Source organism: Deinococcus sp. KSM4-11 (genome assembly GCF_004801415.1).
Taxonomy (GTDB): Bacteria; Deinococcota; Deinococci; order Deinococcales; family Deinococcaceae; genus Deinococcus.
Window position 1 is genome coordinate 892,587 of record NZ_SSNX01000001.1, and the last position, 53,500, is coordinate 946,086.

Here is a 53,500-nt window from a genome sequence, read left to right on the forward strand (position 1 = left end):
GCGGCCGCACCGACGGCCGTGGCGAGCACGCGCGGATCCTGGAGGGTCTGAAGAATGTTGCCGTCCGGCTTCGACAGCCACTGGGTTTTCTGCATCTCGAACATCACGCATTCACCGCCTTTTCGATCTTCATGACCGCGTACTGCTGACGAACCACGAGGCGCACCGCTTCACGGGTCACCTTGTCGATCACGAACCGCTCCACCATGTCCACGATGGGCAGATCCATGTACTGGCCGATGGCGGGCAGCAGCTGGTCGACCGATTCCACGCGGTCGATCACCCACTGCACGGCCGCGTCTTCCTTCTCGCCAGTGGTGGCGCCGGGCAGTTCGTTGAACTTGCTGGTGACCACCTGGCGGGCGAGATCCTTCACGGTTTCGAGTACCTGATCCATATACCTGTCTCCTTTACGCGGCGATCGCCACGCGGCCGCCGTGCCCATCTCTGCGAATGACTGCGTTCTTGCCGCTCTTGCTGTCCCGCACCGCGTACTCCGGCGCGCCCCCGTCATCCGGCCGGGCAAACTCACCCGGATCCGGCAGGCTGGGGAACAGCGCCTGGATGCGCTTGCGGTCGTTGAAGTCCGTGAGGTTGAAGACGATGACGACATTCACCTGCTTGATGGCCAGGTGGGAGAGCGTGTCGCCCGTGGCGCTCTGCAGCGTCTGCGTTATCTTCAGGATGTCGAACCCGAACTTGCGGCCCTCGGTCTCCAGGCGCGCGAAGCTCTTGGGCATGGCCCGCTTGGGCAGGAACAGGTGGGTCTCGTCGAACACCACCAGGACTTCAGTGAATTCTGTGTTGTACACGCCCAGCGTCCACAGCGCGCGTCCCAGCGTCTCCAGGAATTGCGTGCAGTTCTCGCCGGCGGCCACCTCGAAGTGCACGCGCTTGTGGTGCCGGATCAGATCCGCAATGGCCTCTTCGCTGTAGGTCTTCTTCTGCTGTTCCTCGCCCACATACTCGCGGTGCGTGAAGTGCTGGGACAGCTCTTCCGTGGTGTTGACCGCCACGGCATACCGGGTCCGCGGCAGCATGGCCGGCAGCAGTTCGTTGTCCACGAAGTGGCTCTTGCCACTCCCGGATCCGCCACAGACCAGGATGTTGCGGTAGTCCCGTCCGGCCATTACTCGCCGGTCTCCGGGTCGTCCAGGAACTCGCGCAGCACCTCGGACGCCTCACCGTCGCCCACGATGACCACGGCCGGGCGGGGCGGGCACACGATACTCTCCAGGATCTTCAGCAGGCCGTAGGCGGCCAGGGTCGTCACCAGGATCTCTTCCGCTCGTCTCATACGGTCGCCACCTTCAGGTTCACGGGATTTGCCGCTGTCTTTGCGTTCAGGAAGGCGAGCGGGTTGCGGAAGTACTGCACGGTCAGGGCCTCCTCGATGGGATCCAGGCCCGGAAGGGGATGGGCCACGCCGCCCGTGAGCGGGTTGTGCGGGTTGAACCGTGGAGTGGGCAGCCCCTGCTGGATGACGTCGAAGTGGAGGTGCACGTTGTCTGTTCCGGACTCACCCATGCGGCCGATCATCTGCCCGGCCTTCACGCCGGCGCCCTCACTCACGGCGCGGCTGTCGAGGTGGGAATAGCGCGTGTACACGCCCAGCGCCGGATGCGAGATCACGACGTTGTTGCCGTACCCTGGCGCGCTTCTGCTCGTGCTGCTGACGACCACGCCGTCCGCGATGGAGAACACGGCGAGCCCAGGCAGGTGCGGCCGCAGGAAATCGACGCCTGTGTGGTAGCCATAGCCGGCGCGGTACCCAGCGAGGGGGTTTTGCTGCCAGGTGCCGTGCGCGTAGTGGCCCAGGAAGCGCGGCCCGATGGTCACGCGGGACAGATCGACCGGCCAGAAGAGGCCAGGGGCCGCCGGCGTGGCCGGGGTCGGCGTGGGAGTCGGGGTGGGGCCAGTGTTCTGCTTGGGCGGGGTGGGAGTGCCGCCCGCGCTGGGCGGGAGCTTACTCACCACGACCTCCCTCACCAGCTCCACTGAAACCGAGATCTGCCGACGAAAGAGAAGGGCCGAACCCAGCGCCAGCGAAGCCACCAGCAGCACCTGTCGCTGCTTCTGGGGCGGGAGTTGGGAGAGATTCGACATACTTGCTCCTCGTGCTGTACACGCCGTAGCCGAGCACCGCGACGCCCAGCGCCACGGAGAGCCATTCGGGCATCTTTCCGCCGGCACCCGTGACGCCGTAGGCGGCCAGCGCGTCAGCCAGACCGCTGAACTGGACGCCCAGGGCCACAAGTTGGTTGTGTTTGAAGTCGTCCTTGTACGCTTCGGCCAGGCCAGCCGGGAGACCGAAGGCGGACAGCTCCGCGACCACGCCGATGATCTGATCCGGCGTCATCGGGGGGGCTTCAGGTTCCTCCGGCGCCGCTGCGGTGGCCTTGGTAGGCACGTCACCGACGACCGCACCCGCGAGGGTGGGGCCTGGGGTCGGATTCAGCTCGTCAGCGGGCGGGGGCGTGTCGGGCAGCGCCGGCGCGGGGCCGGGCGGGAATTTCAGGGTGGTGTCCGGCATGGTCGCTGCAGTCATGTCAGTGACCTCCAGCCATCAGCCACGTGGCCGCTGGAGCGGGCACGCTGACAGGCAGGATGGGAGTGGTTGGGGTGGGCGCAGCTGCACTCCCACGGCCTGCTGAGGGATGACCCGTGCGGCCACGACGCGACGCGGCTCCCGTGAACACCAGCAGACCGGCGGCGAGTGAGCCACCCAGCGCGACCAGGATGGCCGGTTGCTTCAGGGTGCGCCGCGCGACGGCGGGCAGAGCCTGTGTGGGTGGAGAGGGGTGGAGAGGAGGGGCCGGCGCGACCGGCACCAGGGGGGCCGCCTCGACCAGCGAGCGGGTCAGGGGATCGAGGCCCGTGAAGGCCTCGCCCTTGACCTGTGGCGCCACGGTGGGCGCTGACAGTGCAGGCGCGACGGGCGCCGGTACCGCAGGGACAGGCGTGGGCGCCGCTGTGCCGCCTGCTGCCCCTCCGGAGATCTGCCGGCTGGGGAGCCGGGCCGGGTTCATGGTCATCAGTTCGACGCCCTGCGGCTGATATTCCGGGTGGAGGCGTCCGCGTTGCCCAGGGAGCCGGTGACCTTCTCGCCGGCGCGGTACAGATCCTTGCTGGTCTCCGTGGCTTCATGGCCGGCGGCGCGCAGCTGCGCGATCACGAACACGGAGGTAAAGCCCACGGCCGCGATCCCGAACAGCGAAACCGGATTCTTTACCGCGTCGCTAGCGATCTGCTTGGTGGTGGGCTGCACCGGCGGAGCCACCACAGCGCCGGGCGTGGAGGGCGGGGCCTGCACCACGACCGGCGCGGCCGTGACGCCGTTCTGGACGTCCGTGCCGTTCAGGTTGATTCCGAACCGGGCCAGGATGGTCGGCGTGAACAGTGCCGTCAGCAGGATCTGGATGAACAGCGGAATGGCAGGCATCAGCCGACCACCAGCCACATGTAGGCGATCCCGGTGGCCGGGTCGTAGCCCTTGCGCGGGTAGTACGCGAAGCCCTTGGGCTTGATCACCAGGGGGGCCGCTTTCGTGACTCCATCGCTGTTCGCGTAGAAATTGCCGCTGGGGAAGCGGACGTTGGTGATGCCCTTGGCCTTCAGGGCGGCCACCATCGCAGGCCGCGCGAAGCGATCCCAGAAGGTGTTGCTGTTGAACACGAACGCGGCCGCCTTCTGCATGATCGGCGAGGTGAACTTGAACTGGAGCTTGGCCAGCCCCTTCCGGAGGGTGTCCGTGCTGCCCAGTGGAACGACATAGAGGCCAGGCGCACCCACGGCCGCGCCGGCAGTGACCCCCGTGGTGGATGTGGTGGCCATGGTCATGCCAGACCCCCACTCACTGCCCGTCTCACATTCATCGCTCGCATCGAAGCGGGTTGTACCAGCGCCTGGACGCGATTACGACAGGGATGGTTGATGTGGCACCCTCATGTGGATGCCACTTTTACGATGTTCCTGAGCGTAGATTTAAGGCGTCTTAATACTTCATTTCAGGGCCTTCACGTACTGCTCGCCCATGTTCCGCACGCTGGTCTCTGCGTAGATCTGCGTGGTGCCGATCCGCTTGTGCCTCAGGAACCGCTGCACCTGGTCGAGGGGCATTCCGGCATCGAGGAGGATGGTGGCCACCGACGCGCGCAGACGGTGGGGCGTGACGGCCTTCTCAATGCCAGCGGCGCTGGCTGCCTCCTTGACGACCTTCTGCACCATGCGGGGCGTGTACTGGTCGTGCCGGTTGCTCTCGAACAGGAACCCCTCACGGCGGCCGCCGAGGTGCGTCCGCAGCTCCTGCGCCAGGCCGGGCAGGATCGGCACGTAGCCGTCGCTTCCGCCCTTGGCCACCACGATCCGGATCTGTGGGGGCTCCAGTTCCAGGTGCAGGTCCCCTGGGCGCAGCGCCACGAATTCGGACACGCGGGCGCCGGTATAGAACAGGGTCTTGATCATCAGACCGTAGACTGGTGCCCGCCGGTAGGCGTGATCGATGAGGCGTTCCACCTCTCCCCTGTCGAGGCGGGCCACGGTGCGCTGCCGTTCCTTCGGAGGCTTCAGGCCCACCTCACGGCGCGCCGCTTCGACCGCGTGTTTGGTCTGGTCGTAGGTGAGGTGATGCTTCCGGAACAGCCGGGCCAGCTCACGGGCCACTTCGGAGACTGGAGCGGCAGAGTTCGCAGTGTCTGAATGACCGCGAACTCTGCCCCGTTTTGCTGCCGTTTCTGGTGCGCTCACCCCGCCATTCTAGGTTGAGAAGTTCGCAGTATGAGCATTCTGCGAACTGTCTGGAATGCGCTTCCGTGTCCGCTCAATTCTACCTAAAGATCCACGCCGAGCTGCGTAGACTGCCTTCACCCGCCATGGAGGGCTCATGCCATACAAATCCCGCGCGATAGCGATCACTCCTCTTCTGCTACTTGCTTCTTGCGCTAGCCGCATCCAATACCCAGAGCCACCAGCAGTCCTGGACTATAACCCCCATCCAGCCGCTCTCGGACAGGAAGTGACGGTGACAGGCCCAGTCAATGATGCTTTCAGCGAGGGCTTGAGTATTTATGACAACCCCGGGTTAACTGGCGCAGTTTACGGTCATGTGCTGGCAAATCGCCAAGCTGAAGTCATCCTCAACTCGAAGATCACCATGCGCTCGGTCTTCGGTGACTTTGGGATGGTTCAGCCATTCGCCAATTACTGTGAGGACGGTGAGGTCTATGAAGATCTTCCTAATGTAGATTGGGTGAATATCGGCATCGCCGCTCTGTACGCACCTTCCAAACCACTACCCCCCACTTTTGATAAGAGTGGCGAGGCCTTCCCTGCGACGGTCGCACAGAAGCTGAATAACAATGAGCAGAGCACCATAGTGACTGGGTATTTTATCCACAGCAGAAGCGACGCAACAATTATCAGCCACCTTTCTTGTGATACCGCAACGCAGAAGACAGATTTGTATGTCAATCTAGAGCTCAAGGCTGGGTGGAACGTGCTAAAACGCCAAGACAGGTCTACAGGTGCCTCGTTCCGCAATGTAATTTCAGTGGTGACTGGTGCAGCGGCCGATTATTCAATAAGGTGAGCAACCGGCCGCGCTCTTAGCATTATCTGCCCAAGTGTCCTATCGTGACGCCTGCTGAGTATCGTTGCGCCTCCCACCAGGAGAGTACCTTCTGCACTTCAGAATCGGGCACCGCGGCGTTGTTGGGCTGGTAAGAGGTGTTCTCGCTGTAGGTTCCCAATCCAGCCTCCAGGCTGTAGTCCCAGCGGGCGGCCGGATTGTTCGGGGTCGGTTTGCTGCGTGCTGAGTAGTTCCGCCGTAAGCGGATAGAAGGCACGTCGTAGGCGGGCAGGCCCGGATACAAGTCGTGTCTTCGGTAATCCCGGTTGTAGAACGACGCGTCTCCTTTCACCGACGACAGGCGCCCATCCCTCCAGCGCCCGAGCGCAGCCGCGCGGTTGTCCTCGATGGTGATGTTCCGGTGGCCGCCAGCATTCGCAAAGCTGTAGTTGTCGCTGTTTGCGGCCGCGCAGTGGTGAATCCAGATGTTCTGACCAAGCATCCCGTCCACGATCACGACCCCCCCGCTGTACTTGGGACTGTCGAAGCCAGGATCCCAGCCGTGGTGGGCGCCGTTGCCCCGGATGAAGCGGAACTCCATTGGGCTGTCGTCGGTGCCGCTCGACGAGCTGATGTTCACCTTGTCCTCGACGTAGCTCTTGCCCTCTTCGTCCAGGAGATCCAGCCACTCCACCAGGACGCGGGGAACGTTCTTCACGTCGTTGAACTGGAGGTGCTGCAGTCGGTAGAAGTTCTGCTGGTAGCCGCCCTTCCCGTCGCTCATTCGCCCTTCTACATTCAGACCCTTGTAGAGCCTGATCCGGATGGTGACCGCCTGCGTGGCCAGGCCGAGCCACTTGCGGAGGTAGACGCCGGCCGTGTGGTCGTGCTCGATGTTCCCTAGGTCGGCCATGTCGAAGTTCTGCAGGTCGATGAAGCCGCCGAAGTTGCGGCCAGCCACGTCGGGATTCAGGCCGAGGCCGAACAGGTCAGGGGCGATGAGCTTGGTGTGATCCATGCCGCTCTGCACGTGGGCACCCTTTGAGCGGGTCTGACCGATCAGGGTGACTTCCTCCTTGGTCATGAGCTTCACAGCTGGCTTGAACGGATCCGTGCTCTGCCAGGCGCCCCTATAGACGCCTCCCCTGGTGATGACCAGGTTGTCCATCCACGTCGGCCCGATCACGACCGGCGCAGGCGTCGGGGGCGGTGCAGGCGCTGGCTGAGGCACCACGACCGGCGTAGGCGTCGGAGCTGATGCAGGGAGGGGCACCGGCAGGCCGCCACCAGGTACCAGGATCTGGCAGACCTTCGGGGTGCCCACAGCCGGATCCGTCCCGAAGAAGGCGTTGTTGCAGTAGCCGGTAGTCGTGACCTCGCGGGCCACCCACTTGTCTCCTGCTCCATAGCGCACCACCTGTGTGCCTGACACGGCAAACTTCTCGTTCTCCTTGGCCACAGGCGTGTAGACCCCAAGCGGAGCGGGCCCGCTCACGGGAGGGGCGGCCGGCGCCGGGGCTGGCACTGGTGCCGGAGTTGGTGCAGGTGCAGGCGTGGGTACCGGCGCTGGAGCGGGCGTGGGCGCTGGCACGGGAACGGGCACAGGTGCAGGCGTGGGAATGGGTGCCGGAGCTGGCTGCGGCGTGGGTACCGGCGGGGTCGTGACCGATCCCAGCCAGGACGGATCCGGCGTCACCACCGGGGGCGTGACCGGCACAGTGGGCAGTGGGGTGGGTGTAGGTGTTGGAACTGGTGCAGGCGCCGCTGGCGGCGGCATCGGGGGCTTGGGCAGGAAGAAGTTGAGCAGTCGAGTGATCCAGTTGAACATGCAGACTCCAGGGGTGAGAGGCGGTCAGCCGACACGGCAGGCGAACTCAAACAGGGCATCGAGCTTCAGGGCCACCCCCTTGCCGATACCGGGCCGGTGGGTCATGGAGCCGCCCTCGCCGATCCGGCTGTATTGGGAGATCTCGCCGATGTGTTCCAGCACCGTGTCTGCGGCCTGAGGTGAGCCCAGGAGGATCACCAGCAGCTCCCGGTCGGTCAGGTCGTTGATCGATCCGGGCTTGCGTTTCGAGTACAGCTGATTGAAGCGGGCCGCTCCGGGATTCTTGGTGGAGCGCTTGGTGGGGCTCTTGGTAGGGGTGCCACTCAAAAGGGTTCCTCCACGCGAAAAAACGAGGCCACAGGACGGCCAGGAATGGCCCTCCGGAAGCGGCTGAGGGGTAACGGATGGGGGCTCACAGGGTGACGCCGGCCGACTTCGCCTCCTTCACGAGCCGGCCGAGCTGGAGGTTCAGGTTCCGGATCCGGGTGCGGTGGGTCTGCTGAGCCTTGCTGGTCTTCGCCTTGCCGAGCTTCAGCTGCGCCGCCTTCAGGTCGTTGGAGGCCTTCAGGTGATCCGTGCGGATCTGCGTGGCCGTCCGGTGCTTCTTCGTGCTGACCTTGGCCTTCCGCGTGGCGGCCGCGCGCGTGGCCTGGTCGCTGCGGTAGGCGCTGTGCAGCCCCTGGCGTTCGATCTGCTCCAGGATCTTCTGCCCGTCCTCGGACAGCAGGCCGTCCGCAATGTCCTGTTCGAGGTCGCGCAGCTGCGCCTGTGTCAGCTCTCCCCTCGCCACGGCGCGGCGTGCTTCCAGGAACTGGACGCGGTACCGCACCGGGATCCGGATTCCGGTGGCCTCGTCCCGCTTGTGAATCTTCGTAATGACCATGCCGTCCTGCTGGCTGGCCCGGCCCACCTTCAGGCGCAGGGGAGTGCTCTCCTTCGGGGTCTTCACCCAGCGGCCGGTGCGGGCATCCTTCCAGCGGGTGGACACCACCTGGATCGGGTAGATGTGGGCGCGTGGGCGGGATGCCACTCCGGGCTGCGCTGGGACGGGTCTCTTGTCACCCTTCCGGCGCACCGTGCCGCCCTTGATGCCAGGGGCCGCCCCCGTCCACGTCCAGCGACCGCCGGATGCGCTGGCCTTGCCTGAGATCTCCAGCATGGTCAGATCCGCCGTGGTGTCCGCCGGCGATCGCCCCGTGCGGGCGGCCAGGTCGTCCACCAGGATCGGCCCGCGACTGGCCTTCAGTGCTGCTTCCGTTGTGGTCATGAATCCTCCAAATTCTGTAAATGGCGTAGTTCTGCTGTTGGATGGATCCGCAAATGGTCAGGAATGCGCGCCGTGCAGCGCGCGAAAGAAGTGGCACCCACACGTGGAATCCCACGTGCAACAGTCCACGGCCGTCGGCGAGTACTCGGCCGGATCCTGCGCACGGTCGCGGCGGACATCGATGTCGGCCCGTTCTGCGGGTGACGTAGCACTCACGCCACCGACCACCCCCGAGGGGCCAGCTGGTAGGCGTCCTTCAGTTGCGCCCACAGGCTCTGTCCACCCCCCTCCGGGATGGCCTTCAGCCGCCACATCAGCAGCGCGCCCGCGTTCGTGCAGTCGCCGGCGGCCAGGTCACCGCGCACCTGGTCCATCGTCAGCAGCACGACGTCCCAGAGGTTCACGCCCACGGTATCGAGGCGCAGCAGGCGCCAGAGCACCCAGTGGTACATGCTCACGCTGCCCGAATCCCCGTACAGCGCCGCGAGGTAGTGGGCCGCAGCATCCACCGCAGCGGCCTGCTCGTGCCTCCGGAGTCCCCGGACACTCTGCACGTCCCAGACCGCGCCCAGCGCGGCGCTACGCGCTGCAACAGTCATATTTAACGGGGGTGTGGATTTGAAACCGGGATTAACAGTCCAGCGCACGGCGATTTCTGCGCCTTCAGTCGCCTTTAGGCCTTCTAATGACTGTTGCAGTCCCGCATTTTTGAGCGCCCAGACGGTACGCAGGCCCTCTGCGGTGCCCTTGTTCTTCGAGGCGGCCACGCTGTCCGCGCACAGGTCGCGCCACTCGTGCTTCAGGGCCTCGTGGGACACCCGCAGGCCACAGCGTGGACCAGTGAGGCTCACGGCCCACAGCAGGCCGTCAGAGACCCCTGTGCGCGCCGCCGTGCCCTTGCCCTTCCCGCTGGCCTTGGCCCGCTTCTGCTGCGCCTCCACGGAGCCGCGCGCCGCGATCGGCGCGGCCGCCGTCTTGTGATCCCAGCGGACGGCCAGCTGGTGGCCCCGGATCTCCCCGGTCTCCACATCGACGTCCTCTCCGATCTCCTGAGCCCAGCGCCACACCGTGGAGCGGTTCACTTCCAGGATCAGGGCCAGCAATTCCGCCGGCAGGTGCAGCTCCGCGACGTCCGGCAGGCGGGACAGGCCCCGACTGCGCGCGTTCCCGACCGCACAGAGCACCAGGAGGCCGTACAGCCGCCGGGCACCCGGGCTGATCTCCAGGCCGCGCGTAGCCTGGCCAGCCAGGCGCTCCGCCGTGGCGTGCAGATCCCGGTACGCATCCACCATGAGCGGGCTGGGGCCCGCGATCGCCACGCGCGGATCCGGCCGGGCATCGATCACGCTGGCCGGTGGCGTGAAGACGATGGGGGCCGGGCTTGGCGTGGCCTCCACTTCAGGCGGTACCGTCTCCCCTGCTGAGGGGAACAGGCCGCGCACCTTCTCCAGGAACTTGCGGGTGGCGGTCATTTCGACAGCGCCTTTTCGATCGCTCCGGAGGTGGCCTCGGCGATCGTGGCCATGTACTTCAGCCCCTCCTCGTCGGACACCCCGCACGCTTCGAGGGCCACGCGCAGCGCCTCCGTGGCGGCGCCCTTCATGGCCCGGTCTGCCTGCTGCACGACGTCCAGCTGCTCCGGCGATAACAGCGCCTTCAGGAGGATCCGCTGACGCAGCTCCGTCCGCACGGCCAGCAGCAGCGCCACGCCGCCGGCGGTCAGTGCGGCACTCACAGTCCACTTCCCTTCAGCTGTCGGTCGGCCTTCCGGCGCTGGAAGCGCACCGTGTTCGAAGCGTGACGCACCAGGTGCTGCACCCGCAGGTTCATGGGGTGGCGCTTCGAGATGGTGGCTACCCGGGCGGCCAGCGCGTCGAGCACCTGGACGTCGAGGCGCTGGCCCGCACTGATCGCCTTCGACGGGATCTGGCTCAGTTCCGCACAGTCCGTGGAGACCATGCCGGGCACCTCCGCGAACAGAGAGCCAATGGGGGGAAGTGGAGCGGACGCGTGTGTCATGGGGGGAGTCCTTGTGTGCGGCTAGGCACGCGTTGAAGTGGCATCCCGGTTGGGGAACCCACTGCGCTGCCCACCACGGGCGGAAAACGGGCAAAGGGACGTCGTGGCCGCCGGAAACGTGGCGGTCGCATGGGAGACCAGGGGTGGACGCACCCCGCATGGCCCACTCGGTGGGGGAGTCGGGATGGACGCTCACCAGGGCAGCCGGAGGGGGCTGCCCACTGGTCAGCGGCGGTGGTTCACGAGAACGCTGGGGGGCCGCGCTCCCGTGGTTGGGGGTGCTTGCTCACTCCGGCTCTCCGGAGGGAATGGGAGGGCGCTCCAGGGCGTGGCGGGACGCCTCGCGGATCAGTTCGACGGTGGCCGCGCCGGCCAGGCTGATCTGCATGACCAGCGCGGCCTGCACCAGCAGGCGGGCCAGCGCGGACATGGCCACGCCCAGCAGCGCCCCAATCAGCAGCGCGCCCAGCCACAGGGCCAAGCACGTCCGGCCAGGCGCCGGGTCACCCTTCACAGGGCCACGCCCCAGCGCATGAGCACCTGTGGCGAGAGGTAGCGGCTGTGAGTCCCTACCCAGCCCAGGCGCTGCGTCTGTCCGCAGTGGGTGCAGTGCAGCGAGTACATGGTGTGATTCGCCTGCGCCTCGCCCAGCAGCTCCACTTGCTCGTGCTGGCACAGCGGGCAGCTGGCCAGGGTCATGTCCAGCGTGGGGGCAGCCGGGAGGGTCAATCCGCGGCCTCAACAGCGACGGTCTTGACCTGCTGCGCCTGGCGCGCCACGTGCTGCGCCAGGCGGTCGGCGATCAACGCCTGTGCCTGCTCGGTGGTGCCTCCGCTGGGCAGGCCTTCGATGACCACGCCCGCGAAGTACAGGGGCGGCCGCTCGCGCTTGCGCCCGCTCATGCGGGCACGTCCTGGTCGATGGGGAGCGGCGCGCCCAGGCTCGCCGTCGTCACCAGGGCGTGCAGGCCCTTCACCTCTGCGGCCGTGACGTCGTAGCGCTGGAACTTCAGCACGCGGTACGCGAACCGCAGCACCATCTCCATGCGGCGCACGTCATTGGGTTGCAGCACGACTTCATCCCAGGCGTCCAGGAGTGGCGTCAGCTCAGGTGGCCCGGCGGCCGCCGGCACGTCCGGCACCTGATCCCATTCCAGCGGCCCGGTCATTGGTTCAGCTCCGCGATCAGCGCGTCTGCGTACTCCAGGGCCTTCCCTGCCACCTTCGAGGGGGGCATCTGGAGCGTCTGGCCACCCGCGAGCAGTCCCTGAAGGGCCATAACCGCGATCCACTCCCGCCGGGCGCGCTTGTGCCGCTCGTCAGTGAGATCACGCCCCGCGTCGTCGGCCGTGGGGGTCACAGCGCCACGCGTCCCGCCCAGCTGAGGGCGCTGGTACCGCCGCGAGGCTTGGGGGCAGCCGGGGCCGGCGCTGGAGCTGAAGGCGTGGGGCGGTCGTCACTCTTCATGGGGTGTCTCCTGTGGGGAAGCCATACGCAGGAGCGGGGCAGCATTTTTCTGTAGCAGTTTGTTGCTAATCGATGCATCGTAAAGAGCGTCGATGCTCACCTGTAGCGCCCTCGCTAGAGGTGCAGCGACGTCCAGAGCAGCACTTCTTTGCACGCCGCGCTCGTGTTTCTGTATCGTCGTCAACTTTACGCCAGAGAGGTCTGCAAGCTGTGCCTGAGTGAGGTGACGCCACTCCCGCAGCGGCTTTAACTGCGTCAGGGCGTAGCTCTGCGAAGGCATGCGAGAATCCTAGCCGCTTGGTTCTAGCAAGTCAATGCTATGGCATTTAAGGGTTAGGCACTGCGCAACTCTGTGTATAGCATCAGCGTACTAGCGGGCAGATGCTAGCCACCTCAAACATGGCCAATCCACGAGCACGGGCAAATCAGAAACCTATCCCAGACTGGGCGGAAGCCCTGAGGGTTCGCCGTGTGCAGCTTGGCCTTTCTCAAGAGGATTTGGCAGCGCGGACAGATGACCTCGTTTCACAACGCACAGTCTCCGCACTTGAAACTGGCGCAACTCCCCTCGACAAGATGGCCATAGCGCGAGTGGTCAGCTTAGCCAATGCATTGGACTGGAGCATTAGGCAGATGCAAGACGCTACAGGTATCGATCTCGGCGCAGCAATTCCTACTGAGTGGGTACAGGCGGGTTCGGGCAAGCAAACCCTCACAAGCGTCGCTGATGTCATGCGTGTCCCTGTTATAGGTATGGCCAGCGCCGGCGCGCCGGTCAATGACGAAGAGGACGAACGGATCATCGGCTGGGAGTACCCCACGGCTGACGAATACCGCCCCCACATGCTTGTGCTCCAGGTGGACGGCGAGAGCATGAACAACGGCGATGCGAAGGGAATGCAGCACGGCGATCGGCTCTACATCGATCCACGCGAGCTGGAACTGCACGAGGGCCGCATCTACGTGGTCCACGTCCACGGGAACGGGATCGTGGTCAAGCGGGCGCGAAAGCTGGGCAGCGACTGGTGGCTGTTCAGTGACAACAAAGACTTTGCCCCCACCAAGCCCGACCAGGCCACCATCATCGGCCGCGTGTTCTTCCACCAGCCACGCGGGATGCGGCTGTGACCCTCCCCCCACCCCTGTAGATATGTGAAGGCGGTTCAGGAAACTGTGACGTATAACAAGGCGTATTACAGTGGTAGGGAGGTGGAACCATGCGACGATCCGCCAGAAGGATGTTTGCGCGAGGGGCTCGACTGGGACGACGAAAACCGTACTCACTGCAAGCGGCTAACACCCGAGCAGATAGAGGCAGGGTTGGCCGACGGATACCTGTTTTACGAGTACGACCCTTATCCCGATGAATGCCGGTTCCGCGTCCTCTTCCAACTCGTACCCCACGACACAAGAGTGCTCCGCAGTCACCAGATCGTCTGGCGGCTAATCATCACTACCAGGGGCGGGCGAATGCGGCCTGTATCCGTGATGGAGGAGAAACGACCTCAGGCGCGCGAAGAGTTCCTTCAGCGGCACAGAGACGGTGATATTGAATGACAAGTGAACCAAAAAAAGTAATTCGTAAGCTCACCGAGAATCAGGAGTCAGCGGCGTTTCGTCTGCCGAAAGCCCTTCTCACATGGGTGGATGAGCAGGCAGTTCGGGAGGAAACGTCTCGGACAGCCATTTTTCGCCGAAGTCTCGCCCTGTATCAGCGCATCGCCAAAGGCCAGACTCTTCTCGTACCGGCCAGTTCAAAAACGCAGGATCAGCTAAATGCCCTAGCCAAGACACAGGAGTGCTCATCGGAGTATATCTCAGAGCATCTCCTACGCGAAGCCGTTCAGCAGGCCGCTGCTCAGGTAGGCACAAAATGGACTTTGCGCGTAGCAGGTTCTGTTATGCGTATCACCACGACTAGCCAAGGGAATTCATATCAGGTGTTGCGGCTATCGCCGACGCAGCATTCAGTTCGCCCATGAACGAACTGGCTCGATCTCTATCGATTGAAAAGATTGTCGTAGATGATGTTTTTTGGCAGATCGAAAATATCAATTCGGCACAGCTTATAGATCCTGTAGTGACTCTAGAAATATCTACGACGGTAGAAGATCCGCAACTTGCGCGCGCGCAGTGCGAGTTTGAATTGCGAGACGATTCAAAGTCCTATTTTAAATGCCGAACCCATGTGTATATGCAAAGTAAGGGTGCAGATTTCAACGAGCTCCAGTCGGCACCGGCAACACGCAGGTTTACAGAGGCGCTGTGTATGGAAATGGCGATGGGCCAGGCCAGAAGTCTTCTCATGCACGCGTGCGCTCTTGCAGGACTGGCCCAGCCGCTCCTCCTGAGTGGCGTGGTCTCATCTATGATTGAGCTCGATCCAGGCGGCACCGACGCTTCTCCGCAATACCTTCGTACAGAAGACGAGCTCGACCCGGATAGGACTGACACAAGGTGACTAGCCACCCAGGCAGGTCGAAGTCCTGACCAGCGCGCCAACCCTCCCCCTCCCAGGTTTGCCCGCCGCCATCTATCTCCGCGTCTCCGGGAAGATGCAGGCAGGCTCTGACCGCTACGGCCTGGCCACGCAGGAACACGAGAGCAGGACCTACGCCGCCCGCGCGGGCCTGCGAGTGGCCCGCGTCTACGTGGACGTCATCAGTGGTACCCAGGACGACCGCACAGCCTTCCAGGAGCTGCTGAGGGACGCCCACGGGTACTCGGTGGCCATCCTTGGGGTGCAGGATCGACTGGCCCGTGATGTGGCGCTCTCCTACGCGATGCTGGGCGCGCTTCAGGCCGCAGGGCTGCGCGTTCACAGTGCTGCAGAAGGCCCCCTCGACCTTGAGGATGACACCCACGCCCTGGGCTTCGGGATCCGGGCGGTGATCGCCGACCAGGAGCGCCGGCGGATCAAGGCCAGGATGTATGGCGGGAAGCTGGCCAAGGTGCGCGATCGCGGGCTGCCGGTCGCGCCCATCCGTGCCTACGGGTGGAGGGACGGCGCGCCGGATCCGGAAACATCGGGGCGCGTGGCCTGGATCTTCGAGCAGCTGGAGACACGTGGCCTGAACGCAGTCATGCAGGAGCTGGAAGCCCGTGGGGTGCCCTCCCCTACCGGGCGGCCGCGCTGGACGCGCACGGCCATCCTGAAGATGATCCGGAATCCCCTCTACCGTGGGGAGTATGGGTATGGCCGCAAGGGCGAGCGGCTGACGCTGCCCGTGCAGGCCCTGGTCACGCCGGAGCAGTGGCAGCGCAGCAATGCGGCGCTGAGCGGCCGCTACAAGCAGCAGCGCCGCGCTGGCACCCTGACGCACCTGTACGAATTGCAGGGCGTGACCCGGTGTGGCGAGTGCGGGAGCGCCATGAGTGGCCACAGCCCCACGCCTCGCGGCGGAGATGAGCTACGTCGGCGGCGCTACTACCACTGCCGGGGCACGCTCCAAGTGCAGGGCGCGCGATGCGACCACCGCACCTACTACCCAGTGAGCGACCTGCACCAGGTCGTGGCGGAGGGCCTAGCCAGCCTGATCCAGGATCCGCAGCTGCTGCGCCTGGCCCTGGCCCGTGGCGCGCAGACGGTGGCCACGCTCGACGTCGGCCATGGCCGTACCGATCACGCTCGGCTAGACGCGGAGTGGGAACGCTGGAAGGGCGCGCTGCGCGCCGGGGCGATCACGCCGGAGGAACTGGCCGTGGAGCGCCGCCGCATCGATGCGGCGCGGGCGTCGCTCACCGAGGAACAGCCACAGGCACTCCAGGTGGATCCGCACGCCTGGCTGGCCAGGGCTGAGGCCAGCGTGGCCACCCTGCCGATTGGGGAAGCGCTGCGGGCAGCGCGCGTGACGGTTCTGGTGTTCCGGACTGGCGCGGTACAATTCAGCATTCAGCCCTGAACGGGTGTGTGGGCCGCAGAATCCATCTGTCAGGCCTGAGGAGAGTGGTTCATACGAGATGTCACTTAATCACCTACGGGTGCCAGATGAACGAGTACGACACGCACCTGGTGCAGAGCCAGCTGGTGTCGCTGGGCGCGGACATCGTGTCCAGCGTGGACGAGGCGGACGTGGTGCTGGTCAACACCTGCGCCGTGCGGGGCAAGCCGGTCGAGAAGGTGCGGTCGCTGCTGGGCGACCTGCGGAAGATCAAGGCGCGGCGACCGCTGGTGATCGGCATGATGGGCTGCCTGGCTCAACTGGACGAGGGGCAGCAGATCGCGCGGGCCTTCGGCGTGGACATTCTGCTGGGGCCGGGCAGTCTGCTGGACATCGGCAAGGCGCTGGAGGGCAACGAGCGCTTCTGGGCCCTGCACTTCCGGGATGACCTGCACGCGCACGTGCCGCCGCCACCGCAGGGCACACTCCAGGCGCACCTCACGATCATGCGCGGCTGCGACCACCACTGCACGTACTGCATCGTGCCCACCACGCGCGGCCCGCAGGTGAGCCGCTCGCCGGACGACATCCTGCGGGAACTGGACGGCATGCTGGCCGCCGGAGTGCAGGAGGTCACGCTGCTCGGGCAGAACGTGAACGCGTACGGCGTGGATCAGGGTGCCCGGCTGGCCGGGTATCCGTCCTTCGCGCAGCTGTTGAGGCAGGTGGGGCGCAGTGGCGTGCGGCGCGTGAAGTTCACGACGAGCCACCCCATGAACTTTACCGAGGACGTGGCCGCCGCGATGGCCGACACGCCCGCGATCTGCGAGTTCATTCACCTGCCGGTGCAGAGTGGAAGTGACCGTGTGCTCCGGCGCATGGCCCGCGAGTACACCCGCGAGCAGTACCTGAAGCATGTGGCCGATATCCGTCGGCACCTGCCTCACGCGGTCATGGCGACGGATATCATCGTGGGCTTTCCCGGCGAGACTGAGCAGGATTTCCAGGACACCCTCGACCTGTACGACGAGGTCGGGTTCGACAGCGCGTACATGTTCATCTATTCACCCCGGCCCGGTACGCCCAGCTACACCCATTTCAGCGACCTGCCCCGCGACGTGAAGACCGAACGCCTGGGCCGGCTGGTCGCCCGCCAGAAGGACTGGAGTGCCCGCAAGAACGCAGCGAAGGTCGGCACCGTGCAGGAGGTGCTGCTGCGCGGCGCCGCACACGACAGCGGTTTCCTGGAGGGCCACACGCGCGGCAGCCATCCGACAGTGGTTCCGCGTGCCGCCGGTGCGGACGGCCCCGGCATCTACCCGGTACGCATCGACCACGCCACGCCGCACGTGCTCTACGGCCGGGTATTGGATGCCCAGGGCCAGGAGCGGCCGCTCCTGAACTTTCCTGAGGCCGGACAACAACGGCCCGAGGCCGCCGCGCTGGTCAGCCCGCTCCCGATGGCCTGAACGGCCCAGATTCCCCTACCGTCACGGCACCTGGAACTGAATGCCGGGGGCGGCCACATGGAGCGTCCGGTAGTCTCCCGTCGCCTTGCCACCGGGCGCCACCTTCACCCGCACCACGGCCGAGGGCTGGAGGGTATGCGAGCCGGTCGGCAGGTTCAGGATCACCGCTGCAGTGAGCGTTCCCCCCACCGGCCACGGCTGCGGCGGGAACTTCAGCGTCGAGCAGGTTTCCAGCTGCTGCGCCATCGCCGACGCGCCCACACCGCTGCCAGGCTCGGTCACCTGCACCTCGAAGGGGCGTGGACAGGTGTTTTCCAGCTCCAGGGGGTAAGGCCCGGCGTTGGTCAGAGTCACGCTCAGCAGACTGCCCGTGAAGGTCGTCTGCGGCACCACGCGCGACTCGGGGGTCGTGACCGTCGGCGCGCACGCACCCAGCAGGCCCATCATCAACACGGCTTTCAGCGAACGCACACCGAAGCTTACCCACGCGAACATGAAAAAGCTCAGCGTGCCGATGGGCACTGCGAACGGGTGCCCTCACGTTTTCTCAAGGTGTCATCACGATCCCATCAGCTGGAAAGGTAACAGTGGGAACCATGATGAAACTTGCGCTCGGACTTGTCGCCGCCACCGCCCTCCTCGCCAGCTGCGGCTCCAGCGGCGGCAACAGTGAAGCGCAGGGAAGAATCGTCGATGTGACCACCGAGTACACCACCAGCACCAACCCCACCACCCAGTACGCCGGGTGCGACAACATCAGCAACGCCAGTGCGGGCCGCAGCGGCTCCACGCAGGTGAAGGTCGAGTTCGCGGCGGCGGGCAGCATCCAGTCCATCGATGTCAGTCTGGCCGGAACGACGAACAACACCGCCGATCCTAACTTCACCACCAATATCCCCGCGGCGAATCTGAAAAAGAACAGCGCAGGTAACTATCAGGTGCTGTTCGACGCCAACTCCACTACCGGCAAACTCCTCCCGGCCAGCATCGTGGTCGAACCCGCAGAGCAGCCGGTGAAAGCTGTCACGACCAGCAACCCGGTCGGCTCCTTCTACGCCCTGGTGAAGGTGAACACCGCGACCTCAAGCTTCACACTGACCAGCGCAAGCTTGCGCAAGATACCGGTCTACTCGAACTGCACCATCCAGACTGCGCAGCCCCTCTCAAAATAATCGGGTGACTCCAATCGGGCCAGCCTCAGCGCTGGCCCGCTACGTTGGCCTTGCCCTCAGGTTCTCTCAAGGCGGCATCACACGCACGTCAGGTTAGGCAGGCAGAGTGAGGGTCATGAAAAAACAGGTTGTGGCGGCAGTGGGCATGATGGGTCTGACGGGCGTCCTCGCGAGTTGCGGCACCACAGCCGTCGTAGTGACCGATCCGGTACGGAACGTTCAGATTCTGGAGTACACCAGCCAATATGTGCTCCCCACGGCCTACACGGACACGAACACCGGCACGCAGTACCCGGCGGGGAGCCCCGTCATTTGTGACAACTTCTCGACTGCACTGTCAGCCACCCTCGACTGGGACGGGGATGCCGCACGCTTCGCCTTCCAGCTCGAAGGCAGCAAGGGTGGGAAGGCCACCGTCTTGACGGGCACTTCCGCCAGTGGGAATGGCTACTCGGGAAATCCAACCACCTTCCAGATCACGGTCGGTGCCGGCGTCGCTCCCTTGAAGGTGAATGCAGCCGCGCTTGGCGCTCAAGGCATTGTTGTCGATCCAGTGAACACGTTCACAGTCAGGGGAGTGACTTTCCTCAACATCCAGGGGCAGAGTCGCGACGGGTCGGTGAGCAACGTGGCCCAGAGCGTCAACGGTATCCCGGTGGCCGACTGCACGAATTGAGATTCACCCGTCACGCCGCCCCGGACTGGCTGGGGCGGCGTTCTTCATCGCCTACCCTTCCCGGATCAGGGGATGCAGATCGCCCACACTGACCAGCCCCAGCCAATGCAGGGCGCGGCTGGCCGACACGTACAGCAGGCGGCGTTCGTACTCGGTACTCTCGTCGTAGGTATCCGCATTCGCGCTGGCGACGATGGCGGCGCTGAATTCCAGACCCTTGGCGAGGTTCACGGGCAGGATCACGAGGCCGCCGACGTAGCGGTGCTCCTGGGTGGTGATGGGCTGGGCGTCCGTGTCGTGGTCGCGCAGGGCGGCGCTCAGGCGGTCGGCGTCCACGCCGCGTCGGGTGACGATGGCGATATTCATGTGACCGGCGTTCCGGGCGTCCTTCACGGCCTGGGCGAGCAGGGTGAGTTCGGCGGTTTCGCTGGCGAGGGCTGTGTAGCGCTGGACTTCGGCCCCGTCGCGGTCGACGCCCTGCACCTGGGCAGCGCGGTTGTAGGTCGCGGCGATCCGCGCGCCGAGCTGGGTGATCTGCCGGGTCGAGCGGTAGGTGCGGTTCAGGGTGAGCACCTGCGCGCCGGGAAGCTGTGCCTGGACGGCCTCCCACGAACTTGGGCCTTTGTAGCCGTGCATGCCCTGGTTCAGGTCCCCCAGGGCGGTCAGGTGGCCGGGGCGGGTGGCGCGGGCCAGCAGCGCGTACAGGAGCGGGCTGTAATCCTGCGCCTCGTCGAGCACCACGTGGTCGAAGACTTCCAGCGTGCGCCCCACGCTGCGCCCGATGCCCCCCATGAAGGCCTGCATGGTGAGCATCAGGGGGATCTCGGTGACGTCGGCGTAGGCGCGGCGAGGGGTGGGAATCCCACTCAGGGGATCGGTCTGGAGCAGGGCGATCTCGCGTTCGGTGAGCAGGCCACTGACCGCGAGGGCCTCGGGGCTGGCGAGCAGCCGCCGCGTTTCCGTGACGGGCGTAGTGCTGGCGAACACCCGCCCCAGAATGGCCTGGATGCCGGTCGCCAGCTGGCGCAGCACGGTCGCTTCTGCATCCTCGGGAACATTCAGGCGCTGCAACGCTTCGGCCTCGATAAGCCGCTTCAGTCCGGCGCGGTAACCGTCCAGCGGATCGGCCGCGAAGACGTCGCGCAGCAGGCCTGCCAGATCGGCCTCCGAGAGGGTCAGTTGAACCAGGTCGCGGCCAGGAATCTCGACCGACTCGCTGAGCTGGCGTCCCGTGATGCCCGCGTTGAAGCGCGCCCACAGGTGCGTGCGCACCACGTCCAGCATCCGCGCGTCGCCCAGCAGTTTCGCGCGCCGCCACGCCAGCGCCCGGCGGGTGTTGTCCCGATCGGTCAGCAGCAGCGTCAACGTACGATCGGTGACCTCCAGCTTCTCCAGTCCGAGCAGCCCGACCGCCCACGTCTCGGGCGTGGTGACATTCACGCCGCCCAGTCCCAGTTCCGGCAGGATGCGCCCGGCGTACGCGGCGAGCACCTTGTTCGGCATGAGCACCATGCTCGCCTCCGGGCGGATCTGGTGCACGCCCCGGTCGGTGTTCGTCAACCACGACAGCCGGTGGAAGCCGATGGTGGTCTTGCCGCTGCCCGCCGCGCCCTGGATGATCACGGGCACCCCGACCGGAGCGCGCATGGCCTCGTTCTGCTCGGGCTGGAGCGTTTCCACCACGTCGCGCATTCCGGCCGTGCTGCCTTCCTCCAGCCGGCGCAGCAGGACTTCCTCACGGCCGCCGGTGTCGCCCCCCGTGTCCTCGTCGTACAGGTCGGTCACGCGCAGCAGCTGCTTTTGCGTGATGTCCAGCTGCCTTCGTCGGCGGATCACGCCCTGACCGCCCTTGCGCGGCGTCCAGCCCAGCACGTCCGAGTAGAACAGGCTCCCGACCTCCGAGTCCCAGGACACCACCGAGTGCGGGCCCTTTACGTCGCGGAAGGCGTGCCGGCCGATGTACAGCGTCTGCTCGCGCCCGCCGACCCGCACCCTCAGCGAGCCGAAGTAGGGTTCCTTGACATGCGGGGACAGCATCGCCGCGTGCTCCCCGGCCTCGTCGCCCAGAATGATGCTGGTCTCCAGGTCGGCGCCCATCAGGTTGTCACGGTCTTCCCAGAACTCGATCTGGCGCAGCATGGCCGCGACCGTGCCGTCCAGGTGATCACTTTCCAGTTCGAAGTCAGGGTGGGGCGTATACGCGGGCAGACGGACAGGAGAACGCGACGACATCCGGCACAGGATAGACGGCCTGGGCACAGTTGTCCGTTCACCCGCCATGGTCGGCGCGTTCAGTTCGTGGTAGCGGAGATCAGACTCCCGACCTGCCTATGACTAGGAGAACGCTATGAACGAATGCATAGGAAGGGCTGCCGTGATTCGTCCGGCAGCCCTTCCCGCGTGGTGAATTATTTGCGAGCGGTCGTGGAAATGCGCAGGATCGCACTCTTCGTTCCAGTGGCGTCCGCGAAGGTGAGTTTCGCCCTGGTAACGTCCGCGCCGTAGGTACCGATGACCGCCTTCAGTTCTGGGGAGAGGCTGGACATCGCCTCTACGGCGGTGGGACTTAGAGCCTCGGTGTCGCTGGTGTTAGTGACTGGAGCCTTGAAATCGGCGGCCACGCTGATCTTGTACTGCAGGCGGAAGCGTTCGCCGTACTTCACATTCACCGAGGTGCCGTTGACCTTCGTCTGGCTCACCACTCGACCGATGTTGGCCTTGACGAGGGCTACGGTGATGCCGGCCGGGGCATCCACGCTCTTCAGCGTAAGCCAGGGCGCGTCCCTGTAGGCGTCCGGCACCTTGTCGGTGCTAATGCGAACGGCGCTGTAATCGAATTCGATGGCGTCGAAGTACGCATCATACTCCTGATCATTTTCAATGGAGGAACGGGCATAGGGCACGGTGACGTAGAGGGACTGGCCGGGCAGAACGGTAACCGGGCTAAATGAGTCCGGCGCCTCAATCGGGTAGTCCGCCTGTGCACCACGGGCGATGGGCGTACAGGCACTGAGCGTAAGAAGTGCAATGAATGGGACAGCCACGAGGGAACAATTTTTCACCACGTGAACTTAACATGAAGATGAAAGGCCCGTTGCCTCATGTGACAACCCTTCGGGATGAGACCGAACCATCCTCGGTACAAGCACTCGAACTGTGGATGGGGAACAAAATGTTCCCATGAATCTCTTCCATAAGCAGCGCCTTGACCATCCTTCCCCGTTTGGCGCACACTACCGCTCAGGCGTCGATCCGCAGGAGTACCGCGCCGCGTGACCACGAGCGAGCCCGAGACGGTGGAAGTCGGGCGGATCACAGCGCGGGAAGGGCAGCGGGGAGCTGAACTCACAAAAGTGCCCGCCATGCCGCAGAGCGCGGTGACGGGAACTGGGGTGGAACCGCGTGGCAATGCTTTTTTGAAGCAGTCTGCGTCCCCAGACGAGCGAGCAGGATGTCGCCGTCTGGGGCGTTTCCGTATCGCTCGAAAAGGAGCACGTATGCCGGCATCATCGATGGAAGAACTCGTCAGCCTGTGTAAACGCCGGGGCTTTATCTTCCAGGGCTCGGAGATCTACGGCGGCCTGCAAGGGTTCTACGATTACGGCCCGCTGGGTGTGGAGCTGAAGAACAACATCAAGGCGGCGTGGTGGCGCGCGAACGTGTACGAGCGCGACGACATGGAAGGCCTGGACGCCAGCATCATCATGCACCGGCAGGTGCTGCGCCACAGCGGCCACGAGGCGACCTTCAGCGACCCGATGGTCGACAACAAGAAGAACAACAAGCGCTACCGACTGGACCATCTGGTCAAGGATCAGAAGGCCGACGTGATCGCAAAAGTGGCGGAGGCCATGGGCCAGAGCGCCGAGAACTTCCCGGCCGTGGTGGCCGCCCTGAATGCCAGCCCGGCCAAGGCGTCCGAGGCGCTGCGCGCTGCCGGCGTCCGTGATCCCTTCAGCGGTGAAGTGGGCGAGTGGACGGAACCCAAGCCGTTCAACATGATGTTCAAGACGACCATCGGACCGGTCGCGGACGATGAGAGCTACGGCTACCTGCGCCCGGAGACCGCCCAGGGCATCTTCACGAACTTCAAGAACGTCGTGGACAGCACCAGCCGCCGCCTGCCCTTCGGCATCGCCCAGATCGGCAAGGCCTTCCGCAACGAGATCACGCCGCGCAACTTCATCTTCCGGGTGCGCGAGCTGGAACAGATGGAGATCGAGTTTTTCGTCGTGCCCGGCACCGACGAGGACTGGCACCAGCACTGGCTTGAAAAACGCCTGAAGTGGTGGGAAGACCAGGGCGTGCCGCGCAGCAAGATCGAGATCCTGGACGTGCCCAAGGAAGACCTCGCGCACTACTCCAAGCGCACCTACGACCTGATGTACGACTACCCCACCCTGGGCCACGAGGAGATCGAGGGGATCGCCAACCGCAGCGACTACGACCTCGGCTCGCACACGAAAAACCAGAGCGAACTGGGCCTGGTGGCGCGGGTCGAGGAGAACGCCGACTCGATTGCCAAGCTGACCATCCCGCACCCCGAGACGAACAAGCCGGTCGTGCCCTTCGTGATCGAACCGTCGGCCGGGGTCGACCGCGCCCTGCTGGCCATCCTGAGCGAGGCGTTCACGAAGGAGACGCTGGAGAACGGCAACGAGCGGATCGTACTGAAGCTCCGGCCCCACCTCGCCCCGATCAAGGTTGCCGTGATTCCCCTGGCCCGCAACAAGGAAGAAATTACTGACGTGGCGAAGAAGATCAAAGCCGAACTTCAGGGCCTGGGCCTGGGCCGCGTGCTGTACGAGGACAGCGGCAACATCGGCAAAGCGTACCGCCGCCACGACGAGGTCGGCACGCCGTTCTGCGTCACCGTGGACTTCGACACGGTGGGCAAGGGTGAGGACGCCGCCCTGGTCGATACCGTGACCGTGCGTGACCGCGACACGCTCGCGCAGGAACGCGTGAAGATCAGCGACCTGAGCCGCTGGATTCAGGCGAAACTGCGCTGACCTTTCAAACAGCTTCGGCCCGGACGCAGAATCCGGGCCGCTGTTCTATCCGATGACCTGCCGCACTGTCGCGCTGAGATTTGGCGGGTACATCACCGCGAACTGTCCGTGATGATCGGCCCAGACGCGGGTGAAGTCGGCGTAGCCCATCTTCACGTACCCCAGGAGGGGATCCATCAGGTACACCATCTGCGCGGCGTCGTCGTACCCGGCAACCACCCGCCAGTGTGGGATGACATGGCCCTGCGACGTGATGTGGGATTGCAGGGCGATCAGCGGCAGGCCACGCCGGATGGCGGCCCGGACGGTGTTAAGCGACCCGTTGGTGTAGAGGCGGGCGGCCATCCCGACCTTCGGGGCAAAGGTAACGATGGCCTGCGCGGTCATGTACGAGGTGTCGCTGGCCCGGGTGAAGCGGCTGATTTCTGCCTGGGTGACGTTCAGGCCGAAGTACGCGAGCACCTGCGAGATGCTGGCCGGCCCGCAGGCGTTGTAGGTCTGATGCACGAGCGGCATCCCCTGGAGGACGTAGCCGGTCGGCGTGGGCGGCCCGGCCTGGGCTCCACCGAGCAACAGCGCAGCGAGGAGGAGCGAACGGAACAACGGCACCGGGTCAGCCTACGCCCGGTGCCGTCACTGTCTTCTGTCAAATCTGCGCAGCTCTCAGACCCGCGTGAGGTCTTTGGGGAGCGGCAGGAACTCGATCTCCGGGTGCTGCTCGGCGGTGTACTCCAGATCATATTTGCTGCGGAACAGCATGACGGGGCGACCCTGATCGTCCTCGACGTGCCGTGCAAAACGGGCGACGTTGCTGGGATCGCCCGCCAGCCAGCGCACCAGCTGGTAACTGGTGACGTTCAGTTCGACGTCCACGCCGTATTCCTCCAGCAACCGGGCCTGGAACACCTCGAACTGGAGGGGGCCGACCGCGCCCAGGTAGGGATCGCGGGCGCCGTCGGTCGGGTAGAAGACCTGCACGACGCCTTCCTCGGCGAGCTGCGTGATGCCTTTCATGAAGGCTTTGCGCTTGCCGACGTCCTTGAGGCCCAGCGTGGCGAAGGTCTCCGGCGTGAAGCGCGGAAAGCTGGGGAGCTGCACCTTGGCATCCACGCTGATCACGTCCCCGATCTGGAACACGCCGGGGTTAACGAGACCGACGATGTCGCCGGGGTACGCATCCTCGACGCGCTCGCGATCCTGGGCGAACAACGTGTGGGCCTGCGACAGCCGCAGCTTGCGCCCGGTGCGGGTGTGCGTGACGTCCATGCCACGCTCGAAGTGCCCACTCATGACGCGCATGAAGGCAGTGCGGTCGCGGTGCGCGCGGCTCATGTTCGCCTGGAGTTTGAAGATGAACCCCGCGAACCCCGCCTCCGGGTCGCGTTCGCCCAGGGTGGTGTCGGTCGGGCCGGGCGGGGGAGCCAGTTCCACGAAGTTCGACAGGAAGTGCTCCACGCCGAAGTTGTTCATGGCGCTCCCGAAAAACACGGGCGTGAGTTCCCCGGTCAGGAACTCGGCCGCGTCGAACTCGGGCATGGCCGCGCGGATCAGTTCCACGTCCTCGCGGAGTTTGCGGGCCAGATCCTTGCCGACCAGCGCATCGAGTTTCGGATCGTCCAGGCCCGACGTCTGCATGGGCGCGCGGTGCTTCCCGCCAGACGTACGCTCGAAGGCGAGCACCTGCGAGGTCTGGAGGTCGTACACGCCCTTAAAGTCCGGCCCGTCCCCGATGGGCCACGTGAGCGGCACGGCCGTGATCTTCAGGACGTTCTCCAGCTGCGCGATCAGGTCAAACGGGTCGAGGGCCGGACGATCCATCTTGTTGATGAAGGTCAGGATCGGGATGTGGCGGTTGCGGCAGACCGCGAAGAGCTTCTCGGTCTGGGTCTGCACGCCACGGGCGGCGTCGAGCACCATCATGGCGCTGTCGGCGGCGGTCAGCGTGCGGTAGGTGTCCTCGCTGAAGTCTTGGTGGCCCGGCGTGTCGAGCAGGTTGATGTGCCGTCCCCCGTACTCAAAGGTCAGCGCCGAGGAGCTGATAGAAATTCCGCGCTGCTGCTCGATGGTCATCCAGTCGGACTTGGTGTGGCTGCGTCCTTCCTTGGCGGTCACGCTCCCCGCTTCCTGAATCGCTCCTCCATAGAGCAGGAGCTTCTCGGTGATCGTGGTCTTCCCGGCGTCCGGGTGCGAGATGATGGCGAAGGTGCGGCGGCGCGCGATTTCATGCTCCAGTGCGGCGAACCGGTGGTCAGTGGAATTGGGTTCTGGTGCGGTCATACGGGCTCCTGCGCGGGCCAGTGGGTCGGCCCGGACGTGGGTGGTGTGGGTACGGCAGCGTCCTCGACTCTCGCTAGGGGGGCGTGAGGAGAACGGTCATGGGATCATGATACCGCGCGTTGAGCCCCGACATTCCAGCACCCGCCATGGCGAGAGGGCGGCCGAAGGCACCCGACGACCAAGGTGGTCCATCGTCCAGTGCAGCGTGCCTGATGGTATGACGTGCCGTCCGACTTCACCGTCCCCTGACGCCCTTCACCGGAGGTCGCGTCCGGCCCTCCCCCAGCTGACACGCGGCTGATGTCCGTTTGCTTGCATGACGTACACCCAGTGCGACCGTGCCGCCATCCAGGGCCGTCGCCAAGGAGCGTCGACCATGACCCACACGCGAATCGGCCTGATATTCACCCTCTGCCTGGGCGGGCTGGCCACGGCCGCCACACCCGTCTTCCTCGACGTGGCCACCAGTCCGAAGGGCTCCACGGCCTCGGACATGTTCGGCGACATCGGGAAGGTATGCACGAACGCCTCGTTCCTGCGTCAGCGCCAGACATCCGGCAGCGTGGAGAGCCTGGAGCTGCTGCTCGACAACCAGGTGTCGCTGGCCTTCGTGCAGCTCGACGTGCTCAAGGCCCGCGACCAGATCGACCACGATCCGCGCGCCGGAGAACTCAAGACCCTGCTGCCCCTGAACTTCGATGAGATCCACCTGATCACGAAGCAACCCGTGGTAAAGAAGAACATCTTCGGCAAGACCACCATCACGGGCATCACGAAGTTCAGCGACCTGAAAGGCAAGAAACTTGGAAGCTGGGGCGGCAGCGTCGTGACTTCGAACGTGCTGAAGGCGAAGGCCGGGGTGGCCGTGACCATCCTGGAGTTCAAGGGCCGTGAGGAGACGCTGGCTGCGCTGGCCGCCGGCCAGGTCGACGCCGTGCTGTCCGTGGTTGGTCAGCCGGCCGATTGGGTGAAGGCGCTCGACGCCACGAAGTACGCGCTGGTGCCCCTGGACATCCCGCAGGCGGCGCTGAACGGCTTTTACAAACCGGCCACCCTGCGTTATCCGCAGCTCGGCTCCGGCGTGGGCACCTACGCCGTGCAGCGCATTCTGGTCACTCGCGACTTCAAGACCCCGGAGCGCCGCACGGCCCTGCTGAACTACCAGAAGTGTACCCTGTCGAAACTGACGGAGTTGCATGAGACGCAGGGCTTCCATCCCAAGTGGAACGAGGTGACGTTCAAGGAACAAGACTGGCCCTGGTTCAAGTAACCAGTCCCGGTGCGTACGCCGCGAGCGCCGCGTCCAGCGTGCCCAGTCGCGCGGCGATCAGGGTTCCCGGTTCGCGGTGGTAGCCCCCGGCCATGACCGAAACCAGGGGCACTCCGGCCCGCACCGCCCAGCGGTACACACGGTCGTCGCGCGCCCGAAGACCTTCCAGCGTGAGGGACAGCCTCCCGAGCTGGTCGCCCGCCAGCACATCCGCGCCGGCAAGGTAGAACGCGAAGTCCGGTCGGAAGGCGGCCACCACAGGCGCGATCTGGGTGTCCAGGGCCGTGAGGTACGCGGCGTCCTCAGTACCGTCTGGTAGGGAAACATCCAGGTCGCTATTCTCCTTGCGGAACGGGTAGTTGCCCTGTGCGTGCACACTGACCGTCAGCACGCGCGCCTCAGCGTTGAAGATGGCGGCCGTGCCGTTGCCCTGGTGTACATCCAGGTCGAGGATCAGGATGCGCCGCGCCTGCGCGGTGTCCAGCAGCCAGCAGGCGCTGATCGCCACGTCGTTCAGGAACGAGAAGCCCTCGGCGTGATCGGCGTAGGCGTGGTGGGTGCCGCCACCCAGGTTGATGCCCAGGCCGCGGGTCAGGGCGTCGCGGGTGGCGGCCAGGGTCGCGCCGCTGCTGCCCAGGCTCCGCTCCACGACGGCCGGACTCCACGGGAACCCCAGGGCGCGTTCCTCCTGGCGCGTGACCTGGCCAGCCTGCCAGCGGTGCAGGTACGCGGGATCGTGCACGCGCTCGGCCACTGCCCAGTCCAGATCCGGGGCGTCCACTAGGGGCAGACGCGCGGCGGCCTGCTCCAGCAGTGGCGCGATGAATTCCCTTGGCAGGAACTGCCGACGCGGCGCCGGCCCGGCCGTGTACGCCGCCCGGCGGAAGGGAGTGTAAGCCCGAAAGGGTGGCGGGACGTCCGGCACGCATCAGGCTAGAGCCGATCCGCGTGGGGATGTGGAGTGCAGCTCGCCGTGTAAACCCAGTGGGTTGCTCGGCTTTCCGACCGGGTGATAGCCCTGGGAGATCAGGCGTCAGGGGAGGTCGCGCATGTACAGAGCAGTGACGGGGCACAGGGAAACGCACTTCACCGGTTCGGAGACCGTGGGCGACATCGTGATCGGCATGAGCGACGGCCTGACCGTGCCCTTCGCCCTCGCGGCGGGGTTGTCCGGGGCGGTCGCCAGCGGGCATGTGGTGCTGATCGCCGGGATTGCGGAGATGGCCGCTGGCAGCATCGCCATGGGGCTCGGCGGCTACCTCGCGGCGCGCAGTGCCCACGACTCGTACGTGTCCGAACGGGCCCGCGAGGAACGCGAGATCGACGAAAAACGCGACGCGGAGGTGCAGGAAGTCCGGGACATCTTCGCCGGCTACGGTTTGGCAGGCGAGCCGCTGGAGGCCGCCACGCAGGCCATCGTGGGCCGCCGCGCGACCTGGGTGGAGTTCATGATGAAGGAGGAACTCGGCCTGGACGAACCCGATCCCAGGCGGGCGCTGCGCTCGGCGGTGACCATTGGCCTGTCGTACGTCGCGGGCGGCATCATTCCCCTCGCGCCGTATGCCACGCGGTTGCCGCTGACGCAGGCGCTGCTGGTGTCCGTGGCCGTGACGCTGGTAGCCCTTTTCGTATTCGGCGCGCTGAAGGGCCGCTTCACCGGCACGCCCGTGTGGAGCAGCGCTCTGCAGACGATGCTCGTCGGGGCGGCGGCCTCCGGCGTGGCCTTCCTGATTGCGCGGGCTGTGTCGGGGGCAGGCGGCGCGTAGGTCGGTGCATCATGGGGCATGACGGCGGGGAGGCGGGGTCGGCGCGGAGTTCATGGGCCGACGGCCGGAGCCGTGTGCTCCCTTCCAAGCTTCCGCTACTCCGGATGTAGGGCATGACAGTTCACCTGCGCCCGCTGCAGGCTGGGGATGAGGACGTGGCCGTGCGCTGGGCGAACGACCGCGAGTTCTGTCTCGCGGCCGACTGGACGCCGGGCCTGTCCGCCCGTACCGTGCGGCGGCACTGGCAGGCGATCATCGCGGGTGGCGATCCGACCTTCCGCCGCTGGGGCATCATGTGGAACGGTGGGCTGATCGGCTACGTGGATCTCGGCCACCTCACGGCGCATTCGGCGGAACTGGGCATCGCCATCGGGAACCGCGACCTGTGGGGACAGGGCCTGGCCCGGCGCGCGTGTTCCCTGGCCCTCGCCTGGGCGTGGACGGCAGGACTGGCTGAGGTCACGGCGCGGGTGCATCAGCCGAATGGGCGGTCGCACGCGCTGATGCGCCACCTGGGGTTCGTGGCGGACGGCTGTGACGGCCTGGACACGTACCGGGGCGAGGTCGTGCCAGTCCAGCGCTACCGGATCACGCACCCCGGCTGACCCTGCGCAGCGGGGCTTCCCCTCCATCCGGCCAGGTCGGGGCCCCGTCCGTTCGCCCGGCGCGCTTTTCCGGCCCGGAACGCACCATATGGGCATGACGAACTTCAATGATCTCTCGACCAATTTGGCGGACGCGGTACAGACCGTGTCCAGCAGCATCGTGACCGTCCGTGGTGGACGGCCTATCAGTGGCACCGTGATCGGCGCCGGCCTGGTATTGACCGTGGCACACGTCCTGCACGCGGACGACGTGACCGTGGTCACCGCGGACGGACAGGAACTTCCGGCGACCGTGGCGGGCCGCGACCCGGCCACCGACCTGGCCCTGCTGAAGGTGCCGGGCCTGAACGCCCCCGCGCTGGCGGCGGGAGCGGACGTGCGCGTGGGTGAGCTGCTGCTCGCTGTGGGCCGACCGGAACACGGCGTGCAGGCCACCCTGGGCTTCATGGAACGCGCCGCCAGCGGGCGCGGGCCTGACCGGGGCTGGGTGCCCAGCGGAGCCGCGCCCTTCCGCGGCGTGAGCGGCGGCGCGCTCGTGGACGCGCGGGGCGGCCTGGTCGGCGTGCTGAACGCGGGCGTATCACGCGGCGACCTGCTGGCGGTGCCGGCAGACCGCGCCCTGAAAGTGGCGGGCCTGCTCGACTCGACCGGCCGCGTGCCGCGCGGCTTCCTGGGCCTGTCCACTCAACCCGTGCACTTCCCCGGCGAACCCCGTCCGGAGGCGGCACCCGAGCCCGACCGGGCCGCAGATGAGCGCCAGGACGGCCGGAACCGTGGGCCGCGGGGAGAACGCCCCCACCGCGACCACGGCCGTGAGCACGGCGGCCCGCGTGGCCGTGGCGGCTGGGGCGGCCCCGGGTGGGGTGGGCCGGGCTGGGGCGGCCGTGGCCGGGAAGGCTGGCGCGGCGGGCGGCTGGGTCTGACGGTGGTGCAGGTGGAGGCGGACAGCCCCGCCGCGCAGGCGGGCGTGCGGGTCGGGGACATCCTGCTCGCGCTGGACGGCGACGTGATCCGGCACCCGCGTGAACTGCTCGACCGCATCCGTGACCGGGCGGGCGAGACCGTGACCCTGCACGTCCTGCGGGGCGGCGAGGAACAGGACGTGAGCGTGCCGGTCGGGGAACGCTGAGCACCCTTCCGAGGGGAACCGGGGGCCATGACGGTTCCCCGGCCCTCCCCCGTCACGGCGTAGCATCCGGTATGAGCGACGCCCAGGACTTCCGCCCCAGTGTGCGGATTGCCCTGGGCTCACCCATGCTCGCTGCTGGGGTGCAGTCGGTGCTCAGCGGCTTCGGGCTGAGCGCCGCCGGCGACGCGGACGTGCTGATCGTGGACGACTCGTGGCTGGCGGAACCCGACGATTTGGCGGGAGCGTCGGCCCTGGTCGCGCTGGGCTCGGCCGTGTGGGCGACCCTGCTGCCGGAGCTGGCTGGGGGCGGCTGGGCCGCCCTGCCGGCCGACGCCACGCCAGCGGAACTGCTGGCCGGGGTGCTCGGCGCGGCGGCGGGCCTCGCGGTGCTGCCGCCCGCGCTGGTGCCCGATGGGCCGGTGGACGACGAGGACACGACCTCCAGCACGGCCTTGACCAGCGACGTCACCCTCACGCCCCGCGAACGGGATGTGCTGGCGCTGCTGGCCGAGGGGCTCAGCAACAAACGCGCCGCGCGCGACCTGGGCGTATCGGAAAGCACCGTGAAGTTCCACGTGCAGGCTCTGTACTCCAAGCTTGGAGTGCAGAGCCGCGCCGGAGCGGTGGCCAGAGGCATCGCACTCGGCCTGGTCAGCGTGTAACGCTCTCGGGATCACAACGAACTGGACGACGCAGCCCATTCACGTCGTCCAGTTCGTTGTGGTGGAGCCCAGCTCCGTCAGGGCAGTATGGGGAGGTTCAACCGTTGAGGCTGTTCATGGTCGCTTCCGGGTAGCGGGTGCCCGAGGCCGCGTCCTTGGGGAAGGCCGCCTCGATCCGGGCCAGGTCGGAGGGGCTGAGTTGCACGTCCAGCGCCCCGAGGTTCTCTTCCAAGTACTTCACGCGCTTGGTGCCGGGAATGGGCACGAGGTCGTCACCCTGGGCCAGCACCCACGCCAGGGCAAGCTGGCCGGGCGTGCAGCCCTTCTCGGCGGCAATCGCCCCGACCTGCTCGACGAGGTCGAGGTTCTTCTGGAACGCGTCACCCTGGAAGCGGGGGTTGTGGCGGCGGAAGTCGTCCGGGGCGAAGTCCTCGGGGCTGCGGATCTGCCCGGTCAGGAACCCGCGTCCCAGGGGGCTGTACGGCACGAAGCCCACGCCCAATTCGCGGCAGGTGGCCAGCACGCCGTCCTCCGGGTCGCGCGTCCACAGGGAATACTCGCTCTGCACGGCGGTGATGGGGTGAACGGCGTTCGCCCGGCGCAGGGTCTCGGGGCTGACTTCCGACAGGCCGATGGCCCGCACCTGTCCGGCCTGCACGAGTTCCGCCATGGCACCGACGGTGTCCTCGATGGGGGTGCTGGCATCCACGCGGTGCAGGTAGTACAGATCGACGTGATCGGTGTTCAGGCGCTTCAGGCTGCCCTCGATGGCCCGTTTCACATAGGCGGGCGTGCCGTTGATGCGCCGTCCGCCGGGGGAACCGGGATCGACCTGGATGCCGAACTTCGTGGCCAGCACCACCCGGTCGCGTTTGCCCTGCAGCCAGCCGCCCAGGAGTTCCTCATTTGTGTGCGGGCCGTACATGTCGGCGGTATCGTAGAAGGTCACGCCCAGCTCCAGCGCCCGGTCGAGGGTGCGGAGGCTCTCGTCCTGGTCGAGGGGGCCGTAGAAGGCGCTCATGCCCATGCACCCCAGGCCGAGGGCGGAGACGGTCAGGTCGCGGAGATGACGGGTCGGCAGCGTGGTCATAGCAAACTCCTTAGATGCCCTGGGGCAGGGCCGGTACTGAGGCGGGCGACGGATCAAGGTGTGTCAGGCCGTGTCCTTGAGCGGAAGCGGACTGGTCGTTCAGGCGGTCGTAGCGTGCGATCTTCTCGCGGATGGCGTCCAGGGCGCGGTGCATGTCGTTCAGTTGTGCGGCGACCTGCGCCTCGTGACGGATCAGCAGCTGGCGCCGGGCCTCGACGGTTCCCTCACCCTCTCGGGCCAGCGCGGCGTACTCGCGCAGCCCGGCCATGCCCATGCCGGTGCCGCGCAGGTAGATCAGGAACTTCAGGAAGCCGAGTTCCTGGGCGCCGTACCGGCGTTCGCCCGTCGGGTCGCGCGGCACGGTCAGGAGTCCATCCCGGTCGTAGTAGCGCAGGGTGTGTGGACTCACGCCGAGGAACGCAGCCGCCTCGCGGATGGACTGGGTGGGAGGTTCGGGCATGGGCGCACCGTACCCCTTCGAGTGCGCTCGAAGTCAAGGGCTGGTCTCCGCCCCGGAACCCGTGGCGCCCCGGTCGAGACCAGCGTAATCCTCCAGCAGCGTGATGACCACGATCACGGCCGCGCAGGCCACGAGCTGCCCGAGCGCGCTGGTCGTGAGTCCCAGGATCACGCTCAGCCCGCACAGCACCGAGATCAGGACGCGCAGCCAGCCCGATCCCACTGCCATGACCCGGCGGAAGGCCACGTGCCCGGCATAGAACAGGGCGAGGCCCGACGCGAGGTTCCACGCGCCCACGCCCGGCGTATGGTGTGCCGGTTCATGCACCCCGACCTCGACGGCGGCGGCGAACAGGATGATCCCGGCCATCATGGCCATGTGCAGGTACCCGAAGCCGAGCAGCGCCATGCGGTTGCGGCGCTCCGGCGCGGCCGAGATGAAGTGGTGCTCGGCCCGGTCGTGGTTCGGCCCGAAGTACCCCCACCACAGGTGAGCGGCGAGCAGCAGGCCCAGCAGCAGGTAGATCAGGCGGGGGCCATCCAGGACCAGACCGCGCACGCCCAACCCCAGGCCCATGACGCTCTCCCCGAGGGTGATCAGGATCAGCAGCCCGTGGCGTTCCACGAAATGCTGCGGGCTCAACTCGAAGGCCTGCTCGCGCCGGGTCACGGTGGCCAGCAGCAGCACGCCCACCCCGCCGATCCACAGTGCCCAGTGCAACGCGCCGGACGCTAAGGTCGAGGCCAGCACCAGCGCCGCCGACGCCACGTTGAACGGTGCGATGCCCAGGATCGCCCGCGCACTCGCGTTCGGCACGCGCGCGAACATGACGGTGTGGATGACCGTCACGAGCAGCAGGCCCAGCCCGAAGGGCCGGCCACCGGCCCCGCGCACGTCCGGGATGCCCACGGCCATCACCAGAAACCCCGCCATGGCCAGGAAGTACAGCCAGCTGTCCAGATCCCCATCGAAACTCAGGTTGCTGCTGAGCCACACGTAGCCGTCGTACATCCACATCAGGCTCAGGAACATCAGGGCCGCCTGGACGTAGGTGTCCGGCCCGGCCGGGTGCGCGACCACGCCGCTGAGCTGCGTGACGGCGAAGACGAAGACCAGATCGAAGAACAGTTCGATCGGCCGGGCACCCTGCACACCTGCCTGCGGGGCTTCCGGGGCCTGTGGCGCTGGGGCGGACGTCATGCCATCATGATGCGGCACCGGCCACGCCCACCTGGCGCGACCCGTAGACTCGGGTATGCGACTGGCCGTGTTCGGCGACATCCACGGGAACCTCCCCGCGCTGAGTGCCGCACTGAACGACATGCGCGCCCTGGGGGCCGAGTCGCTGGTCTGCCTGGGTGACGTGGCCATGGACGGGCCCTGGCCGGCCCAGTGCGTGCAGCGCGTGGCCCAGCTGGGCTGCCCGGTCGTGAGCGGGAATGCCGACCGCGAGCTGCTGACCCCCGAGCGGCCCTTCACGCCCCGTGGCCTGCCGGACGAGCGTGAGATGCACGACATCGGCGAGTGGAGCGCCGCGCAGCTCTCGGGTGCCGACCGGGAGGTGGTGAGGTCGTATGCACGCACGGTGCAGATTGCAGATGTCCTGTGCTTTCACGGCAGCCCCGCACGGGACGACGAGGAGATCACCGAGCACACGCCGGTCGCCCGCCTGGACGAACTGCGCGCGGTCTTCGGGACGCAGTCGGTATGGATAGGCGGCCACACGCACCGCGCCCTGCACCGCGAACTGGACGGCTGGCAGCTCCTGAATCCGGGCAGTGTCGGGCTGCCCTTCGAGAAGCGCGGCGACCGCTACGTGAACCTCGCGCACGCGGAGTACGTGCTGCTCGACCGGGTGGAGGGCCAGTGGGTGCCGACCTTCCGCCGCGTCGGGTATGACGTGGAGGACATCCGGCGCGGCATCCTGGCCTGCGGCATGCCCCATGCCCGCTGGGCGGCGGCCGAGTGGGTGGCGGGACACCCCAGTTGATCCGAATGTTCCCCGGCCTGCGATACTGAGCGGCCGTGACCGATCCGCTCCAGCACGCCCTGCATACCGCCGCCACCTCGGGTTCCTTCCTGCGCAACCTGGCCGTCTTCTGCGGAACGGCCCTGCTGTTCGTGCAGGTCGCAGGATTCACTGCGCTGGCTGTCCGGCACCGGAACCGGCTGGACTGGCGACTGGCCGCGCGGATACTTGTATCCGGCGTCGTGGCTCTGGTGGTCACGCAGGTGCTGGTGCGTGTGGTCATCGACCCACGGCCGTATATGGTCGAGCACTACACGCCCCTGGCGCACGTCTCTGCCGACAACGGCTTCCCCAGCGACCACACCCTGGTGGCCGCCCTGCTCACCGGCTGGGCCGCGTGGCGGTTCCGACGGGCCTGGATGGCCTTCGCCGCGGGCGTCCTGCTGATCGCCCTGGGCCGCCTGGGCATCGGCGCGCACCACACGCTGGACGTGCTGGGCAGCGTGCTGATTGCCCTCGTGAGCCTCGGCGCGGCCCACCTGTGGCCCTATCCGACTGCCTGGGCGAACCGTCCTATCCTTCCAGGCTTGCGCCCAACTCCCCACTCCAGCACGCGGAAGTGACCTCGGCCCAACTCAGACGTCCAGCAGCAGTTTCGGGGTGAACTTCAGGACGTCGGCCGCGACCAAGTGGGCCGGAATTCCCGCCAGGTGCCGCAGCGAGCGTTCGACGGGCACGCCGTGCAGGTGCCCGTAGACGATCAGATCCGGGCGCGCGTCCTCGATCACGCGGGACAGCGGATTCGGCGGGTACGGCGACGTGGCCGGCGGATAATGCAGCATCAGGATCAGAGGATCGCCCGGTTGCCGCAGTCGCTCCGCAGCCTGGACGCTCAGTTTCAGCCGTTCGGCCTCGCGGGCGAGCAGGCGGGCATCCTCTTCGCCCAGCGGCTCATAGCCCGGCGTGAGCCACCCGCGCGTGCCGCACACCACGACATTCCCCACCCGTACCGCGTCGTTCACGATGGCCAGCATGCCCGCCGGCAGGGCGGCCCGCAGTTTGCCGGCGGTCGGCCACCAGTAGTCGTGGTTGCCCCGCAGCAGCACCTTCGTGCCCGGCAGGTCAGCGATGGTCGCCAGATCCTGTAGGGCGTCCGGGAGGCGCATGGCCCACGACAGGTCGCCGGGGAGCAGCACCACATCCTCGGATCGGATGGTCTCCCGCCAGCGGTCGTAGATGGCCTGCGGATGCTCCGCCCACTGCGGCCCGAACACCGACATGGGTTTGGGCGTGACGGTGGCGAGGTGCAGGTCAGCGATGGCATACACGCGCATGTGGACTCCAAGAGGGGCTCTAGCGGGGCGGAAACAGAAAATCCTCCCACGGTGGGGAGGACTCTGTGTGCGTGGTCGGGGCGAGAGGATTCGAACCTCCGACCCCGTCGTCCCGAACGACGTGCGCTACCAGGCTGCGCTACGCCCCGAACTCCCGACCACCACCCGGCCTTGACGCTGGGCAGGGCGTAGTCTACGCGGCACTCCCCCCCCCGTCAAGCACACCGCCGCCGCCGTTCCGGCCTGGATCGTCCGTCTCGGCAGCGTCCTGAGTCATTCCTCGGGAAGCTCCGGCTCGACGTCGTCCGGCACCCCGTCGGTTTCCCCCTGGGCCTCCACGACAGCCCGGATGGCAGGCCAGATCGCGTCACCGGCGAAGCCCCGGCGGGCGAGGAACGCGTAGGCGCTGGCTCGGGGATCGCGCTTGCGGGCCAGCGCCGGCCAGCGGCGTTCCAGCAGTGCCAGGGCGGACGCCGACTCCACCTCCGAATCCCGCGCCTCCACGGTCTCCTGAATCAAGTCCTCCGCCACTCCCCGCCGCTTGAGGGTCTGCCGCACGCGGTACCGGCCGACCGTAGCGCGTCGGCCCTCGGCGCGGGCCACATGCGCGTCGTCCTGGTACCCGAGTTCCTGCACGCGGGCGAGGATCTCCTGCACCAGGGCGGGATCATCGCTGCGCGCTTCCAGCTTGCCGCGCAGTTCCGCCTCGGTCAGCGCCCGGCCCCCCAACGCCCGGAAGGCGTAGGCGAGCAGGGCGTCGCGGGCCTCCTGCGGACTCAGCGGGGGCCGCTCGGCGGTCGGTGTGGCGGGACGGGAACGGCGCACCCCCTCAGTATCGTGCTTGCGGGTTCACGCCACTGCGGGTATAGTCACGAGGTTGCCATCCGACAGGTGGGAGCCCTGCGCCAGCCCAGGTGTGCGCGCAGGCGCGCGGAAGATTCCCTTCCGGCGCTCGCGTTCCCCCGGAACCAACTCCGGCGGGAACCGCCCCACCCCCGGAACGGGCTGGTGGGAGAACAGGAGAAACGAACATGGCCCTACGTCACAAGTCCGCCCAGAAACGCCACCGCCAGAGCCTCAAGCGCCGCTTGGTCAACCGCAGCCGCAAGAGCACCATCAAGACCTACAGCAAGAAGGCCCTGGAAGCTGTGACGGCCGGTGCCGATGTGGCCGCTGCGCAGAGCAAGGCCGAGAGCCTGATCGACAAGGCCGCCAAGGGCAGCACCATCCACAAGAACACCGCCGCGCGCAAGAAGAGCCGCCTGGCGAAGGCGATCAACAAGGCCAAGGCCGCCCAGCAGGCCTGAAACCAGCACCATTTAAACTTTGCAGTTCAACTCTGGACACGGTCGTGGATCGTGTCTTTTTCATTGGCGTCTACCGCCGATTCAGGGGCGTAAAGGGTCAGGGAGTTACTTGCGCGTTTCCTTCAGATCCATCACGCCGCTGAACTTCTTCATTTCGATTTCCAGCGTGTATCGGCCCGGGTCACCGGTCGCCACCAGTTTCAGCCCCCAGCTGCCCTTGGGACAGGACTGTCCGGCCACCTGCGACCCCTTGGGATCGAGCAGGCGGAGTGTCACCTCGCCCGAGCGAACCGTGCAACTGCCCTCCACCCCTACCGTCTGGTTCGGTTCATAGATCTGATAGGTGTAGCGGTTGGTGCCGCTCGCGCCGAACATGTAGGTGGGGGTCAGGGTCACGTAGCCGAACCGAAGGCCGAACGTGAAATACATCAGCGTCAGCACCAGAGCCAGGGCAACGACAAGCAGCCGCATCCGGGTCAGTGTAACGTGCGCGGCCGGACAGTCCGCTTACACCCGCGCGGGTGGCGAGGCGCCACGGCGGGGCGCAGCAACACCGGGCAGGCCGTCCAGAGCGCAGGCCAGTCGCTGAACACCGTCCCTGAGGGCATCTGGAGCCAGGTGTGCGAAGCCCAGGAGCACGGCGGGTTGATGACTGCCCCCGGTCAGGGGGCCCTGGCGGGTGAGGCCCACGCCCCAGCCCGTCGCGCGCTGCGTGACGTCCAGTTCCTGGAGACCGGCAGGCAGGGGCAGGTAGATGTGCAGGCCCGCCCTGGCCGCCCGGACGGGCCAACCGGGCAGGAACTCCGCGAGCGCGCAGAGTAGGGCCTCGTGCCGCTCGCGGATCAAGGGACGCACCCGGCGCAGGTGCCGGGCATACGCGCCCGACGCCAGGACATCCCCGAGGGCCAGCGCGTCGAGCGTTCCGGGCCCCCGATCTGTGAGGGTTCGGGTGGCCGCCAGGACGGACACCACCTCGGGCGGAGCGACCAGGAAGCCGCTCCGGGTGGCGGGGGCCAGCACCTTGCTGAAGGTGCCCAGCAGGAGCGTGCGCTCCGGGGCGAGCCCCTGCAACACCGCCGGTACCCGATCCGTGTGGTGGAGATCCGCGGCGTAATCGTCCTCCAGGATGAGGGCGTGGACGCGCCGGGCCCACCCGATCAGCTCCTGGCGCCGGGACGCGGGCAGGGTGGCCGTGGTCGGGTACTGGCATCCCGGTGTGACGTACACCAGCGTGGCGGCGCCGGGCAGGTGGCCGGGGTGCAGCCCCTCGGCATCGACTGCAACGGGGTGGATCTCTGCTCCGGTGGCGGCGAGCGCCGCGCGGGCTCCGGCGTAGGTGGGATCCTCGATGGCGACACTCCGGCCGCGTTGCAGGAACACGCGGGCCAGGGCATCGAGCGCCGCCTGGGTACCCGCCGTGAGCATCACCATGTCGGGCGTCACTCGGGCACCACGTTCGGCGTTCAAGTATGCGGACAGGGCCCGCCGCGTCTCCAGCGGGCCGAGGGGGTCGCTGTGGCGCTGGGATCGCCCGGCCTCGCCCGCTCGCCTCGCCAGGGCCTGCGTCCAGGCCACCTCGGGGTACAGCTCAGGAACGTCCTGGCCGAGCCTGAAATCCACGTGGAAGTCACCGGATTCACCGGCTGGCCGTTCCCGGAGCACCCGCGTGGCCCAGTCGCTCAGGGGCAGGGATTCTCTGGGGTAGTCGCCCGACAGGTCGATGGGCGGCAGACTGACCAGCGTGCCACTCCGGCCCATGACCCTCAGGAATCCCTCCGTCTGCAACTGGGTAAGCGCGTCGACCAGCGTGTTGCGCGACACGCCAAGGTGCGCTGCCAGGCGGCGGTGTCCGGGCAGCCGGGTTCCTTCCGGCAGAATCCCACGGGCCAGCACGTCCCTCAGGCTGCGCGCCACGCAGGTGTGCAGCGCCTCGCCTGGATGGGCGTCGAGCAGCCGCACCGCCTCCCAGCGTTCCTGGCCGGGGGTGCCGGTCAGCGTCCGAACTCCCGTTCAAGCCATGATGGCTGGCCGCCCTCGGCCTCCAGCGCCTGTCCAGCCAGGGTGAGGAAGCGGTCGCGGGCGGCCAGCGCCTCCGCCGGAGTGACTCCGTGTGCCGCCGGATCGGCCAGCAGGGCACGCAGGAACGGGTAGACCGGCCGGGTGCCGAGCGGCCGTCCGTGCACGGTCACCTCGGCGGGCCACGTCAGGAGGTAGTCCAGGGCGAATGGACCGGGTTCCAGCACACAGCCGCCGGGGTACGGGATCCGTTTCGGGGCGGGGAAGTTCACCGCAGGGTCGCTCATGGCCACAGCATGCGCCGAAATCAGGGCCGCACACTGTGCCGCATAAACGAGATGGCCCGGTCAGGCCGCCTGTGAGGATCCCACTGGGAAACAGAAAGGGGCAGAGGAGGTCGTCTCCCCTGCCCCTGCGTGTGGTCGCCTAGCCGACGGCGGGGGAAGTCTCCAGCGCGTCGAGCACGGCACGCGTAAAACTGGCCGTATCGGCGGTGCCGCCCAGGTCACGGGTGGGCTGCTGGCGCAGGGCCAGGGCCACCGCCCGGTCGATCTGGTTCGCCGCGTCCGGGCGCTTCAGACCGTGCCGGAGCAGCATGCCGGCGCTCATGATCGCGGCGGCCGGGTTGGCAATGCCCTTCCCGGCAATATCCGGGGCGCTGCCGTGAATGGGCTCGAACAGGCCTGCCCCGTCCCCCAGGCTCGCGCTGGGCATCAAGCCAAGGCTGCCGGGTATCACGGCGGCGAGGTCGCTGAGGATGTCCCCGAAGAGGTTCTCGGTAACGATCACGTCGTAGCGGCTGGGATCGGACACGATCAGCATGGCGACCGAATCGACGTATTCGTGGTTCAGGTGGATGCTGCGGTACTCCCGGTCCCGCAGAGCGGTCACGTCGCGCCGCCACAGCTCGCTGACCTCCAGCACGTTCGCCTTGTCCACGCTGGTGACGCGGCCCTTGCGCTGCTCGGCCGCCCAGAACGCCACGCGGGCCACGCGCTCGACTTCGGGCGTCGTGTAGCGCATGGTGTTGTAGGCCACGCTACCGTCGATCTTGCGGTCACCGTCGAAGTACACGCCGCCCAGCAACTCGCGCACGATCAGGATATCCACGCCGCGCGCGAGCTCCGCCTTCAGCGGCGAGAGGTGTTCCAGGCCCGGCTGCACCCGCACCGGCCGCAGGTTGGCGTAACAGCCGAGGGCCTTGCGCAGCGCGAGCAGTCCGCTTTCCGGGCGCATGGCGCGGGGCAGGGTGTTCCACACGCTGTCCTGCGCGCCGCCGACGGTGCCCAGCAGCACGGCGTCGGCACCTTGCAGGGCGTCGCGCGTGACCTGCGGGAAGGGATCGCCGTGCGTGTCGTACGCAATTCCGCCGATGGCGTGCTCCTCGATGCTCACGTCCGGCGCGACCTCACGCAGCACCTGCACGGCTGCGGCCGTCACCTCTGGGCCAATCCCGTCGCCGGGCAGCGTGACGACTTTAGGCATGCTGCTCCTCCTGTGGGGCGGCCTCGTGACCGGCATGTCCGTGACCGGCCTGGGTGGAGTGCGCGTCCAGCGTCTCGGCTTCCAGCGCCGCCTGGTCGTGGGCCTTCATGTACTCCAGCCAGCCGCCGGCCTTCTGCACGTCCAGCGCGAACTGCGGCACGGGGACGAAGGTCAGGCTCTGCCCGGTGCGGGTGTTGGTGACAGTCCCAGCCGTGAGGTTCAGGTCGGCCGGGTCACCGTCCTGGAAGGCCTCGACGATGCCGTCGCATTCCAGTGCCAGGAAGCCGTTGTTGATGCAGTTGCGGTAGTAGATGCGCGCGAAGTTCGGGGCGATCACGGCCGACACGCCCGCGCCGCGCAGCGCCCACACGGCATGCTCGCGGCTGCTGCCGCATCCGAAGTCCGCGCCGGCCACGATGATGTCGCCGGGCTGCACGCGCCGCACGAAGTCCTTGTCGTAGTCCTCCATGGCAAATTTGGCGAGTTCGCTTTCCACGTCGGTGGTCAGGTGGCGGGCAGGGATGATCTCGTCGGTGTTGATGTGGTCACGGCCGAACACGTGGACGGTGGTCATGGGCACTCCTTTGAGGTGAGAATCACGGAGGTGGTGTGCTGAGCTTAGTTGGTACGCCGGCGGAAGGCGTCGAGTTCCGGTGGGAGTTCCTCGTCGAACAGGTCACGCCACGCCACGCCGTCGAAGCTGACCTCGGATTCCATGAAGGTCTGCGACAGGGGATCGTCGTCGTCGAGCGCGTCGGTGGGGATATCCAGGCGCACAGCCACGGGCACCGGCAGGGCGGCTGTGTCCGGAATCTGGAGTTCGTCGCCATACGTCTCGCCCAGCACGGCGGCCGTCCACGCGGCCCAGTCTGTCGGGTCGCCCGCGCCGGTCGCGTCGCGGAGGTTCTCGTTCAGGACGCCCTGCCGCTCGGCGGACAGATCCGAGTCGTGCCACTCCAGGCGGCCGTCGGCGTGCACCGTTACCGACACGGTCTCCATGTCGAAGAGGGTGGCGAGTTCCGGCGGCAGCCCGCCGCTGGACAGTGGGGAGGCGTCCGGGTCGTACGGGATCCACTCCTCGCCGTCCACGGTGTAGGCCGAGCCGGTCTCCAGCGCGGAGAACTCGACGTCCTGCCGGACGGCATACACGCGGCTCAGTGGCGATTGCAGCGGGGCGGGCCGCCGGAGTTCGAAGACCGTCCGGCGTGCCAGCGGAACACCGGAACCGCCCAGTTCACGGTGGAATGCCGCCCAGTCCTGGGTGGTGGCGCCGTGCCACTCGCGGACGATCTCCTCGGTGGCGTCCAGCAGGTCGTCCGGCGGCTCCGGATCGAGGTCGATGCGGCCCTCGAACCAGTGCTCCGCGTGGATCTGGGCCACGACCTCGCCCTGAAGCTCGAAGGCGGGGTTGTCCTGCAGCAGGCGCATGAAGGCGTCGGGGTCGCGGGGGGGCGTGGGCGATTCCCAGGTCTGCCCGTCGTGCGAGTGCTGCTGCCCGCGCAGGCGCAGGTGCCCACCCTCGACCGGCAGCAGGACGTCCTCGGTTTCCGGGGCACTGTTCCCGATCACGAGTTCCCCGGTGATGCGCCGCAGGGGCGCGACCTTAATGGCCTGGACATCCTCGGCGGTCACCAGCTTGGTGGGCACCTGACCGGACAGCACGCGGAAGGTGCGGTATTCGCTGGCCCAGCCGTTTCCGCTGAGCTGCGTCGCGCCCAGGGTGCGCGTGATGAGGTTCCGCAGGTGCTCGTCCGGCGGCCCGCTGATCACGGTGGCCACGGCGTTCATGTCGAGCTGGGCCTCGAAGGGATACACGGCGGGCATCAGGCCCAGGGCCTTGCGTCGTTTGGCGTCTCCCATTCCTACTCCCGGCTCGCCAGGAGCAGGCCGCCGAAGCCCAGCATCAGGCTGCCGGCCACCCGGTCGACCCCCCTGCGGGCTCGCAGGTAAGCGCGCTGCATGCGGGCGGTGGACATGCCGGTGGCGACCAGAACGAACCACGTCACGCTCAGGCCGACGATGATCGCGAAGGCCGCGACCTTCATGGACGCGTCCGCGTGCGCGCCGAGCACGCCGGAGAACACGCTCCCGAAGAACACCGCCGCCTTCGGGTTGGCGATGTTCGTCAGGAAGCCTGCGCGCAGGGCCTGCAGGTCGCCGACAGGAGCGCTCGGCGTGACGTGCGCGCTGTCGCCGTGATCGAGGCTTGACCGCCACAGGCCGAAGCCCATCCAGAGCAGGTACAGCCCACCCCCAACCTTGATCACGCCGTGCACCCACGGAAAGGCCTCGAACAGCAGGCCGATGCCCAGCAACGCGAGGGCAGCCCAGACGGAGATGCCGAGCACCACGCCCAGCCCAGCGAGGAGGGCGGCGCGGCGGGTGCGGGCCAGCGCCGTCTGGCTGACGAGCAGCACGTCCGGGCCGGGCACGACCAACACGACCACATGCAGCGCCGCGACGGCGAGCAGAACCTTCAGATCCACGGGATCACGCTCCTCAGTCGGCCGCTTCGGTGTTGTAGGCGCGCGGATCGCTGATGACGCCCGCGACGGCGCTCGCCGCGACCGTGGCGGGGCTCGCGAGGTAGATCTGCGCGCTGGGATCGCCCATGCGGCCCACGAAGTTGCGGTTCGAGCTGGAAATACACACGTCATCCGGCCCGAGTACGCCGGAGTGCATGCCCAGGCACGCGCCGCAGCTGGGGTAGCTGACGCTCGCGCCGGCCTCCACGAAAATCTCCATCAGGCCCTCGGCCGCCGCCTGTTTCCAGATGAGCTGCGTGGCAGGCACGATGATCATCTGCACACCGTCCGCGACCTTCCGGCCCTTCAGGATGCGGGCCACGTCGCGCAGGTCGCTGATGCGGCCATTGGTGCATGAGCCCACGTAGGCGTGCGTCACGGCAATGCGGTCGCTTCCCGCCACGCGCCCGTTGCTGGGAATGTGAGGGTAGGCGACGGTGGGTTCCACCATGGAGGCGTCGATCTCCACGACCACCTTGAACTTGGCGTCCGCGTCGCTGGTGTACTCGGTGTACTGGTCCGCTGTGACGCCGCGCTCCTGCATGTAGGCGCGCGTGGTGTCGTCCACCGCGACGATGCCGGTCTTGCCGCCCGCCTCGATGGCCATGTTCGTCAGGGTGAACCGGCCCTCCATGTCGAGCGCGTCGATATAGTCCCCGACCCACTCCATGACCATGTAGTTCGCGCCGTCCGCGCCGATACGTTTGATGACTTCCAGGACGATGTCCTTGGGGGTCACGCCTTCCTGCGTGCGTCCGGTGACCTTGATCAGCATGGTCTCGGGCACCTTGAACCACACCCGTCCCGCGTAGATCGCGCCGGCCAGGTCTGTGGAGCCCACGCCGGTCGCGAAGGTGCCGAGCGCGCCCGCATTGCAGGTGTGGCTGTCCCCGCTCACGAGCGTCTGGCCGGGCTTCATCAGGCCCGTGTTCTCCAGCACGACGTGCGCGATCCCACCGCGGCCCACGTCGTAGAAGTGCTTGATGCCCTTCTCCTGCACCCAGGACTTGAGCTTCTGGTACATCTTTGCGGCCTTGATGTTCATGGCCGGGACGCTGTGATCCGGCACGGCCACGATTTGATCCGGGTTGAACACGTGATCCATGCCGCGCTCTTCCAGCATGCGCAGCGCGGCGGGCGTGGTGATCTCGTGGCACAGCACCCAGTCGGTGGAACACTCGATCAGCTGTCCCGGCACCACGTGGTCGTGGCCGCTGTGGGCAGCCAGGATCTTCTCGGCAATCGTCATTCCCATACGTCAGTTCCTCCCGCGCCCGGCGCGCAAAACGCCCCCGTCCTCGCATCGGCGACGGGGGCGTGTTCGTGAACGCTCGCGGTGCGCGCTCAACGCCCCTGGCGAAGAAGGAACCGCGACCCCGCGCTTCCTGTCCCTACCACGACGCTGAACATGCCCGGAGTGTAGCGCGCTCCGCGTGGCGGTGTGCCGTCCGGGTTATACGGGGCGGCCGCGGGTGACGGCCCGGAACTCATGTGCTGGCGCTACACTGCGGGCCCCATGACACGCCCTGCGCTTCTCCTCTCTGCCCTTGCCCTGTGCGCCCTGCTGGCCGGGTGCAGCAGCACCACCACCCCGAACCACTCGACCCTGACCCTGCAGGGCACCACGACCGGCGTGAGCTTCCCGGATTCGGTGCTGTACCTCGCCAGCGGCGACGAAACGAACCTCGACAACGCCGGCAGCCTGAAAGCGTCGGGAGCGTTCACCCTGAAGGCCACGGTGCCGCCCGCGACGGCCAGCGCCTTCGACCTGCTCACCGTTCCGACGGGCTGCACCGTGACGGGCAGCGCACAGGCGCACCCGAAGGTGCATTTCTACGACCGGCTGGTCGTGCATACGGCCCAGGGCGACGCGCTGGGCACCATCCAGGAGGTCATCACGACTGGAGCGACCCTGCCGTTTGGCCGGGTGGCCCGCGTGTACAGCGACCGGGCGGCTGTGGTCAAGGCCACGGTGCAGTGCGGCACGGCCACGCAGGTGAATTATGACGTGACCCTGGTCAAGGGCTGGAACGCCCTCGAGTACAGCGTCGGGTCGAATTCCGTAACCATGAAGACGCTGGGCCAGGTCAGCACGACCTTCGAGGCCGCGCAGGAACTGCCCTACATCTCGGTAGTGTTCGCACCGTCCACGCTGAAATTCACGTCGAATACGACCTTCGAGGTCAGCGCGACCTTCTACCAGGAGGGCGGGCTGGGCGGCACGTATCCGCTCAGCACGGACGTGGACGGCCTGAGTGTCGAACCGGCCTCGGTGACCCTGGACGGCATCGCGGTGCTGTCCACCCGGCCCGGCGCCGGGCTGCTGACGCACCTCGGGCTGCGCGCGCAGGCGCTCACGACCACTCTGAAATTCACCTACACCGGATCGGTGAATGGCACCCGTCCCTTCGTTCTGACGCTCGACGACGACTACGGGCAGCAGGTAGGCCGTGGGGACGGCGTGCTGGACGTTCAGCGTCCCTGAGTGCCGTGGCCAGGTGGGCCAGTTTCGACTTGCTTCATACTCCCGTTCTGTCAGTGGATCGTCAGCGGCGTTAGGTTTTTCACTTTACGATGGAATTGACCATGTTCAGGCCATTCCTTCCGTCCGCCGTGGTGCTACTGTTGTGCGCCTGCGGCAGTGGCACGCCGGCTTCCCATCCCACGCTCCAGGGGTCTCCGGTGAGCCAGACGCGGGTGGCGGGCACGGTCAGCGACGCCTCCTTCCCGAACGCCCGCGCGTTCCTGGCGTCCTCGACCGCAGTGTCGGGGGTCAACGTCGGAACGGTCGTCAGTCCGGGGAGCGTGTCGCTTGAGCTCTCGGCTACCCCTGAGGCCAGCACCCTGACGCTCCTGCCCCCGGCGGCGGATTCCGGTTGCACCTTCACTGGAACGGCCCCCGCCTCTCCCGTGCGGGTGGCTGTATGGGACAGCATTGCCGTGTTCAGTTCCGGCGACGACCCACTGGGCCTGATCACCGAAGTCCTCAGCGCCGGACAGCCTGGGGCCGGCGACCGGGTCGTACGCGTGTATAGCGACAGTGCGGTGACCGTGCAGGGCACCGTCGGTTGCGCCGGTGTGGATCCCGTGACCTACGACTTGAAGTTGAACCCCGGCTGGAACGCCGTGGAGCAGGTCACCTCGACGGGGGCGACCCGCCTGAGCACCCTGCCGACCACAGCGCGCAGCGAGCTCCGGGGCCAACTGGCGACTCCGAGCGTCACGCTGACCCTGGGTTCTCCCCGCCTGGAATTTGCCACGACCGATCCGGTCAGTGTGAGCGCTTCCTTCAATCAGGTGGGTGGATACAGCGGGCGCATTCACCTCTCCACGGATCTGCCGGGACTGAGCGTGCAGCCCGCGACCATCACCCTGCCTCCCCTGGGCCTCCAGCTGGCCCCGACGAGCCCGGGCACTCCGGCCGACGGCACCCTGACCGCCCAGCAGATCTCCTCCCGCCTGACCTTCCGGTACACCCCGACCACCAACATCGACCAGACCTTCACCGTGATCCTGAAAGACGACGCCGGACGAGAGGTCGGCCGGGCCACGTCGGCCATCCAGGTCACCCGGCCTGGCTTCACGCTGTCCACGCGCACGCAGGAACTGGAACTCGCCGCCGGATCATCCGTCCAGGTACCCGTCTGTGTGTCGAGCGAGGGGAACTACCAGGGAGCCGTCACCCTGAGCGCCAGCAGCCTGCCCGCCGGCGTGAGTGTGAAGTCCACGACCGTGACCCTGGACGGCTTCACCTGCGGTCTGGTGACGCTGAGCAGCACCTCCGGCGTCCTGGGTGGCACCAGCACCATCGCGCTGACCGGGGCCGGGGGCAGCTTCAAGGCCCGGATCATGGCCACCCTGACCACCCTGGGATCGGCCGTGTCGGTCACCCTGACCACCCCGACCGTCACGGTGTACCAGGGCCTGGACGCCACCCTGACCGCCACAGTGACGAGCGAGTACGGCTTCAGGGGCCCGACCACCCTGACCCTCGGCGGCCTTCCCAGCGGAGTCAGCGCCGCGCCGGTAACGGCCATGGTGCCTGCTGGGGCCTCCACGACAGCGTCGTTCACCCTGCACGCGTCGACCACAGCGACGCTCGGCGTGGCGTCCCTCACGGTGACCAGCCCGCATCTGCTCATGTCCACCGTGGATGACACGACGACCTTGCGTGTGCGCCCACCACACACACCAGTGACCGATGGCGCCCTGCTGACGCCGTCACCGGTGGGCGTATGGCAGCGGACGGGTCTGGCGACGTCCCCAGCGCGCAGCACCCTGACCCGCACGGGGCTCACGGGAGGAGCGCTGGCAGTCACGCTCGCCGGCTCCATCGATCAGCTGGTCTCCACGGACGCCGGCGTACTGGCCCTGTCATTCCCTGGCACCACGGGCACCCGAGTCCAGGACGACGGCCGCGTGACCCCTCTGCCCTCGCTGCCCTTCACCCCGAACGACGACCTCGCCACTTCGACGGACATCAACGGCCTGCTGTGGTTCACACGCACGGCTCCGGGCGACTCCGCCCAGATCTGCACGTGGAATCCGACCACAGGCGAGGTGCGGATCGTCGACCGCACGGGCATCACCAGCAGCTACGGAACCCGCGTCACCCTCAGTGCCGACAGACGCACCGTGATGATCCTGCCCCGCTACTCGGGCCAGGCGCTCACAGTGGCCACGGCCACGGGCAGCGTGACCAGCCACAGCCGGGTAGGCGGTTTCAGCAGCGCGGCCGTCACCTCGACCGGTGACGTCTGGTTCGCCAGCTACAACACCCTGTCCCGCGTCACCGCCAGCGGCACCACGGAATTCAACAACCTGACGACTGGGCAGCTGATCGGCTTCGACGCGACCGTGCCGAACATTCTCTGGGGCCGCGACGCGAGCACGGTGTACCGCATCGACACGACGAATGGAACCTCGAAGGCCATCGAACTCTCGGACACGTCAGCCCTCCGGGCCGTCCTAAATCCAGGCGGCGGCCTGTATGTCATCTCCTATGAACAGGCGCTCACCGGACCGAACCAGGCCTTTCTCTCTGAGGTCAGGTAGCGCACCCAGCCGGGAACAGCAGCCTGGGCCTGGGCAAAGAGGTTCGCTCGACCATTGAAGGCGCCTCCTTCCCGGATCGTCAAAGCATGCTTCCTTTGATCCTACAGCCAACGGTAGCGGCGGCTTCTCCAGGCAGATCAGGACAGCCCTCCAAGGCCGTTCACCACAGGATGAAACACTCTTTACTAGAGTCGGCTCCCGGTCACTCCATGTTCAGGTCGATCACGGGCAGCTTCTCTCCCCCATCTGCCGCACCGGTCTCCGGCGTGCGCTTGACGTCTGGAATGGCGATGGGGGTCGTGCGATCCATTCCCAGGGGGGTGCCGTCCGCATCGGCCCAGCGGGTACCGGGCAGGGCGGGACCGCTGCGGCGGGGAACGGCAGCGGGCTGACTGGCCTGGCGGGCAGCGCGGATGATCGAATCGACCTCCGTTTGGCTCAGCAGACCCTTGCTTTCCAGCGTGCCGAGGATCCCGAGCACCATCTTGCGCGTGAATTCCGCTTCCTGCTCGTCGTTCTTCTTGGGAGGTTGTGGAGCCATGTGCGCAGGGTAGCGCGTGTGGACCGCGCTCTGCTCCCCGTCCGGTGACAACCCTCAGGGGCCGGGGCAGGGTGAAGGGTGACGGTCGCAATGCGGGCCGGTGGTATTCTGGCCGGGTCTGACAGCGTGGCGTGAAGGCTTCACCCACACGGCACCTCCACCCGCTCCGAGGGGCGAGATCGCAGCGGGTGGCAGCTTCAAGGAGGTCTGACGAATGTACCGAGGGAGAGAGGGGCAGTGGGCATTCCTGCTTCACCGTTTGTCTGGACTGGCCATCCTGTTGTACCTGCTGCTGCACGTGTTCAGCATCGGGTCGTTCATTTTTGGGGAGCGGTTTTATATGGCGATCCACAACACCTATGACGCCTGGCCGTTCCGGGTGGGACTGGTGTTCGTCACGGCGGGCGTGGTGTATCACGCGTTCAACGGCCTGCGCATCATCGTGATGGACTTCACCGGAGCGGGTGTGGCGTACCAGCGGCAGATGTGGTACGCCGTGCTGCTGATCTCGGTGGCGGCGTTCATCTATGCAGCGCTGACGCTTTGGCCGCGTCTGGTTGGGGGGTACTGATGATCCGCGCGAGAACCTTCACGGACGCCCGGCAGCAGGCGCACAGCAACGCCGAACTGAACTGGTGGGTGTTCATGCGGATCAGCGGATTGATCCTGGTGTTCCTGATCCTGGGGCACGTGTACATGACCTTCCTGCAGGTGAGCGAGTCGGACGCCACCTTCGACGCCGTGGTCGGCAAGCTTGCCAACCCCGCGTGGAAGTTCTACGACTGGCTGATCCTGGCGCTGGCGCTGCTTCACGGCTCGAACGGCGCGCGGTACTCGATCGAGGATTACGTGCGCTCACGGCCCGGCCGGGCGTGGGTGAAGGGACTCTTCTACACCGTGGTGGCGCTGCTGTTCGCCTTCGGCACCATCGGGCTGTTCTCGATTTAACGGCCAATCAAGGGGCAAATGACAATGCATCATCGGTATGACGTGCTGGTTGTGGGGGCGGGTGGAGCGGGCCTGATGGCCGCGCTGTACGCCGCGAAGGGGAACGTGTCGGTGGCGTGCATCAGCAAGCTGTACCCGACCCGGTCGCACACGGGCGCCGCACAGGGCGGGATCGGCGCGGCCCTCGGGAACGTGGCCGAGGATCACTGGGAATGGCACATGTTCGACACCGTCAAGGGCGGCGATTACCTGACGGATCAGGACGCCGCCGAGGTGTTCGCCAAGGACATCATCGAGGCGGTGTATGAGCTGGAACACATGGGCCTGCCGTTCTCGCGCACGCCCGAGGGCAAGATCGCGCAGCGCAAGTTCGGCGGCCACACCCGCGACTTCGGAAAGGCGGCCGTGGAACGCTCGTGCTACGCGAAAGACCGCACCGGGCACATGATCCTCCAGACGCTGTACCAGCAGAATGTGAAGGAGGGCACGACCTTCTTCAACGAGTTCCATGTCACGGATCTGATCATTGAGGATGGCCGCTGCCGGGGGCTGGTCGCGTACGAACTGGCGACCGGGGAACTGCACACCTTCCACGCCAAGGCCGTGATCCTCGCGGCGGGTGGCTACGGGCGGGTCTTCAAGATCACCTCGAACGCGCTGACGCTGACGGGCGACCTGATGAGCATCTATTACCGCAAGGGTCTGCCGCTGGAGGACATGGAGTTCTACCAGTTCCACCCGACCGGCCTGGCGAAACTGGGCATCCTCGTCACGGAGGGTATTCGCGGGGAAGGCGGCATCCTGCGGAACAAGGACGGCGAGCGCTTCATGGAACGCTACGCGCCGACCATCAAGGACCTCGCGCCACGCGATATCGTGTCGCGCTCCATGATCACCGAGATCCGAGAGGGGCGTGGCGTGGGCCGCGACGGCGACGCCATCTACATCGACCTGACGCACCTGCCAAAGGAAGTCATCGAGGGCAAGCTGGCCGAAATCACGGATCTGGCGCGGACGTACCTGGGGCAGGATCCGGTGAAGGATCTCGTGATGGTGCAGCCGACCGCGCACTACGCGATGGGCGGCATTCCCACGGATCTGAACGGCCTGTGCCTGAGTGACGGCAGCGGCGGCAGCGTGGAAGGCCTGTACGCGGCGGGCGAGCAGGCGTGCGTGAGTCTGCACGGCGCGAACCGCCTGGGCACCAACTCGCTGGGCGACCTCGTGGTGTTCGGTCGCCGCGCCGGGGTCGCCGCCGCCGCATACGCGCGTCAGGTGGAACTACCCCAGATGCCGGAGAATGCCGAGCGCGAGAGCGTGGACATGTTCGACCGCCTGAAGAACAGCAGGGGCACCGACAACGCCGCCGCAATCCGCAAGGCATTGCAGGAATCGATGATGAACAACGTCGGCATCTTCCGCAACGGCCCGGACATGGAAAAACAGGTCGGGATCGTGCAGGAACTCAAGGCACGCTACGCGAATGTCGGCGTGAGCGACCCCAGCCGCCGGTACAACAGTGAGCTGATCGAGGCGATGGAACTGGGCTTCATGCTCGACTGCGCCGAGGCCATGACGGCCAGCGCCGTGAACCGCACCGAGTCGCGTGGCGCGCATGACCGCGCGGATTTCCACGAGCGCGACGACGTGAATTGGCTCAAGCACACCATGGCCTACCGTGACCTGGACAAGCCGGGCAACGTGATCATCGGGTACAAGCCGGTGTCCCTCAAGGGCTTCACGCGGGCCTTCGAGCCCAAACCGCGCGTGTACTGAGCGTCCACCGAGCCACGCCCCTATCAAAGGACGAACCATGACCCAGAGCGTCACCCCCACCAGCACCGTGCCCGGCCCCGTCACCACGGCGGCCAGCGTGCCCATGCTGAAACTCAAAGTCAAGATCCTGCGCTTCGACCCGGAAATCGACAAGAAGGCCAAGTGGGTCACCTACGACGTGGAAGCCCAGCCGGGCGACCGCGTGGTGGACGTCATCAACGAGATCAAGTGGTACCAGGAACCGGGCCTGACCTACCGCCGCTCCTGCCTGCACGGCATCTGCGGCAGCGACGCCATGCTCATCAACGGCCGCAACCGCCTGGCGTGCAAGACCCTGGTGCGGGACGTGGCCAAGGACGGCGGCACCATCACCATCGAACCGATCCGGGGCCTGAAGGTTGAGAAGGATCTGCTGGTCGACATGGAGCCGTTCTTCGACTCGTACCGGGCGATCATGCCGTACTTCATCAACGAGTCGCCTGCGCCGGCCGCCGAACGCATTCAGTCGGAGGCCGAGGCCGAGCTGATGGCGCAGTCCAGCAACTGCATCCTGTGCGCGTGCTGCACCACCAGCTGCCCGATCTTCTGGGTGAACGGCTCGTACCTTGGCCCGGCCGCGATCGTACAGGCACACCGATTCATCTTCGACAGCCGCGACGAGGCCACGCAGCAGCGGCTGAACATCATGAACCAGAACACCGGCGTGTGGCGCTGCCGCACCGCGTACAACTGCACCGAGGCGTGTCCGCGCGACATCCCGATCACGCAGTTGATCGAAGAAGTTAAACGCGCCGTGATGTACCAGCAGGCCTAATTTCTGAAGTTTTCCCCACGCGGAGGCCAATTGGCCTCCGCGTGGGCCATTCTGTCGACCCCTGTGTAATCCTGGCTCCCCCTCTCGAGTTAAGATTCCAGGCCCGAGCAGCGAT

General features: G+C 66.7%; 65 protein-coding genes and 1 tRNA gene (1 of these 66 running past the window's edge). 23 read left to right on the forward strand and 43 right to left on the reverse strand.

Going from position 1 to position 53,500, the window contains the following annotated elements; all coding sequences use genetic code 11:
* From E7T09_RS04500 to E7T09_RS04535, 10 genes are all read right to left on the reverse strand, one after another.
* Positions 1-95, reverse strand: the 5' portion of a protein-coding gene (locus E7T09_RS04500; RefSeq protein ID WP_136387912.1) for a hypothetical protein. 292 nt of this gene lie to the left of the window's left edge; only the first 95 of its 387 coding nucleotides appear in the window; it begins with the start codon at positions 93-95; its stop codon lies off the left edge, out of view.
* Positions 96-103: 8 nt separating this feature from the next.
* The gene (locus E7T09_RS04505; protein WP_136387913.1) at positions 104-397 is read right to left on the reverse strand and encodes a hypothetical protein; all 294 of its coding nucleotides are present in this window, start codon (positions 395-397) and stop codon (positions 104-106) included.
* Between the two features lie 13 nt (positions 398-410).
* Positions 411-1,130: an ATP-binding protein gene (locus E7T09_RS04510; protein ID WP_136387914.1), complete on the reverse strand. Its 720-nt coding sequence runs from the start codon at positions 1,128-1,130 to the stop codon at positions 411-413.
* Positions 1,130-1,297 carry a hypothetical protein gene (locus E7T09_RS21815; protein ID WP_168734694.1) on the reverse strand — a complete coding sequence of 56 codons (168 nt, stop codon included), beginning with the start codon at positions 1,295-1,297 and terminating at the stop codon, positions 1,130-1,132. The genes E7T09_RS04510 and E7T09_RS21815 overlap by 1 nt, the downstream gene beginning before the upstream one ends.
* Entirely contained in the window at positions 1,294-1,974 is a 681-nt protein-coding gene (locus tag E7T09_RS04515) for a M23 family metallopeptidase (RefSeq protein WP_168734695.1), read from the reverse strand. The genes E7T09_RS21815 and E7T09_RS04515 overlap by 4 nt, the downstream gene beginning before the upstream one ends.
* Positions 1,967-2,548 carry a hypothetical protein gene (locus E7T09_RS21820; RefSeq protein ID WP_168734696.1) on the reverse strand — a complete coding sequence of 194 codons (582 nt, stop codon included), beginning with the start codon at positions 2,546-2,548 and terminating at the stop codon, positions 1,967-1,969. Before E7T09_RS21820 ends, E7T09_RS04515 begins: the two co-directional genes overlap by 8 nt.
* A 1-nt stretch (position 2,549) precedes the next feature.
* Positions 2,550-2,909: a hypothetical protein gene (locus tag E7T09_RS04520; protein ID WP_136387916.1), complete on the reverse strand. Its 360-nt coding sequence runs from the start codon at positions 2,907-2,909 to the stop codon at positions 2,550-2,552.
* Between the two features lie 125 nt (positions 2,910-3,034).
* On the reverse strand, positions 3,035-3,442 hold the full coding sequence (locus E7T09_RS04525; protein WP_136387917.1) for a hypothetical protein: 408 nt from the start codon (positions 3,440-3,442) through the stop codon (positions 3,035-3,037).
* Positions 3,442-3,840 (reverse strand): hypothetical protein, encoded by a 399-nt coding sequence (locus E7T09_RS04530; RefSeq protein WP_136387918.1) that lies wholly within the window; start codon positions 3,838-3,840, stop codon positions 3,442-3,444. Before E7T09_RS04530 ends, E7T09_RS04525 begins: the two co-directional genes overlap by 1 nt.
* A gap of 162 nt (positions 3,841-4,002) precedes the next feature.
* Positions 4,003-4,662, reverse strand: a complete 660-nt coding sequence (locus E7T09_RS04535; RefSeq protein WP_240741605.1) for a tyrosine-type recombinase/integrase — start codon at positions 4,660-4,662, stop codon at positions 4,003-4,005.
* A gap of 220 nt (positions 4,663-4,882) precedes the next feature.
* Between E7T09_RS04535 and E7T09_RS04540 the strand changes: the two genes are divergently transcribed.
* Entirely contained in the window at positions 4,883-5,587 is a 705-nt protein-coding gene (locus tag E7T09_RS04540; protein ID WP_136387920.1) for a hypothetical protein, read from the forward strand.
* Between the two features lie 22 nt (positions 5,588-5,609).
* Here E7T09_RS04540 and E7T09_RS04545 read toward each other — a convergent pair whose 3' ends face one another.
* Positions 5,610-6,998 (reverse strand): hypothetical protein, encoded by a 1,389-nt coding sequence (locus E7T09_RS04545; RefSeq protein ID WP_136387921.1) that lies wholly within the window; start codon positions 6,996-6,998, stop codon positions 5,610-5,612.
* 95 nt (positions 6,999-7,093) lie between these two features.
* Here E7T09_RS04545 and E7T09_RS21825 point away from each other — a divergent pair, with 95 nt between their 5' ends.
* On the forward strand, positions 7,094-7,231 hold the full coding sequence (locus E7T09_RS21825) for a hypothetical protein (RefSeq protein ID WP_168734697.1): 138 nt from the start codon (positions 7,094-7,096) through the stop codon (positions 7,229-7,231).
* Between the two features lie 187 nt (positions 7,232-7,418).
* Here E7T09_RS21825 and E7T09_RS04550 read toward each other — a convergent pair whose 3' ends face one another.
* From E7T09_RS04550 to E7T09_RS04595, 11 genes are all read right to left on the reverse strand, one after another.
* Positions 7,419-7,721: a hypothetical protein gene (locus E7T09_RS04550; protein WP_136387922.1), complete on the reverse strand. Its 303-nt coding sequence runs from the start codon at positions 7,719-7,721 to the stop codon at positions 7,419-7,421.
* An 85-nt stretch (positions 7,722-7,806) separates the two neighbouring features.
* Positions 7,807-8,661, reverse strand: coding sequence for a hypothetical protein (locus tag E7T09_RS04555; protein ID WP_136387923.1), 855 nt, complete (start codon positions 8,659-8,661; stop codon positions 7,807-7,809).
* Between the two features lie 212 nt (positions 8,662-8,873).
* Positions 8,874-10,133 (reverse strand): hypothetical protein, encoded by a 1,260-nt coding sequence (locus E7T09_RS04560; protein ID WP_136387924.1) that lies wholly within the window; start codon positions 10,131-10,133, stop codon positions 8,874-8,876.
* Complete coding sequence (locus E7T09_RS04565; RefSeq protein WP_136387925.1) at positions 10,130-10,396, reverse strand: hypothetical protein; 267 nt, start codon at positions 10,394-10,396, stop codon at positions 10,130-10,132. The genes E7T09_RS04560 and E7T09_RS04565 overlap by 4 nt, the downstream gene beginning before the upstream one ends.
* Positions 10,393-10,680: a hypothetical protein gene (locus E7T09_RS04570; RefSeq protein WP_136387926.1), complete on the reverse strand. Its 288-nt coding sequence runs from the start codon at positions 10,678-10,680 to the stop codon at positions 10,393-10,395. Before E7T09_RS04570 ends, E7T09_RS04565 begins: the two co-directional genes overlap by 4 nt.
* A gap of 286 nt (positions 10,681-10,966) precedes the next feature.
* The gene (locus E7T09_RS04575; protein WP_136387927.1) at positions 10,967-11,161 is read right to left on the reverse strand and encodes a hypothetical protein; all 195 of its coding nucleotides are present in this window, start codon (positions 11,159-11,161) and stop codon (positions 10,967-10,969) included.
* A 29-nt stretch (positions 11,162-11,190) separates the two neighbouring features.
* Entirely contained in the window at positions 11,191-11,409 is a 219-nt protein-coding gene (locus E7T09_RS04580; protein WP_136387928.1) for a hypothetical protein, read from the reverse strand.
* A complete protein-coding gene (locus tag E7T09_RS21830) occupies positions 11,406-11,582 on the reverse strand; it encodes a hypothetical protein (RefSeq protein ID WP_168734698.1) in 177 nt (58 codons plus the stop codon). The genes E7T09_RS04580 and E7T09_RS21830 overlap by 4 nt, the downstream gene beginning before the upstream one ends.
* Positions 11,579-11,848 (reverse strand): hypothetical protein, encoded by a 270-nt coding sequence (locus tag E7T09_RS04585; RefSeq protein ID WP_136387929.1) that lies wholly within the window; start codon positions 11,846-11,848, stop codon positions 11,579-11,581. Before E7T09_RS04585 ends, E7T09_RS21830 begins: the two co-directional genes overlap by 4 nt.
* Positions 11,845-12,039, reverse strand: a complete 195-nt coding sequence (locus tag E7T09_RS04590; RefSeq protein WP_136387930.1) for a hypothetical protein — start codon at positions 12,037-12,039, stop codon at positions 11,845-11,847. The genes E7T09_RS04585 and E7T09_RS04590 overlap by 4 nt, the downstream gene beginning before the upstream one ends.
* 96 nt (positions 12,040-12,135) lie before the next feature.
* Complete coding sequence (locus tag E7T09_RS04595) at positions 12,136-12,426, reverse strand: helix-turn-helix transcriptional regulator (RefSeq protein ID WP_136387931.1); 291 nt, start codon at positions 12,424-12,426, stop codon at positions 12,136-12,138.
* A 119-nt stretch (positions 12,427-12,545) separates the two neighbouring features.
* Here E7T09_RS04595 and E7T09_RS04600 point away from each other — a divergent pair, with 119 nt between their 5' ends.
* From E7T09_RS04600 to miaB, 4 genes are all read left to right on the forward strand, one after another.
* Positions 12,546-13,274 (forward strand): LexA family transcriptional regulator, encoded by a 729-nt coding sequence (locus tag E7T09_RS04600; protein ID WP_168734699.1) that lies wholly within the window; start codon positions 12,546-12,548, stop codon positions 13,272-13,274.
* A gap of 850 nt (positions 13,275-14,124) precedes the next feature.
* Positions 14,125-14,607 (forward strand): hypothetical protein, encoded by a 483-nt coding sequence (locus tag E7T09_RS04605; RefSeq protein ID WP_136387933.1) that lies wholly within the window; start codon positions 14,125-14,127, stop codon positions 14,605-14,607.
* A gap of 58 nt (positions 14,608-14,665) precedes the next feature.
* Entirely contained in the window at positions 14,666-16,048 is a 1,383-nt protein-coding gene (locus tag E7T09_RS04610; protein ID WP_136387934.1) for a recombinase family protein, read from the forward strand.
* A gap of 44 nt (positions 16,049-16,092) precedes the next feature.
* Entirely contained in the window at positions 16,093-17,496 is a 1,404-nt protein-coding gene (gene miaB / locus E7T09_RS04615; RefSeq protein ID WP_255578403.1) for a tRNA (N6-isopentenyl adenosine(37)-C2)-methylthiotransferase MiaB, read from the forward strand.
* Between the two features lie 21 nt (positions 17,497-17,517).
* Here the strand turns inward: miaB and E7T09_RS04620 are convergent, their stop codons facing one another.
* Positions 17,518-17,991, reverse strand: coding sequence for a hypothetical protein (locus tag E7T09_RS04620; RefSeq protein WP_136387936.1), 474 nt, complete (start codon positions 17,989-17,991; stop codon positions 17,518-17,520).
* Positions 17,992-18,092: 101 nt separating this feature from the next.
* Between E7T09_RS04620 and E7T09_RS04625 the strand changes: the two genes are divergently transcribed.
* Both E7T09_RS04625 and E7T09_RS04630 read left to right on the forward strand, forming a co-directional pair.
* Positions 18,093-18,668 (forward strand): hypothetical protein, encoded by a 576-nt coding sequence (locus E7T09_RS04625; protein ID WP_136387937.1) that lies wholly within the window; start codon positions 18,093-18,095, stop codon positions 18,666-18,668.
* 115 nt (positions 18,669-18,783) lie between these two features.
* Positions 18,784-19,344, forward strand: coding sequence for a hypothetical protein (locus E7T09_RS04630; protein WP_136387938.1), 561 nt, complete (start codon positions 18,784-18,786; stop codon positions 19,342-19,344).
* A gap of 51 nt (positions 19,345-19,395) precedes the next feature.
* On the opposite strand, the gene E7T09_RS04635 is transcribed toward E7T09_RS04630, so the two are convergent.
* Entirely contained in the window at positions 19,396-21,576 is a 2,181-nt protein-coding gene (locus E7T09_RS04635; protein ID WP_370293706.1) for an ATP-binding domain-containing protein, read from the reverse strand.
* Positions 21,577-21,752: 176 nt separating this feature from the next.
* A complete protein-coding gene (locus E7T09_RS04640) occupies positions 21,753-22,388 on the reverse strand; it encodes a hypothetical protein (RefSeq protein WP_136387939.1) in 636 nt (211 codons plus the stop codon).
* Between the two features lie 453 nt (positions 22,389-22,841).
* On the opposite strand from E7T09_RS04640, the gene E7T09_RS04645 reads away from it, so the two are divergent.
* Positions 22,842-24,356, forward strand: a complete 1,515-nt coding sequence (locus E7T09_RS04645) for a glycine--tRNA ligase (RefSeq protein ID WP_136387940.1) — start codon at positions 22,842-22,844, stop codon at positions 24,354-24,356.
* A 45-nt stretch (positions 24,357-24,401) separates the two neighbouring features.
* Here E7T09_RS04645 and E7T09_RS04650 read toward each other — a convergent pair whose 3' ends face one another.
* On the reverse strand, positions 24,402-24,965 hold the full coding sequence (locus E7T09_RS04650) for a C39 family peptidase (RefSeq protein ID WP_240741606.1): 564 nt from the start codon (positions 24,963-24,965) through the stop codon (positions 24,402-24,404).
* 54 nt (positions 24,966-25,019) lie between these two features.
* On the reverse strand, positions 25,020-26,633 hold the full coding sequence (locus tag E7T09_RS04655) for a peptide chain release factor 3 (RefSeq protein WP_136387941.1): 1,614 nt from the start codon (positions 26,631-26,633) through the stop codon (positions 25,020-25,022).
* A gap of 376 nt (positions 26,634-27,009) precedes the next feature.
* Between E7T09_RS04655 and E7T09_RS04660 the strand changes: the two genes are divergently transcribed.
* The gene (locus E7T09_RS04660) at positions 27,010-27,903 is read left to right on the forward strand and encodes a TAXI family TRAP transporter solute-binding subunit (protein WP_136387942.1); all 894 of its coding nucleotides are present in this window, start codon (positions 27,010-27,012) and stop codon (positions 27,901-27,903) included.
* Here the strand turns inward: E7T09_RS04660 and E7T09_RS04665 are convergent.
* Positions 27,896-28,828: a histone deacetylase gene (locus E7T09_RS04665; protein WP_136387943.1), complete on the reverse strand. Its 933-nt coding sequence runs from the start codon at positions 28,826-28,828 to the stop codon at positions 27,896-27,898. The two genes, E7T09_RS04660 and E7T09_RS04665, sit on opposite strands and share 8 nt — an antisense overlap.
* A gap of 124 nt (positions 28,829-28,952) precedes the next feature.
* On the opposite strand from E7T09_RS04665, the gene E7T09_RS04670 reads away from it, so the two are divergent.
* The 4 genes from E7T09_RS04670 to E7T09_RS04685 all read left to right on the forward strand — a co-directional run bounded on the left by E7T09_RS04670 (position 28,953) and on the right by E7T09_RS04685 (position 32,065).
* A complete protein-coding gene (locus E7T09_RS04670; RefSeq protein ID WP_205746940.1) occupies positions 28,953-29,669 on the forward strand; it encodes a VIT1/CCC1 transporter family protein in 717 nt (238 codons plus the stop codon).
* Positions 29,670-29,782: 113 nt separating this feature from the next.
* Entirely contained in the window at positions 29,783-30,274 is a 492-nt protein-coding gene (locus E7T09_RS04675; protein WP_136387944.1) for a GNAT family N-acetyltransferase, read from the forward strand.
* 94 nt (positions 30,275-30,368) lie between these two features.
* Positions 30,369-31,403 carry a S1C family serine protease gene (locus tag E7T09_RS22410; RefSeq protein WP_255578404.1) on the forward strand — a complete coding sequence of 345 codons (1,035 nt, stop codon included), beginning with the start codon at positions 30,369-30,371 and terminating at the stop codon, positions 31,401-31,403.
* Between the two features lie 71 nt (positions 31,404-31,474).
* The gene (locus tag E7T09_RS04685) at positions 31,475-32,065 is read left to right on the forward strand and encodes a response regulator transcription factor (protein ID WP_136387946.1); all 591 of its coding nucleotides are present in this window, start codon (positions 31,475-31,477) and stop codon (positions 32,063-32,065) included.
* Between the two features lie 97 nt (positions 32,066-32,162).
* On the opposite strand, the gene E7T09_RS04690 is transcribed toward E7T09_RS04685, so the two are convergent.
* The 3 genes from E7T09_RS04690 to E7T09_RS04700 are packed head-to-tail and all read right to left on the reverse strand — an operon-like array spanning position 32,163 to position 34,815.
* Complete coding sequence (locus tag E7T09_RS04690) at positions 32,163-33,155, reverse strand: aldo/keto reductase (RefSeq protein WP_136387947.1); 993 nt, start codon at positions 33,153-33,155, stop codon at positions 32,163-32,165.
* A gap of 10 nt (positions 33,156-33,165) precedes the next feature.
* The gene (locus E7T09_RS04695; protein ID WP_136387948.1) at positions 33,166-33,615 is read right to left on the reverse strand and encodes a MerR family transcriptional regulator; all 450 of its coding nucleotides are present in this window, start codon (positions 33,613-33,615) and stop codon (positions 33,166-33,168) included.
* Between the two features lie 33 nt (positions 33,616-33,648).
* The gene (locus tag E7T09_RS04700; protein WP_168734700.1) at positions 33,649-34,815 is read right to left on the reverse strand and encodes a low temperature requirement protein A; all 1,167 of its coding nucleotides are present in this window, start codon (positions 34,813-34,815) and stop codon (positions 33,649-33,651) included.
* 55 nt (positions 34,816-34,870) lie between these two features.
* On the opposite strand from E7T09_RS04700, the gene E7T09_RS04705 reads away from it, so the two are divergent.
* Positions 34,871-35,605, forward strand: coding sequence for a metallophosphoesterase (locus tag E7T09_RS04705; protein WP_136387950.1), 735 nt, complete (start codon positions 34,871-34,873; stop codon positions 35,603-35,605).
* A 35-nt stretch (positions 35,606-35,640) separates the two neighbouring features.
* Positions 35,641-36,207 (forward strand): phosphatase PAP2 family protein, encoded by a 567-nt coding sequence (locus E7T09_RS04710; RefSeq protein ID WP_136387951.1) that lies wholly within the window; start codon positions 35,641-35,643, stop codon positions 36,205-36,207.
* A gap of 12 nt (positions 36,208-36,219) precedes the next feature.
* Here E7T09_RS04710 and E7T09_RS04715 read toward each other — a convergent pair whose 3' ends face one another.
* The 3 genes from E7T09_RS04715 to E7T09_RS04725 all read right to left on the reverse strand — a co-directional run bounded on the left by E7T09_RS04715 (position 36,220) and on the right by E7T09_RS04725 (position 37,743).
* Positions 36,220-36,918, reverse strand: coding sequence for a metallophosphoesterase (locus E7T09_RS04715; RefSeq protein ID WP_136387952.1), 699 nt, complete (start codon positions 36,916-36,918; stop codon positions 36,220-36,222).
* 72 nt (positions 36,919-36,990) lie between these two features.
* Positions 36,991-37,067: transfer RNA gene (locus E7T09_RS04720), tRNA-Pro, on the reverse strand.
* A 124-nt stretch (positions 37,068-37,191) separates the two neighbouring features.
* Positions 37,192-37,743 carry a RecX family transcriptional regulator gene (locus tag E7T09_RS04725; RefSeq protein WP_136387953.1) on the reverse strand — a complete coding sequence of 184 codons (552 nt, stop codon included), beginning with the start codon at positions 37,741-37,743 and terminating at the stop codon, positions 37,192-37,194.
* Positions 37,744-37,949: 206 nt separating this feature from the next.
* Between E7T09_RS04725 and rpsT the strand changes: the two genes are divergently transcribed.
* Positions 37,950-38,225, forward strand: a complete 276-nt coding sequence (gene rpsT, locus E7T09_RS04730; RefSeq protein WP_136387954.1) for a 30S ribosomal protein S20 — start codon at positions 37,950-37,952, stop codon at positions 38,223-38,225.
* A 105-nt stretch (positions 38,226-38,330) separates the two neighbouring features.
* Here rpsT and E7T09_RS04735 read toward each other — a convergent pair whose 3' ends face one another.
* From E7T09_RS04735 to E7T09_RS04770, 8 genes are all read right to left on the reverse strand, one after another.
* Positions 38,331-38,696 carry a hypothetical protein gene (locus tag E7T09_RS04735; protein WP_136387955.1) on the reverse strand — a complete coding sequence of 122 codons (366 nt, stop codon included), beginning with the start codon at positions 38,694-38,696 and terminating at the stop codon, positions 38,331-38,333.
* 36 nt (positions 38,697-38,732) lie between these two features.
* A complete protein-coding gene (locus E7T09_RS04740) occupies positions 38,733-40,184 on the reverse strand; it encodes a PLP-dependent aminotransferase family protein (protein ID WP_136387956.1) in 1,452 nt (483 codons plus the stop codon).
* Positions 40,185-40,216: 32 nt separating this feature from the next.
* Positions 40,217-40,528, reverse strand: coding sequence for a hypothetical protein (locus tag E7T09_RS04745; RefSeq protein ID WP_136387957.1), 312 nt, complete (start codon positions 40,526-40,528; stop codon positions 40,217-40,219).
* Between the two features lie 139 nt (positions 40,529-40,667).
* On the reverse strand, positions 40,668-41,726 hold the full coding sequence (gene leuB / locus E7T09_RS04750; protein ID WP_136387958.1) for a 3-isopropylmalate dehydrogenase: 1,059 nt from the start codon (positions 41,724-41,726) through the stop codon (positions 40,668-40,670).
* Positions 41,719-42,300 carry a 3-isopropylmalate dehydratase small subunit gene (locus E7T09_RS04755; protein ID WP_136387959.1) on the reverse strand — a complete coding sequence of 194 codons (582 nt, stop codon included), beginning with the start codon at positions 42,298-42,300 and terminating at the stop codon, positions 41,719-41,721. Before E7T09_RS04755 ends, leuB begins: the two co-directional genes overlap by 8 nt.
* A 44-nt stretch (positions 42,301-42,344) precedes the next feature.
* Positions 42,345-43,586: a hypothetical protein gene (locus tag E7T09_RS04760; protein WP_136387960.1), complete on the reverse strand. Its 1,242-nt coding sequence runs from the start codon at positions 43,584-43,586 to the stop codon at positions 42,345-42,347.
* A gap of 2 nt (positions 43,587-43,588) precedes the next feature.
* Entirely contained in the window at positions 43,589-44,212 is a 624-nt protein-coding gene (locus tag E7T09_RS04765; protein ID WP_240741608.1) for a LysE family transporter, read from the reverse strand.
* Between the two features lie 13 nt (positions 44,213-44,225).
* A complete protein-coding gene (locus tag E7T09_RS04770) occupies positions 44,226-45,506 on the reverse strand; it encodes a 3-isopropylmalate dehydratase large subunit (RefSeq protein WP_136387961.1) in 1,281 nt (426 codons plus the stop codon).
* 261 nt (positions 45,507-45,767) lie between these two features.
* Here E7T09_RS04770 and E7T09_RS04775 point away from each other — a divergent pair, with 261 nt between their 5' ends.
* Both E7T09_RS04775 and E7T09_RS04780 read left to right on the forward strand, forming a co-directional pair.
* Positions 45,768-46,736, forward strand: a complete 969-nt coding sequence (locus E7T09_RS04775) for a hypothetical protein (protein ID WP_136387962.1) — start codon at positions 45,768-45,770, stop codon at positions 46,734-46,736.
* Positions 46,737-46,933: 197 nt separating this feature from the next.
* On the forward strand, positions 46,934-49,306 hold the full coding sequence (locus tag E7T09_RS04780; RefSeq protein WP_136387963.1) for a hypothetical protein: 2,373 nt from the start codon (positions 46,934-46,936) through the stop codon (positions 49,304-49,306).
* Positions 49,307-49,508: 202 nt separating this feature from the next.
* Here E7T09_RS04780 and E7T09_RS04785 read toward each other — a convergent pair whose 3' ends face one another.
* Positions 49,509-49,847, reverse strand: a complete 339-nt coding sequence (locus tag E7T09_RS04785) for a hypothetical protein (RefSeq protein ID WP_136387964.1) — start codon at positions 49,845-49,847, stop codon at positions 49,509-49,511.
* 214 nt (positions 49,848-50,061) lie between these two features.
* On the opposite strand from E7T09_RS04785, the gene sdhC reads away from it, so the two are divergent.
* From sdhC to E7T09_RS04805, 4 genes are read left to right on the forward strand one after another with little or no spacing between them, the layout of a single operon-like run.
* Positions 50,062-50,418: a succinate dehydrogenase, cytochrome b556 subunit gene (gene sdhC / locus E7T09_RS04790; RefSeq protein WP_136387965.1), complete on the forward strand. Its 357-nt coding sequence runs from the start codon at positions 50,062-50,064 to the stop codon at positions 50,416-50,418.
* Positions 50,418-50,795, forward strand: coding sequence for a succinate dehydrogenase hydrophobic membrane anchor subunit (locus E7T09_RS04795; protein ID WP_136387966.1), 378 nt, complete (start codon positions 50,418-50,420; stop codon positions 50,793-50,795). Before sdhC ends, E7T09_RS04795 begins: the two co-directional genes overlap by 1 nt.
* Positions 50,796-50,819: 24 nt before the next feature.
* Positions 50,820-52,571, forward strand: coding sequence for a succinate dehydrogenase flavoprotein subunit (gene sdhA / locus E7T09_RS04800; protein WP_136388479.1), 1,752 nt, complete (start codon positions 50,820-50,822; stop codon positions 52,569-52,571).
* A gap of 37 nt (positions 52,572-52,608) precedes the next feature.
* Complete coding sequence (locus E7T09_RS04805; RefSeq protein ID WP_136387967.1) at positions 52,609-53,385, forward strand: succinate dehydrogenase iron-sulfur subunit; 777 nt, start codon at positions 52,609-52,611, stop codon at positions 53,383-53,385.
* Positions 53,386-53,500 lie beyond the last annotated feature (115 nt).

What these genes read in the sequence shown, in the direction of transcription:
- E7T09_RS04685 (WP_136387946.1), top strand. Translation starts at nt 31,475, where the DNA reads ATGAGCGACGCCCAGGACTTCCGCCCCAGTGTGCGGATTGCCCTGGGC.
- E7T09_RS04735 (WP_136387955.1), bottom strand. Translation starts at nt 38,696, where the DNA reads ATGCGGCTGCTTGTCGTTGCCCTGGCTCTGGTGCTGACGCTGATGTAT.
- E7T09_RS04585 (WP_136387929.1), bottom strand. Translation starts at nt 11,848, where the DNA reads ATGACCGGGCCGCTGGAATGGGATCAGGTGCCGGACGTGCCGGCGGCC.
- E7T09_RS04600 (WP_168734699.1), top strand. Translation starts at nt 12,546, where the DNA reads ATGGCCAATCCACGAGCACGGGCAAATCAGAAACCTATCCCAGACTGG.
- E7T09_RS04555 (WP_136387923.1), bottom strand. Translation starts at nt 8,661, where the DNA reads ATGACCACAACGGAAGCAGCACTGAAGGCCAGTCGCGGGCCGATCCTG.
- sdhC (WP_136387965.1), top strand. Translation starts at nt 50,062, where the DNA reads ATGTACCGAGGGAGAGAGGGGCAGTGGGCATTCCTGCTTCACCGTTTG.
- E7T09_RS04805 (WP_136387967.1), top strand. Translation starts at nt 52,609, where the DNA reads ATGACCCAGAGCGTCACCCCCACCAGCACCGTGCCCGGCCCCGTCACC.
- E7T09_RS04670 (WP_205746940.1), top strand. Translation starts at nt 28,953, where the DNA reads ATGTACAGAGCAGTGACGGGGCACAGGGAAACGCACTTCACCGGTTCG.
- E7T09_RS04660 (WP_136387942.1), top strand. Translation starts at nt 27,010, where the DNA reads ATGACCCACACGCGAATCGGCCTGATATTCACCCTCTGCCTGGGCGGG.
- E7T09_RS04570 (WP_136387926.1), bottom strand. Translation starts at nt 10,680, where the DNA reads ATGACACACGCGTCCGCTCCACTTCCCCCCATTGGCTCTCTGTTCGCG.
- E7T09_RS04775 (WP_136387962.1), top strand. Translation starts at nt 45,768, where the DNA reads ATGACACGCCCTGCGCTTCTCCTCTCTGCCCTTGCCCTGTGCGCCCTG.
- E7T09_RS04525 (WP_136387917.1), bottom strand. Translation starts at nt 3,442, where the DNA reads ATGCCTGCCATTCCGCTGTTCATCCAGATCCTGCTGACGGCACTGTTC.
- E7T09_RS04770 (WP_136387961.1), bottom strand. Translation starts at nt 45,506, where the DNA reads ATGGGAATGACGATTGCCGAGAAGATCCTGGCTGCCCACAGCGGCCAC.
- E7T09_RS04755 (WP_136387959.1), bottom strand. Translation starts at nt 42,300, where the DNA reads ATGACCACCGTCCACGTGTTCGGCCGTGACCACATCAACACCGACGAG.
- sdhA (WP_136388479.1), top strand. Translation starts at nt 50,820, where the DNA reads ATGCATCATCGGTATGACGTGCTGGTTGTGGGGGCGGGTGGAGCGGGC.
- E7T09_RS04620 (WP_136387936.1), bottom strand. Translation starts at nt 17,991, where the DNA reads ATGTTCGCGTGGGTAAGCTTCGGTGTGCGTTCGCTGAAAGCCGTGTTG.
- E7T09_RS04715 (WP_136387952.1), bottom strand. Translation starts at nt 36,918, where the DNA reads ATGCGCGTGTATGCCATCGCTGACCTGCACCTCGCCACCGTCACGCCC.
- E7T09_RS04505 (WP_136387913.1), bottom strand. Translation starts at nt 397, where the DNA reads ATGGATCAGGTACTCGAAACCGTGAAGGATCTCGCCCGCCAGGTGGTC.
- E7T09_RS04760 (WP_136387960.1), bottom strand. Translation starts at nt 43,586, where the DNA reads ATGGGAGACGCCAAACGACGCAAGGCCCTGGGCCTGATGCCCGCCGTG.
- E7T09_RS04605 (WP_136387933.1), top strand. Translation starts at nt 14,125, where the DNA reads ATGAACGAACTGGCTCGATCTCTATCGATTGAAAAGATTGTCGTAGAT.
- E7T09_RS04645 (WP_136387940.1), top strand. Translation starts at nt 22,842, where the DNA reads ATGCCGGCATCATCGATGGAAGAACTCGTCAGCCTGTGTAAACGCCGG.
- E7T09_RS21815 (WP_168734694.1), bottom strand. Translation starts at nt 1,297, where the DNA reads ATGAGACGAGCGGAAGAGATCCTGGTGACGACCCTGGCCGCCTACGGC.
- E7T09_RS04630 (WP_136387938.1), top strand. Translation starts at nt 18,784, where the DNA reads ATGAAAAAACAGGTTGTGGCGGCAGTGGGCATGATGGGTCTGACGGGC.
- E7T09_RS04695 (WP_136387948.1), bottom strand. Translation starts at nt 33,615, where the DNA reads ATGCCCGAACCTCCCACCCAGTCCATCCGCGAGGCGGCTGCGTTCCTC.
- E7T09_RS04635 (WP_370293706.1), bottom strand. Translation starts at nt 21,576, where the DNA reads ATGTCGTCGCGTTCTCCTGTCCGTCTGCCCGCGTATACGCCCCACCCT.
- E7T09_RS04655 (WP_136387941.1), bottom strand. Translation starts at nt 26,633, where the DNA reads ATGACCGCACCAGAACCCAATTCCACTGACCACCGGTTCGCCGCACTG.
- E7T09_RS04595 (WP_136387931.1), bottom strand. Translation starts at nt 12,426, where the DNA reads ATGCCTTCGCAGAGCTACGCCCTGACGCAGTTAAAGCCGCTGCGGGAG.
- E7T09_RS04690 (WP_136387947.1), bottom strand. Translation starts at nt 33,155, where the DNA reads ATGACCACGCTGCCGACCCGTCATCTCCGCGACCTGACCGTCTCCGCC.
- E7T09_RS04675 (WP_136387944.1), top strand. Translation starts at nt 29,783, where the DNA reads ATGACAGTTCACCTGCGCCCGCTGCAGGCTGGGGATGAGGACGTGGCC.
- E7T09_RS04705 (WP_136387950.1), top strand. Translation starts at nt 34,871, where the DNA reads ATGCGACTGGCCGTGTTCGGCGACATCCACGGGAACCTCCCCGCGCTG.
- E7T09_RS04745 (WP_136387957.1), bottom strand. Translation starts at nt 40,528, where the DNA reads ATGAGCGACCCTGCGGTGAACTTCCCCGCCCCGAAACGGATCCCGTAC.
- E7T09_RS04795 (WP_136387966.1), top strand. Translation starts at nt 50,418, where the DNA reads ATGATCCGCGCGAGAACCTTCACGGACGCCCGGCAGCAGGCGCACAGC.
- E7T09_RS22410 (WP_255578404.1), top strand. Translation starts at nt 30,369, where the DNA reads ATGACGAACTTCAATGATCTCTCGACCAATTTGGCGGACGCGGTACAG.
- E7T09_RS04530 (WP_136387918.1), bottom strand. Translation starts at nt 3,840, where the DNA reads ATGACCATGGCCACCACATCCACCACGGGGGTCACTGCCGGCGCGGCC.
- E7T09_RS21830 (WP_168734698.1), bottom strand. Translation starts at nt 11,582, where the DNA reads ATGAGCGGGCGCAAGCGCGAGCGGCCGCCCCTGTACTTCGCGGGCGTG.
- E7T09_RS04560 (WP_136387924.1), bottom strand. Translation starts at nt 10,133, where the DNA reads ATGACCGCCACCCGCAAGTTCCTGGAGAAGGTGCGCGGCCTGTTCCCC.
- E7T09_RS04625 (WP_136387937.1), top strand. Translation starts at nt 18,093, where the DNA reads ATGATGAAACTTGCGCTCGGACTTGTCGCCGCCACCGCCCTCCTCGCC.
- E7T09_RS04785 (WP_136387964.1), bottom strand. Translation starts at nt 49,847, where the DNA reads ATGGCTCCACAACCTCCCAAGAAGAACGACGAGCAGGAAGCGGAATTC.
- rpsT (WP_136387954.1), top strand. Translation starts at nt 37,950, where the DNA reads ATGGCCCTACGTCACAAGTCCGCCCAGAAACGCCACCGCCAGAGCCTC.
- E7T09_RS04540 (WP_136387920.1), top strand. Translation starts at nt 4,883, where the DNA reads ATGCCATACAAATCCCGCGCGATAGCGATCACTCCTCTTCTGCTACTT.
- E7T09_RS04510 (WP_136387914.1), bottom strand. Translation starts at nt 1,130, where the DNA reads ATGGCCGGACGGGACTACCGCAACATCCTGGTCTGTGGCGGATCCGGG.
- E7T09_RS04700 (WP_168734700.1), bottom strand. Translation starts at nt 34,815, where the DNA reads ATGACGTCCGCCCCAGCGCCACAGGCCCCGGAAGCCCCGCAGGCAGGT.
- E7T09_RS21820 (WP_168734696.1), bottom strand. Translation starts at nt 2,548, where the DNA reads ATGACTGCAGCGACCATGCCGGACACCACCCTGAAATTCCCGCCCGGC.
- leuB (WP_136387958.1), bottom strand. Translation starts at nt 41,726, where the DNA reads ATGCCTAAAGTCGTCACGCTGCCCGGCGACGGGATTGGCCCAGAGGTG.